We start from the raw sequence: 49,232 nt of genomic DNA, 5'->3' as shown, positions 1-49,232 counted from the left end.
ACCGCCCGCATATCTCTTCAGATATACTACAATGTCAAAGAGCTCAGAGAAAACGCCGTTGTTTGCGCCCTTGTTCGGCGCGCCCGCCTTCGTCCCTCTGGGATGACCGAGTTGGCGTGTCCGCCGCGTCGGTGAGGGGGTGTTTACGGATGGGCCCGGAGAGTCGCAAGGGGTTTTTTGCCCGAAAGGTTCTTTTTTTTGAAAAACACGCTGACCCCATGTTTTTCAGTTGGTTAGCGTAAGGTTGACGCGTGATGCGGCCTCTGACGCTGCGGAATGTCCCGCCGCCTCGGGGCAGTTGGCCGCCGACAACAAGGAAGGCGCCACGCCACCGGGCGCATCGGATCTCAGGCGCGCGCAGTGTCCCTGCGCGGCAGCTTGATCCGCGAGGCGAGCAATCCGACCGTCAGCGCGAGGTAGAGCAGCGACTCCGCCTCCCAGACTTTCTGAACCATGACGAAATGCACCGCCCCCAGCAGGACCGCCGGATAGACAAGCCGGTGCAGCTTGCTCCAGGCGGCGGCCCCCATGCTCCGCACGGACCGATTGTTCGATGTCCAGGCCAGGGGGACGAGCAGGACAAAGGCCACCATGCCGATGGTGATATACGGGCGCTTGGCGATGTCCTTGAGCATCTGTTCCCAGTAAAGCTGCATGTCGAGCAGCACCCAGGTCGCCAGATGCAGGGCGACGTAGGAAAACGCCAGAACGCCGATGGGACGGCGCCACTTGATCAGGTTGAGCCCCGCGAAGCGCCGCAAGGGCGTGATCGCAAGCCCCGCGATCAGCAGTTGCAATGCGATCAGACCCAGCTCGTGCTCGATCACCTTGACCGGGTCGACCCCGAGCCCGCCCTGGATCCCCTGCCACAGCAGCCACATCGCGGGCAGCGGCCCCAGAACGTAGAACAGCCAGTTCGGCACCTTGCGCGCCGCGCGGTTGAGCCCGTCCACCATCAGTAGAACTCGGTCAGGTCCATGCCGTCATAAAGGCTTGCGACCTGGTCGGCATAGCCATTGAACATCAAGGTCTCGCGGCGGCGTGCGAATAGCCCGTCGCCGATGCGCCGCTCCGTGGCCTGGGACCAGCGCGGGTGGTCGACCTCGGGATTCACGTTGGAATAGAAACCGTACTCGCGCGGCTGCAGCATGTTCCAGGTGGTCGGCGGCTCCTGGTCCACAAGCGAGATCCGCACGATCGACTTGATCGACTTGAACCCGTATTTCCACGGCACCACCAGCCGGATCGGGGCCCCGTTCTGTTTCGGCATGGGCGCGCCGTAAATGCCCGTCGCCAACAGGGTCAGCGGATGCATCGCCTCGTCCAGGCGCAGACCTTCGCGATACGGCCATTCGATATTGCCCCCGCCCCGCTGCGCCGGCATCTCGGACGGGCGCACGAGCGTCTCGAAGGCCACGTATTTCGCGCCGGGCTGCACACCGAGTTTGGCCAGCACCTTGTTCAACTCGATCCCGTTCCAGGGAATGACCATCGACCAGGCCTCGACACAGCGGAAGCGGTAGATGCGTTCTTCGATCTCTGCCGCATCCACCAGGTCGGCGATGTCATAGGTTCCGGGGTTGTCGACCATCCCGTCCACCGTGATCGACCAGGGATCGGTGGTCAGCGCATGGGCGTATTTCGCCGGATCGCCCTTGTCGAAGCCGAACTCGTAGAAATTGTTGTAGCTGGTGATCTCTTCCAGCGTGTTGGGCGTCTCGCCGCCCGCAAAATCGCGCGCGGTGGCCTGGCTGCCGGCGAAGATCCCCGCAGCCGCGGCGCTTGCCATGAAGCTCCGGCGATTGAGAAAAACGGATCTGGGCGTGATGTCCGCATGTGTCAGGCCCGTGTTCAGATCGGTTGTGCGTCGCATGTCGTCTCTCCGGTGTTTGACGAGGACATAGCGATGCACCGGGCAACCTCCAAACCAACTCCCCTCACTTTATGGCGGGTTCCTGAAACAAGGACAGGTCTCGCAGGCGCGGAAAAACCGGGCCACCGCGGCCCTCTGCCCCTGAAAATCGGAAATAATCCTGCGCCTTTTTTCACATCCGGTCACAGATTTGTGTGTGGCGACAAAATCGAGATGCGGCTTAGGCGGCCGTGTCTTTTCGTCAAGCCGATCGGCGGAAAGCCCCCGTCGAAAACGCGCCTAGATGGCAGGTTCGGAACGACAAGCCTGCCATGGGGGTGGGTTTGCTTTCTTGGAGAAACAGACATGATCCGCAGAACTTTCCTCGCGGCCTCCGCCGCTATGATGATGGCCGGCTCGGCATTCGCGATGAGCGATGATGACAACGCAAAAGACATCGTCGACATCGCGATCGAGGCTGGCAGCTTCGGCACGCTCGTTGCAGCCGTTCAGGCCGCAGGTCTCGTCGACACGCTGAAGTCCGAAGGCCCGTTCACGGTGTTCGCGCCGACCGACGACGCCTTCGCAGCCCTGCCCGAAGGCACGGTCGAAGACCTGCTGAAGCCCGAGAACAAGGACCAGCTGGTCGCGATCCTGACCTACCACGTCATCCCCGCCAAAGTCATGTCGGGCGATCTGTCCAATGACATGTCCGCAGCAACCGTGCAGGGCGGCGACGTCAAGATCATGACCGAAGGCGGCGTGACCGTGAACGGTGCGAATGTCGTGACCGCCGACATCGAGGCGTCCAACGGCGTCATCCACGTTATCGACGCGGTGATCCTGCCCTCTATGTAATGGGTGAGACACTGGGGCGGCCCGCGAGGGCCGTCCCGCCCTGACCCACAAGACCAAGAAAAGTGAGACTACAATGAACCGTCGCTTCGCACTCAAAACCGCCGCCGCCTTCGGGCTGGTCGGCCTCGTCGCTGCCTGTGATCCCATGGCCGGTGGCAATGACATCGTCGACATCGCGTCCTCGAACGCCGATTTCTCGACCCTCGTGGCCGCCGTGAGTGCCGCGGGCCTCGTCGACACGCTCAAGGGCGACGGACCTTTCACGGTCTTCGCCCCCACGAACGACGCATTCGCCGCGCTGCCCGCCGGCACCGTCGAGAGCCTGCTCGAGCCCGAGAACCGTGACCAGCTGGTCGCCATCCTGACCTACCACGTCATTCCCGGCGCGGTGACCTCGGATCAGCTCGCAGGGGCCACGCTCGACGTCGCGACCGTGCAGGGCGGCACCGTCAAGGTGGACGGCACCGATGGCGTCATGGTCAACGATGCCACCGTGACCACGGCGGACATCACCGCCTCCAACGGCGTGATCCACGTGATCGACAAGGTTCTGCTGCCCTGATCCTCTAGGGCACCATAGTCCCGGCGGCGCATCAAACCGCGCCGCAGACCCCTCCTCCACACCCGTGGAGGAGGGGTTTTCGTATTCCCGCGCCCTTGCCTGTCGAGACCGCTTGCCGCAGGTTCGGCGCGATACACACCCAACATCCAGGACTTCGAGATGACATCCAAAACCGCTGTGGTGACCGGCGCGGCGCGCGGCATCGGCCTCGCAACCACGAAACTCTTGCTGGAACGTGGCTGGAAGGTCGCCATGATCGACCGGGATGGCCCCGCGCTGGCGGAAGCCTTGCAAGGTCTGGACGGGGTCCATGGCATCGATTGCGACGTGTCGGACCCGGAGGCGGTGGAGGGGATGATCGCGGAAACCCTGCGAGAGTTCGGCCAGATCGACGCCCTTGTGAACAACGCCGGGGTCGCGGATTTCGGCCCGATCGAAGAGACCAGCTTCGCACGCTGGAAAACGGTGATGGAGACCAACCTCGACGGTCCGTTTCTCTGTGTCCAGGCCGCCACCCCTGCCCTGAAGGCCACGAAAGGCGCGGTCGTGAACATCGCCTCGATCTCGGGGCTGCGGGCCTCCACCCTGCGCGTCGCCTACGGCACCTCGAAAGCCGCCGTGATCCAGTTGACCCTGCAACAGGCCGTGGAACTGGGCGAGCACGGCATCCGCGCCAATTGCGTCTGCCCCGGCCCGGTGCGCACCAAGCTGGCCATGGCGGTCCACTCGCAAGAGATCATCGACGCCTATCACGACGCCATCCCCCTCAACCGCTACGGCTCCGAGCAGGAGATCGCAGAGGCGATCCTCTTCCTGTGCTCCGAGAGGGCCAGCTTCATCACCGGACAGGTCCTTGCGGCCGATGGCGGGTTCGAGGCGACGGGAATCGGCCTCCCGGCACTGCGGGGCTAGCGCGCGCGACAGTCCGGGGGCGCGCCCGACCCCGAACACTCCCTTGCATGTCCGGACGCGACCAGGGCCATGGCGAGATCTTCGCCATCCGCGCGACATGCCCCTGTCGTGAAGCCCCCGATCGCCGCCCCCTCCATCCGGCAGGTCACCAGCTTGTCGGCCACGAGCCTGCGCAGCATCTCGGCTGCGGCCGCGCCCTGCACACTCTGCGCGGGGGGGACGGCAATGCCTTCGAGGCGCACCGCGGTTCCGGACATCACAAGGGTCCTGGCATCGGCCACGTAAACATCGCCGCGGGGGGCGGCCAGCAACAACACGAAAGCAACCAGTGGGGTCATGCAACGTCTCCTCGGATCTGCGCCCTGCCTGTGCAGGCTGCACGATCTTCGTCAGCAAAACGTTACGACCGCGCGGGGTCCGGAAAAACCCGACCGCCGACAGGGCGAAGGACCGTCACCGACCCACGTGGGACACGACCCTGCGGGAGCAACGAAAAAGGGCGCGCCGAAGCGCGCCCCGGCATGCGCGGCAAACCCGTGTCAGTTCAGCTGGGCGGCGTTGCAGGCCCGCGCGGCCTCGATCGCCTTCTTGGTGCCCGCGAGGTTCACCACGAAGGCGAAATCGGTCTCCGGCAGCACCATCATCGAATATTGCTGCTGCACGTCTTCGACGAATTGCGGATCGTCGGAAATGATGTACCCGCCGGTGTAGCCATCGCGCAGCCCCCCGGTGATCCGCCGAGCCGAGCCCATGTAGACGTTCTCGCCGATCAGCACCGCGACCGGTTCGTCGCCTTCATCGAGACCGATATCCCGCTTCGTGAACACCCCGAGATAGCCAAAGCCGCGATCCGCCGTGAGCCCCATCTGGACCACGGTTTCCTCTGCATCGACCTTCTCGATCATGCAGGTCTTGCGCGCGTCGTTCACGAAGATGTTCCAGCCCTCGACGCTTCCGTAAGGGGTGAAGGTGGTGCCCGGCGCGGGCAGCACATCGGTGTCGGCGCTGGCGAAACCCGTCAGCGCGGCGAAGGTCGCGGCGAGGGTGAGTGTGGTGACTTTCATGCGGTCCTCCATGGTGTGGATAGCTTTCCCTGACCGCATAGAGACGCGTGCATGTGCCGATTGCAACGCGAAAGGGCCCCGCGCGCACGGGGCCCTTCGGTGGGCTGGCCTCAGTGGACGACGGCGTCCTGCGGCGGAACCCTGCGGGAGGTCGACACCCTGTCGCCGACCAGCAGCCCGTCCGGCCCGGCGCTGACCGGAATGGTCTCGCCGTCGGTCACGTCCCCGGCCAGGATCATCTCGGCCAACTGGTCCTGCAGCGCCCGCTGGATCACGCGCTTGAGGGGCCGGGCCCCGAACACAGGGTCATAGCCTTCATCCGCAAGCCAGCTGCGCGCCGCATCGTCCAGCGCCAGGGTCAGCTTGCGCGCATCCAGGCGCTTCTGCAGCCGGGCGAGCTGGATATCCACAATCGCGTCCATGTCGTCCCGCACCAGGCGGTCGAAGATGATCGTCTCGTCCAGCCGGTTCAGGAACTCGGGCCGGAAATGGGCGCGCACCGCGTCCATCACGTCCCGCTTGGCCGCACTGGCGTCCGCGCCATCGGGCAATTGGCTGAGCGCCTGCGCCCCGAGGTTCGAGGTCAGCACGATCAGCGTCTGCTTGAAGTCCACCGTGCGCCCCTGCCCGTCGGTCAGCACACCGTCGTCGAGCACCTGCAGGAGCACGTTGAACACGTCCGGGTGGGCCTTCTCGACCTCATCGAACAGCACGACCTGGTAGGGCCGGCGCCGCACCGCTTCGGTCAGCACCCCGCCCTCGTCATACCCGACATACCCCGGAGGGGCCCCAATCAGACGCGCGACCGCGTGTTTCTCCATGAATTCGGACATGTCGATCCGCACCATGGCGCTGTCGTCGTCGAACAGGAACTCGGCGACGGCCTTGGTCAGCTCGGTCTTGCCGACCCCGGTCGGCCCGAGAAACAGAAACGAGCCCAAGGGCCGGTTCTCGTCGTTCAGCCCCGCGCGCGCCCGGCGCACCGCATTGGCCACGGCGGTCACGGCGGTCTTCTGCCCGATCACCCGGCGCCCGATCTCCTCTTCCATGCGCAAGAGCTTCTCGCGCTCCCCCTCCAGCATCTTGGAGGTCGGAATACCGGTCCAGCGCTCGACAACGCTCGCGATCTGCTCGGGACGCACGGCCTCTTCGACCATCACGTCGCCCTCGCCGCTCTCGGCTTCGGCCAGCTGCTTCTCCAGCCCCGGAATGACGCCATAGGACAACTCCCCGGCGCGGGCGAGGTTGCCCTCCCGCTTGGCGATCTCCAACTCGGCGCGCGCCTTGTCGAGATGTTCCTTCAGGTCGCGGGCCGAGGCCAACTTGTCGCGCTCGGACTGCCACTGGGCGGTCATCTCGGCGCTGCGCTGCTGCAGGTCCGACAGGTCCTTTTCAAGGCTGGCCAGCCGCTCGCGCGAGGCCGCGTCATCCTCCAGGCGCAGGGCCTCCGCCTCGATCTGCTTTTGCAGGATCTCGCGGTCGAGCGCGTCCAGTTCCTCGGGCTTGCTGTCCACTTCCATGCGCAACCGGCTCGCGGCCTCGTCCACGAGGTCGATCGCCTTGTCGGGCAGGAACCGGTCGGTGATATAACGATGGCTCAACGTTGCCGCCGCCACCAGGGCCGAGTCCGAGATCCGCACACCGTGGTGCAGCTCGTATTTCTCCTTGATGCCGCGCAGGATCGACACGGTATCCTCGACCGTGGGCTCCTGCACCATGACCGGCTGGAACCGGCGGGCCAGGGCGGCGTCCTTTTCCACGTATTTGCGATACTCATCGAGCGTCGTCGCCCCCACGCAGTGCAATTCCCCCCGCGCCAGCGCCGGTTTCAGCAGGTTGGAGGCGTCCATCGCCCCATCCGCCTTGCCCGCGCCCACCAGCGTGTGCATCTCGTCGATGAACAGGATGATCTCGCCCGCCGCCGCCGTCACTTCGGACAGGACGGATTTCAACCGCTCTTCGAACTCGCCACGGTATTTCGCGCCCGCGATGAGCGAGCCCATGTCCAGCGCCATCAGCTTCTTGTTGCGCAGGGACTCCGGCACATCGCCATTGATGATCCGCAGGGCGAGGCCCTCGGCGATGGCGGTCTTGCCGACGCCCGGCTCGCCGATCAGGACAGGGTTGTTCTTGGTCCGGCGGCTGAGGACCTGCATCGCGCGCCGAATTTCCTCGTCGCGCCCGATGATCGGATCGATCTTGCCGTCCGCGGCGGCCTCGGTCAGGTCGCGCGCGAATTTCTTGAGCGCGTCATACCCCGATTCCGCCGACGCGGTGTCGGCCGTGCGCCCCTTGCGGATATCGTTGATCGCCCCGTTCAGCGCCTGCGCCGAGACGCCGCCCGCTTCCAGGGCGGTCTTGGCACCGGACTTGGTCACGGCAAGCGCGGTCAGGATGCGTTCGACGGGCACGAAACTGTCCCCGGCCTTGGTCGCGAGCTTTTCGGCCTCGTCCAGAACCTTCGCGGTCTGTTGATCGAGATAGGTCTGGGCGCCGTCGCCGGACACCTTGGGCAGCTTGTCGAGGGCCGCGGCAAGCGCCTCGCGCACGCGGGCCGCGTCGCCGCCCGCACGGGCGATCAGGTTGGCGGCCAAGCCTTCCTCGTCATCCAGAAGGGCCTTCAACAGATGCTCGGGCACCATGCGCTGGTGGTTTTCCCGCATCGCGATTGTCTGCGCAGCCTGAAGGAACCCGCGCGACCGTTCCGTGAACTTTTCCATGTTCATCGGTCTCTCCTTTATCCAAGCGCTTGTCTGCCGAGATGCCCGCCTGGCGGCACATCTCTTGCAAGCCTCAACAGGAAAGATGGGAGCCTTCTCGCCGTTGCGCAAGAGCAACAGGGCAGAATATCGACCGTCTGGATCGGGTCCGACGCGAGGCCCTGCACCGCGCCACGCCAAGGGGATTATTCGTCCGTCTCAAGCAGAACCTCGGGATCCACGATCGCGGGATCCGGCATTTCGGTCGGACCGCCCGTGGGTCGACCGAGCCAGATCAAAATCCCCACGAAGGCGACGAACCCCAGTGGAATGAGCGCGAAGAGCCACGGCCGCGCGGCCCGGCGTTTGCGCTCCTGCACCGATGTTTCCCGTCGGGCGTTATCCATCCTGGTTCTCCGGCTGCAACGCCCGGTCGATGGCCTCGAAATCCTCGTTCTCCACCGGGGGCTCCAGATCGCGCGCAGATGTGGCCGGGTCCGGTCCGGCCTCCGGCGTTTCCAGAAGCGGCGAAGTGGTGTCGGTCGCGGCCGAATTGTCGATGAAGTCGTCGGTATCGGTCTGGTTGAACAGCCCCTCCTGCTTTTCGTCGACAACCCCGTCAGGATTGGTCCCCGCACCCGACAAGCGCTGCTCCACGCCCGCGGCACCATCCTCCGGCAAGATGTCGCCGTGGTCATCGGCATGCCCCGCCGTCACCAGCAGGCAGGCCAAAATGGTTCCGAGCGTGAAAGCCTCCGCGCATCTCGTTTCGGGCGCACGGGGTGAAATTTCGGCAATTTTCGCTGCGATCATGGATATACCCTCCTCGTTTCACGGTGAACGCATGGGCCGGACACTGGTTCCGCTTGCGGGTGATCCGACGCTCTGGCAGGGACGTGCCGGGACAGATGACGGAGACCTCGCATGCCGACCTCGGATGATCGATTGATCGTGGCGCTGGATGTGCCGAATGCGCTGGCCGGGCTTGACCTGGCCGCGACGCTTGGGGATGCGGTCGGTTTCTACAAGATCGGGCTGGGGATGCTGACCGGCGGCGGGCTGGCCCTGGCCAACGAGCTGAAGACCGATCACGGCAAGCGCATCTTCCTCGACATGAAGCTCTTCGATATCGGCGCCACGGTCGAGGCGGCGGTGCGCGGACTGGCACAGTTCGACCTCGATTTCCTGACCGTGCACGGCGATCCCCATGTGGTTCGGGCCGCCAAGGAGGGGGCGTCAGGCTCGACCATGAAAATCCTCGCGGTGACGGTGCTGACCTCGCTCGACCGGCAGGATCTCGATGCGGGGCTGATCAAGGCAGGGACGCTCCCCGACCTGGTGGCCGAGCGGGCCGGGCGCGCCTTCGCGGCGGGCGCGGACGGCGTGATCGCCTCCCCGCAGGAGGCCGCCATGATCCGCGCGCTGCCCGAAGCGACCGGGCGGCTCATCGTGACGCCCGGGGTGCGCCCCGCGGGGGCCGCCCTTGGCGATCAGAAGCGGGTCGCAACCCCGGCGCAGGCGATCTCGGACGGCGCCGATCACATCGTGGTCGGGCGCCCGATCTGGCAAGCGCCCGATCCCGCCGCGGCCGCCCGCGCCATCCGCGACGCGCTGCCCCGCTGAGGCAGCCTGCCCCGGCAAGGCTCAGTCGTCGTTGATGTCCCGGTCAAAGGTCTTGACCTGCCCCTGGCGCACGCCCAGCACCTGCCGCAGGGCAAGCCAGGCCACCAGCGACAGCACCGCGAAGGCCAGCAGCAACAGCGGCACCGACTGCGTCAGCCCGGCCTCCGGCCCCAGAACCCAGATCAGCCCGCCGGTTGCCGCCGCCCCGATGGCGAACCCGAGAAACACGTAAGCCGGCACCACGATCTCCAGCGCGGCGAGCACCAGGGCCGCGACCAGCCAGACCCAGGCCTGGGTCAGCATCAGCCGCGCCCCCGGAGCATCTTGAACGCATCCCCGAAGGCCGCAACAGCGTCGGCCGGAACGAGAATCGTCTGGCTGCCCGCGCTGCCGCCCACGGTGGTCAGGGCCTCCACCTGCTTGAGGGCGACCTGGTATTGCGCCGCCTCCAGACCGTTATCCTGAATCGCCCGGGCCACTGCGCTGGTGGCATAGGCTTCGGCATCGGCCAGAACGCGACGGGCCTTTGCCTCCTGCTCCGCCGCGTAAAGCTCCGCGTCGGCCGCCAACTCCACCGCTCGTTTCTGCCCTTCGGCCTCGGTCACCGCGGCCCGGCGCGCGCGCTCCGCGTTGAGCTGCTGCAACATCGCATCCCGGGTCGCCTGGTCGAGATTGACATCGAGGATCTCGGCCCGCGTCACCTCGATCCCCCAATCGTCCACCGCATCCTCGACCAGCACCTTGATCTGCTGGATCAGCTGGCTGCGGTTGGATTGCACCTCGTCCAGTTCCATCTTGCCGATCTCCGCCCGCACGATCCCGGCCACGGTGGTCGCGATGGCCGCGTCCACGTCGCGGATCCGATAGACCGTGCGCTCCGGCTCCAGGATGCGATAGAAGACGCTGGTCTCCACCTGCACCAGCACGTTGTCGCTGGTGATCGCGTCCTGGCTCGCCGTGGGCAACTGCCGCTCCAGGATCGACACCTTGTGCGCCACCCGGTCCAGAAACGGGATGATGAAGTTGATCCCCGGGCCCAGCACCGACCGCAACCGGCCGAACCGCTCCACCACGTGTTTTTCCGACTGCGGCACGATGCGGATGCCCAGAAACAGGCTCAGCAGGATCACCCCCGCCAGCAGGACAATCACCAGGTTGTCCCCCAACAGGGTCAACAGCACGTCTTCCATGAATTCGTCTCCTTCGAACACGCTGCGCAACCGCGCCCGTTCCCCCAGCACGATAGCACTAAGGCGCCGCGGGTAAACGACACGTTAGCGACACCCGCCCCGGTCACCCAAATCCGCGATTGGCAGGCTGGTCCGCCCGGGCACGCGTCCTAGCTTCCCGGTATCACTCAAGGAGGACACAGATGACCACCTTCACCCGCCGCCAGGCCCTCGCCGCGAGCGCGGCATTCCCCCTCGCCGCCGCCGCAGCCGGGCCCAGCCTCGCAACCCCCGAGATGAAAGGCGCCACCACGCCCACGCACAACCGCGTCCCGCTGGGCGCGTTCGAGGTGACAACCCTGCTGGCCGGATCGGCCGTGCGCGACGAGATCCAGACCATCTTCGGCATGAACGTGCCGCCCGAAGAATTCGCCGCCGTCAGCGCCGAGAACTTCATCCCCGCGGACCGCGCGCAGTTCTTCTTCACCCCCACGGTGGTGAACACCGGCAGCGAACTGGTCCTGTTCGACACCGGCCTGAACCCCGAGGGCATCACCTCGGCCCTCGGCGCCGCAGGCTACACGCCGGACCAGGTGGACGTGGTGGTGCTGACGCATATGCATGGCGACCATATCGGCGGGCTGATGTCCGGTGACGATCCGACATTCGCCAATGCCCGCTATGTCACCGGCGCGGCCGAGCACAACCACTGGTCCAGCGCCGGCAACGAGCGGTTCGACACCAACGTGGCACCGCTGAACGACCGCTTCACCTTCCTCGATGACGGCGGCAGCCCGGCCAGCGGCATCACCGCCCTCGCGGCCTTCGGGCACACCCCGGGCCACATGACCTACCGCATCGAGAGCGAGGGCCAGGCCATCATGCTGATCGCGGATCTCGCGAACCACCCCATCTGGTCGCTGGAGCGCCCGGACTGGGAAGTGCGGTTCGACATGGACAAGGCCGCCGCCGCCGCCGCCCGCCGCGCCGTGCTGGGACAGATCGCCGACGAGCGTATCCCGATGATCGGCTACCACATGCCCTTCCCCGGCATCGGCTTCGTGGAAACCCGCGGCGACGGCTTCCGCTACGTGCCGCACAGCTACCAGCTGCTGCTCTGATCCGAAACAAAGCGCTCTGCCCGCGCGATCCGCGCGAGCAGAGCTATCCCCGGCCTCGTGAGTGGTGACACTCCACCGCGCTCACATCCCCGCACGCACGGGCTGGAGCGCTGTCTCCGGGTGTCTCCGCACAGAAAATGCGGACCACGGAGGATGGAGGCCTGAAGCACCGGGTGTTCCCGCCTTGTGATCCTGAACGTAGTTAACGGCGTAAACTCGTGCCATCGCGGACTTACGTGACAAGCCCACAACCCCGACAAACCGCCCGCCGCCAAATCCCGCCCTCGCACGGTTGCGTGACAAGGGGGGAGGTCCAACATTCGCCGCATGCGTTACGTATCTCGGCTAAGGGCCGTGTGCGCCCTTGGCGGAGGCGGTCAGGCCCTCAGATGCCGCGCTGCATCCGAGGCCGGCTTGGAGCCCAAACCACCGAATGCTGCAGGTTGTGCCGATGCCTGCAAAGCAGACAAAGCCGCCATTCAGAGAGCTTGGAGGGTATGTCCCGTGATGTATGAAAGCGATCGAAGCATAGTTTGAGTGGCCTGCAAGGAAGTGTGTGCAGGCAGTGTTCATGCTCCGATCACACGATTTCGGGCCGCCATTAGTAAGTACGCCTTGCTGCTGGTTTTCGGGACTTCGGTTTCTCCCTTCGAGAAACTGTTTGTTTTCCCGACCAAGCCAGAAAACACCGCTCTTCTCTACCAGAACCTCATCGCGCTACTCATCACGCTATTTGGCGGATTAGGCTGGGCTCGGAGGTGGCATATGATAGTAGAACAGCGCAGATATACTTTGAAGACTGGTAAGGTGCCCGAGTACCTTCAACAATACGAGAAGGAGGGGTTTGCAATTCAGCAGCCTATTCTCGGTCGGCTTGTTGGATATTTTTCAACCGAGATCGGTACACTTCACCAGATTGTGCACCTCTGGGCGTATCGTGACCTCGCCGATCGGGACGCGCGCCGTGCGCGACTAGGTGCGGATCAGCGTTGGTTGTCCTATCTTGCGAAGGTCCAACCTTTGCAGATCGCGCAAAACAACGAGATTTTGAAACCGGCATCCTTTTGCCCGGATTATCTCAGTGAATCCGATTCATAGCTCCGTGCCCGCCGAAATCCGCAGTGGGCAGCATCAAGGCCATACGGCCGGGCTGGCGCCAGGTTGCCTACAAGTCAATCTAGTCGTTTTGCCAGCCTCGCACGCGCAAGCCTTTGGCGAATATTGCGCTCTTAATCCGCGGCCTTGCCTGTTGATCTTACTCACGACCCCAGGACAGACAGACTGGACAGAGCTTGGTACCGGTCTTGATGTCCGGCGCGATGTACCGGCTTACAACATCTACGAGAATGGCGTGCTGTCACGAACTGTTCCAGACCTCTTGAACGACTGGAGCGACGACCTGGTGACCTTCGCGCTTGGTTTCTCATTTACCTTCGAGCATGCGCTCTTGCGGGCCGGAATCCCTGTTCGCAACATCGCAACCAACACAACGGTCCCAATGTACCAAACAAACCGTGAAACCCGCTCTGCCGGTCCGTTCGCGGGCCCATTGGTGGTCAGCATGCGTCCTATCCCGGCCGCGAAGGTCGCCAAAGCGCACGATATCAGCGCGCAGTTCCCCTGGGCACGTGGCGCTCCAATTCATTCAGGCGATCCAAAGGTGCTTGGCATCGAGGATTTGGATCAGCCCGATTGGGGAGACACCTCGGAAACGCGGGATGGCGGTGTGCCTGTGTTTTGGGCTTGCGGGGTCACGCCTCAGGCTGCGCTGGAAGAGGCGGAACTGTCACTATGCATCACCCACCGCCCCGGGCATATGTTGGTGACCGACTTGCCGGAGCATGACCCGTTTCGGGCTGGCAATCTTCAATAGCGCGACGCAGGACACGGACAGTACGCGCCATCGCCTCTTCCTTGATGTTGGAAAAACCGATCAGCAGTCCGGGCGGGAGTCGCTCCTTGTGTACGTAATCAGACAGCGGACGCGGAAGAAGCCCCAGATCCTTGGCCCGGCGCGCAACCTTTGCATCGTCGTAGCCCTTGGGCAAATAGCCGATCAGATGTAGCCCGGCGTTCAATATCTTGCTCTCCAACAGGTCGGGCATCGACTTGCGCAACACGGCGCTCAGCGCATTTTGGCGGCTCAGATATAGTGTGCGCATCTTGCGGATATGCGCTTCGAATAGTCCGCTGGCCATGAACTCTGCCATGGTGAGTTGGGTGGCCAGGCTGGGCGGACGGGTGATCGCGTCCAACAGGTTCCTGAAGACATCGACATATCGAGTGGGCACCACGAGGTAACCAAGTCCCAGGGACGGGAGAACGGTCTTTGAAAAAGTGCCGAAATAAAACACCCGCCCTTCAGGGTCGAGGCTCTGAAGCGATGGGGCCGGGTGACCTCCGAACCGATACTCGCCGTCATAGTCGTCCTCTAGGATGAACGCCTCTGAGGCATAAGCCCAGTTCAGGAGCTCGATGCGCCGCCGAATCGACATTGTGTGTCCAAGGGGTGCCTGACGTGCCGGAGTGACATACGCGAATTTCGAGTGTGGCGCGCGCTCAATGGCCTCCTCGACGACAAGCCCATGTGCATCGACGGGAACTGGCACCGTTCCAACACGAAAAAGGTCGTAAACCCGTGAGATGCCCGGGTAGCCGGGATCCTCGACCCAGCCGGTATCACCCTGGTTGGCAAGCGCCATCATGATGAGCGTGAGGGCTTGACGTGTTCCGGAAATGATCAGCACCTGTTCGGGTGAGCAGGTCACACCCCTGCTTCCAGACAAATACCTCGAAACCTCCTCACGCAGCTCGATTGACCCTTCCGCCGGGCAACGCGCGATCCCATTCGGCGCCAATTGGCTCAGAATGGGGCGCATGATCCGGATCCACGTCTGCGACGGAAACTCGAACACAGCCGGAATGCCGGGGTTAAACGGGAGCGTGCGACTCGTGCGTTCGCGCTGTTTGGGCAGGTTGTCGTCAAATCGCGCCGCCAGATCAGGCTCAAGCTGGCGCAGATCGTCGGGACGCGCATAGTGAAGCTGCGTTGACCAGGCCAGTTTCTCCGGTAGGAGATCCGCAACGAACGTCCCCGACTTCTCCTCTGACGTGAGATAGCCCTCAGATTTGAGCTGGTCATAGGCGCCAGCCACGGTCGTGCGCGACATCCCAAGCTCTGTGGAAAGCGTGCGCGTCGAGGGCATGCGCACCCCTGCAGCAAGTGTGCCTTCCGAGATGTGGTAGCGCAGAGAGTCGTAGAGTTGCGTGGCCAGTGGTGTATCTGCGCTCGGGTCCAAGTCCAGACCCGGCAAAAGCGCTCCCGATGTCTTTCGTGCCATGATCGCCTCCATCGATTTTATTCTGGCTACTATAGGTGCCCACATTTTGGAAATTTTCGCCAGTCCATAATTTCTCTCTCCCTTCAATCGTCTCGCGACGCCTTTGTCGCGCAACTCAGGGGAGAATTTATGGAATCTTTCATGTCAGCACTTAAAGGGACCGCCGTAGCCCTAGGACTTTCGACCTTCGCATCTGTTCCGGCCACTGCAGAAACGTTCGATAGCACCATCGCCGACACACGGACGCTGGCGGCATTCACGGTCAATGAGGATGCACTGGCGGCTTGGTTGCCAGACACACATGTTTCCGCACCCTACGGAAGTGGGTCGTTCGCAGGTACTAATCTGGTGATGATGTTCATTGACCGGATGCTGCACCAAAACGCAGAAGGAGACCCGAAGAATGGCGGCGCTTACCGGATGATGGCGCTTATAGTTCCGGGCAAAGATGCCGCAACTGGGGAAAAATCGACCTTTATCGCACGTTTATATAGCCCGGGCGAGGGGGCGGGCCCCTATAAGACGGCTGTGCAATCAACCATCCGTCATGACGTCAGTCTGCGCGGCACTGGCACGGAACCGCTTTCTGGCCGCCACGTCTGGCAGGTCGAACAAGGCGGCGGAATGCTTGAAATTTCCTTTGACTATGCAGGCGGCGTGCCCTCGCGAAAGGTTGGGGAGAGTGTCCTTTCAACCCCGTTGGATCCGACAGTGAAACGGATCTACCGCTACGATCAACTTACAGACGTTGTGTTGAGCGGACCCAAAGGCATCGACCGAGTGAACAACGTGACGGTCCGGGTCGAAATTCCTGAGTTGGCGGAGATGTTTGACCGCTCGGAGGCGCTTATCGGCCTCGCGGATCGGCCTTTCTACACCCGCACGACGTGGAAGCCATAAGCCAAAATGCATTCTGGCGGGCTTAAATTGTTGATTCTGGCCCTCGTTGAGAGGCCAGATTGATTTCACACTTCAATCATCGATTAGGGAGAAGACAATGAAACTGAAACACACACTCGCGGCCGTCTGTGCGGCAACGTGCCTGACCACTGCACCAGCGTTTGCGGACGGGCATGGCAACATCCAGGAAATGAAACTCGAAGTGGTGGGCACCTGGGGCTTCCTTGAGAACTGGAAGGTGTTCGAAGAACGCTTCTGGACCGAAGTGATCCCCGAGGCCTCCGGCGGCAAGATCACCGCGAACGCCAAACCCTATACCGAGCTGGGCCTGAAGGGTTACGAGGTCATGGCCGGCGTTCGTAAGGGCGCCTATGATGTGGTGCATGCGCTGACCAGTTATTCCAGCCAGGCCAGCCCTGCGCTGGAAGGCATCGACCTGTCGGGCATCATTCAAGACTGGGACACGTATCGCCAGGCGGTCGAGGCCTATCGCCCGATCATTGAGCGCGAAGTGCGCGAGAAATACAACGCGCAGATCGTCAACATCTATCCGTTTCCGACCCAGCAGCTCTGGTGCAATCTCGGCGACCGGTCGATCACCAATGTCTCTCTGGCCGACCTCGCGGGAAAAAAGATCCGCACCTACAGCCGGACTCAGGGCGACTTCGTAGAAGGCCTGGGCGCCTCGTCGATCACGCTGGCACTGGCGGAGGTGGTGCCAGCACTGGAGAAGGGCGTCGCCGACTGTGGCGTGACTGGCACGATGCCTGCCTATAACGGCAAGTGGTCGCAAGTGGTTACGCACAACGTACGCGTTCGCCTTGGCTTTGCCGCGACCTTCACGGCGATCAATCTCGACACCTGGGAGAGCATGAACGCGGACACCCAGAACCTCATTCTCACCGAGGCTAAAAAATTCGAGGACGAGATTTGGGAGTTCGAGCAGACACTTGACCAGGCGGGTATGGACTGCAACGCACAAGGCCCCTGCGATCGCGGTCAGCCCGGCAACATGACACCGATCGAGCCTGATGCCGAAGATCAGGCTCTTCTGAAGAAGATCGCGGCTGAAACGGTTGTCCCCCGATGGGCCGAACGGTGCGGAAGCGCGTGCGCAGCTGAGTGGAACGCCACAGTCGGCAAGCTGATCGGCATCACCGCACCCACAGACGGCTCGTAATCAGAGACAGGACCGCGGCGGGAACACCTCGCCGCGGTTCCGATTGGCATTAGGGAGGAACGCCATGCTCGACCGTATTCAATCCGGACTGGAAGGCACCGCGCGAGGGGCAGCGATCATCGGCGGAGCCGCCATGTGTGCCGCCGCTTTCATGGTCACGATGGATGTGATTTCGCGCAAGGTCTTTGGTGTGACAATGCGCGGCTCAGACGAGATCACCGGCTATATCTTCGCCGCCTCGACCACTTGGGCCTATGCCTATGCGATGCTGACACGCTCTAACATCCGGATAGACGTGGCCTATGTCGCGCTGAACACGAAGGCACGGGCCTTGCTCGATCTACTCGCGCTCGGCCTTCTGACCCTTTACATCTTCCTGCTGGCCCGCAGCGCCTGGAGCGTGGTCGAGGAAAGCTGGACGTTCAATTACACAGCACAGACACCGCTTGCGACGCCGCTCTGGCTCCCGCAAAGCTTCTGGTTCGCCGGCCTCGCCTTCATGCTGCTGTGCTTAGCGTTTCTCAGTTTGCGATGCCTCTGGTGTCTGGCCAAAGCCGACTGGCAGGGCATCGGCGCCCTCGCGGGGGTGAAAAGCCTCGATCAGGAAATCGAAGAAGAGACCCACGTCTAACGGGCGCTTTGGGGAGGACACAGCCATGCAAACACTTATCTTGATCATTCTCGTTGGCCTCGTCGTTGCCGCCGTTCCGATTGCCGCCGTTCTTGGCATCCTCGGTCTTGCGCTGGATGAGGTCTTTACGAACGGGCGCCGCGCCCTGATGATGGGCGATTTCATCTGGGAGCAGAGCATCGAATACATTCTGGTCGCGGTTCCGATGTTCATCCTGCTGGGGGAAATTATCCTGCGTGCCGGGATAGCCACGCGGATGTACACTGCGGTCGCCAAATGGCTTAGCTGGCTTCCTGGCGGGCTGATGCACGCCAATGTTGGTTCGTGCGCGGTGTTCGCCGCAACATCCGGTTCCAGTGTGGCCACCGTGGCCACAGTTGGCACGGTCGCCTATCCCGAAATCGAGAAGCGGCAATACAATGAGCCGCTGTTTCTGGGAACCCTTGCCGCCGGGGGCACCCTCGGCATCCTGATCCCGCCTTCGATCGCGCTGATCCTTTATGGTCTCCTGACCGATACCTCCGTACCGGAACTGTACCTCGCTGGCGTCATCCCAGGAGCGATGCTGGCCTTGTTTTTCATGCTGGTTGTTATCTTTGCCTGTTTTATGCGGCCCGGGTGGGGGGGATCACCGGTCGAGACGAGTTGGCGCGACAGGCTTGAGGCGTTGCCAGATCTCCTGCCGCCTCTTGTTTTGTTTGCCGTGGTGGTAGGGTCGATCTATACCGGTCTCGCAACGCCGACCGAGGCGGCCTCCATTGGCGTCGTCTGCGCCATCGGTATTGCGGCCTGGTTCAGGGCGCTCAGTGTGCGCATGCTGATCGAAGCGTTCGAGAGCACAATGCGCTCGACTGCAATGGTGATGATAATCATCCTCGCGGCAGTCTTCCTGAACTTCGTTCTCGGATTCATGGGCGTTACGCAAGCGATCATCGACGGGATCGACGCGCTTGGTTGGACGCCGATGCAGACGATGATGGTCATCATCGTGTTCTACCTCCTTCTGGGCATGTTCATGGAAACGCTGTCCATGATGCTCACGACGATCCCGGTGGTCTTTCCCATCGTGGCGCATATGGGATTTGACCCAGTCTGGTTTGGGATCATGATCACCGTTTTGATGGAGGCTGCGCTGATTACGCCACCTATCGGGCTCAATCTCTACGTGGTCCACGGCACACGAACTCGTGGCGGCAAGTTCAACGACGTGAGCTACGGCGCGCTGCCCTTCCTAATTGCCATGCTCGCATTGATCGGCTTCTTACTGACCTTCCCCGATTTGGCCACCTGGCTGCCGAACCAAGTCTACTAATCCCATAAAAGGCCTGACCCATGACGCAAGCTTGTCTCGCCCATCTCCAAGATCCCTCGCCACCGAAACGACCTCTCCCCCCAGGTGCCACGGATTGCCATTCCCACGTCATCGTGCCCGAAGCCGACCATCCATTTGTCGCCAACCGGTCCTACACACCGCCACCCGCAACATTAGCGCAATACAAAGCCCTGCATGCACGCCTCGGGATTGAGCGCGCCGTAATCGTCCAGCCGTCAGTTTATGGCACGGACAACAGCGTGACGCTTGAAGCTATCGCGGGCTATGGTCCCGGATGCCGCGGCATCGCCGTCGTTGACGCCGATGTTTCGATGCAGGACCTTCAGGCGATGAACGCCGCCGGGATTCGTGGCGCTCGGATCAACATGCTCTTTTCCGGGGGGATCGGCCTGGACGATCTAGAACCATTGGCCCGTCGCATCGCCGATCTCGACTGGCACTTCCAGCTCCTGATCGATGGGCCGACCTTAGCCGATCTCGAAGCGCGGCTCGCCAATCTGCCAGTGCCTGTCGTGATCGACCACATGGGTCATATGCAGACCCACGACGGCCTCGACCAACCGGGATTTCGTGCGCTGCGCCGGTTGGTGGTCCGTGGGAACACTTGGGTCAAACTTTCGGGAAACTACCGAATGTCATCGCAAAGGCCACGATTCGAAGACGTCGTGCCTTTTGCCCAAGCGCTGATTTCCGACAATTCCGAACATATGGTGTGGGGCACCGATTGGCCGCATCCTGCCATGCTGGATTTCATGCCCGACGATGGGTCATTAGTTGATGCGTTGGACGCCTACGTCACATCTCAAGATCAGAAACAACGCATTCTGGTGGATAATCCTGCGACACTTTATGGGTTTTGATCGCGTTCCGCGATTAACATCGAGGGCTTTTATCCTTGCAAGTGGAAGAAGAAAGCAACCTTGATCGCGCACAGAAGCGCGTCAAACATGGTAGGCAACAGGATGATGGAGTCCTGGTGATCCGCACAGTCGCCATGCCGGCCGACACAAACCCGGCTGGCGACATTTTCGGTGGCTGGTTGATGTCGCAGATGGACCTGGCCGCCGGAAACATGGCGGGGCGCGTATCGCAGGGTCGTGGGGCGACGGTCGCAGTTGAAGCCATGCAATTCTCGCGTCCTGTCAATGTGGGCGACGAAGTCACTATCTATGCGAGCCTCGTTCGTATGGGGCGCACGTCGATGCGCATACACGTGGATGTCTGGGCCAGACCTCGTTTCAGCAATGCTTCGGTAAAGGTCACCAGTGCGGATTTCGTTTTCGTGGCGCTGGACGAGGATGGAAAGCCGCGCGATATCCCTACGTGAGTACGAGCTTGGCTGAGAGTGTTAATTTGCCTTTGGCTTGGTTACTGCGACAACCATGCGGGCGTTGTCTTCACGTAGATCTGAAAAAGCGCGCCGAGTAAAATTCCAAATCATAGTTCTTTCTGTTGGGAGCAAACTTGATTTGAGTGGACCCGCCCAAAACCCTGTTCGTTCGGACTGCCTGTAGAGTGCTAGGTTGCCGAGCATGGCTGAAAACCTGACTATTGATGGCATCGAATATGTCCCCTGGAGGATTGGACAGACTGTTCCGGCCAACCGAGGTTGTAGCTGCTGGAGCTGAGCAATCCGTGTGCAATCCAAGTCGAAGGTCCGCAACACGCACCAAAGCGGTCTCTTGCGCGGCCTCAGCGAAGTGTCACTTTGTCCGCAGTTCAGACATCCAACACCGCACATACCGAGCACGCGCAGCGAACGTTTCCTTCGAGGGGCCGCAGCGCAGCACCGTGAAGCGGTGGTCAACCGCAGGTCCGGCCCACCCCCTCCCCCCTTCCCCCTCCCCCACCGGCCTGCCATAGAAGGCCCATGTCCGCGTCCCAGCTTTCTCCCGGTCTTGAGGCCTTCCTCACCATGGCGCGCGCGACCGTGGCCGAGTTTCCCGCGCCCTTCGCAGCCCTGGCGGCGGAGGTGGCCATCGTCGTCGAGGACTGGCCGCAGGACTGGATGCTGGACGATCTCGGCATCGACGATCCGCTGGACCTGACGGGGCTCTATGAGGGCATTCCGCTCACCGAGAAGTCGAGTTTCGATCAGCCGATGCAGCCCGACACGGTCTGGCTCTTTCGCGAGCCGATCCTCGCCGAATGGCGGGAGCGGGACGGGGTCAGCCTGCGCGACCTCGTGGCCCATGTCACTGTGCACGAGTTCGCCCATCATTTCGGCTGGTCCGACGACGACATCGCCGCCATCGACCGCTGGTGGGAGTAGCCCCGGCGCGCGTGGCTCCGGGCCGTCAGGCAGGGGCGGGACCGGGCGCCCGTTGCGTCCGGCCCGTTGCGACCGTGCGAAGGTGCCCGACACTTGCCCGACACATGGCAGACAGCTATCCGACACGGGGCCGACCGGGGTCGGGCGGCCTTCCGGCGGGCCTCTCCGGCCCCGCGCGGGGCCTCAGTGGTTGCGGGTCGCCGAGGTGTCGCGCCAGCGGTTCACGATGGGATAGCGCCGGTCGAGCCAGAACGCCCGCTTGGTCAGACGCGCCCCGGGGGCAGACTGGAACCTCTTGTATTCGCTGATGAAAATCAGATGCTCGATCTTCTTGACGGTGTCCAGGTCGAACCCGTCGGCGACCAGTTCGGCCACCGATGCCTCCCGGTCGATCAGCCCTTCGAGGATCGCGTCCAGCACGCCGTAGGGCGGCAGGCTGTCCTCGTCCTTCTGGTCCGCGCGCAACTCCGCCGAGGGGGGCTTTTCGATCACACGATCTGGTATCAGCTCCCCCTCCGGCCCCAACATCCAGGGGCGGTGGGTCTCGTTGCGCCAGCGGCACGTCTCGAACACCCGGGTCTTGTAGAGATCCTTGATAGGGTTGTAACCCCCTGCCATATCACCATAAATCGTGGCATACCCCACGGCGACCTCGGACTTGTTGCCCGTGGTCAGCAGCATCTCGCCGAACTTGTTGCTCAGCGCCATCAAAAGCACGCCCCGCAACCGCGATTGCACATTTTCCTCGGCGATCCCCGACGGTGTCCCGTTGAAAAACGGGGCCAGCACTTCGGTCACGGCCGCCCGCGGACCAGTGATCGGCAGGGTGTCGATCCGGCAGCCGAGGTTGCGGGCTACGGCCTCGGCATCTTCCAGCGACTCCTGCGAGGTGTATTCCGACGGCAGCATGACACAGCGCACGTTTTGCGGACCGATCGCATCCGCCGCGATCGCCGCAACGATCGCACTGTCGATCCCGCCGGAGAGCCCCAGCAGCACCTTGCCGAACCCCGACTTGCGCAGGTAATCGCGCAGGGATTCCACCATGACACGGTAGTCCGCCTCCCACTCGTCGGGGAGCGGGTCCTTGCGCGCGTCCTCGATCCGCCAGCCCTCCGCCGTATGGGTCAGGTCGAGATGGGCGATCACCTCTTCCATCGCGGGCAGTTGCATCGCCAACGCCCCGTGGGTGTTCAGGGCAAAGCTGGCGCCATCGAACATCTGGTCGTCCTGCCCGCCGACCATGTTGAGGTAGATCAGCGGCAAACCGGTCTCGATCACGCGCGCCACCATCAGGTTCAGGCGCGTGTCGTGCTTGCCCCGGTGATAGGGGGAGCCATTGGGCACGAACAGGATCTCGGCTGCGGATTCGGCCAGGGTTTCGGCCACGTCCGGGTACCAGGCATCCTCGCAAATCGGCGTGCCGATGCGCAGAGGGCCGATCCGGTACGGGCCGCTGACGGGTCCGGCGGAGAACAGGCGTTCCTCGTCGAACACGTCGCTATTGGGCAGGTGATGCTTGAGCACCCGCGCCTTGACCGCGCCGCCCTCGAGGATGGCGTAGCTGTTGTAGAGCTTGCCGCCCTGAACCAGCGGGCACCCGATGCCCAGCGCAGGCCCGTCCGCGCAATCCCGGGCCAGCCCCTGCAACACCCGTTCGGCGTCCGCGGCGAAGGCCGGGCGCATGACGAGGTCCTGTGTCTGGTAGCCGGTCAGGAACATCTCCGGCAGCGCCACGAACTGCGCGCCGGCCAACTTGCCCTCCTGCCAGGCTCGCAGGGCCTTCTGAGCGTTCTCGCTCAGCGCCCCCAGGGTCGGGTTCAACTGCCCAAGGGTCAGGCGGAACGTGTCGGACATCAACGGGGCCTCGTATGTCGGAGCGGCTTCTGCGCTCGGTTGTAGCAGGTCTCACGCTGCGGGAAAGGGCAGGCGAACAGGTACGCTTTGCGACCGGATCGCATGGACCGGCTGACGCGCTATTGCCCCGCTTTGTCTCGTGATCTAGCGTTGTGGGCAAAGAAGGCAGGTGTCCGCGAAACCGGCGGCGCCAACCCGGCGAAACCGGTGGCGGAGGGTCAAGATCGTGCAACTCGGAAATGCAGGACGTGTCATGCGAAGCGTGGCTGTGGTCACCCTGTTCGTTGCGGCAGGATCCGCGCAGGCGCAGGACGCGCAGGTGGTCAAGCAATTCGACGATGGCGGCATCTACGAAGGCAGCTTCGTCGACGGGTTGCAGGACGGGGTGGGCACCTACACCCTGCCCAACGGCTATGTCTACACGGGCGAGTGGGAACGGGGCGAGATCAAGGGCCAGGGCGAGGCGCGCTTTCCCAACGGATCGGTCTATGTGGGCACATTCGCCAAGGGCAAACCCGAAGGCCAGGGCCGGATCACCTATGCCGACGGGTCGACCTATGAAGGCACCTGGGTGGACGGCAGACGGACTGGCGCCGGCACGGCCAGCTATGCGGATGGGTCGATCTATGTCGGTGACTTCCTGAACGGACGGCAGCACGGCCAGGGGCGGATGGAAACCGCCAGCGGCTATGTCTATGACGGGGACTGGGCCGATGGGGAAATGACCGGCCGCGCCGTGATCACCTATGCGGATGGCGCGGTCTACGAGGGGGAGGTGGTGAACGGGGTCCGCACCGGCACCGGATCGGTGACGACGCCCGATGGCCTCGCCTATACCGGGTCCTGGCGCAACGGGCAGTTCGACGGCGAAGGTCGGCTGGTCCAGCCCAATGGCGACATCTACGAAGGCACGCTGTCGGAGGGGAAACTGCAGGGATCGGGCGTCATGCTCTATGCCAATGGCTGGCGTTACGAAGGCACGTTCGACCGCGACATGCGCCACGGCCAGGGCGTTTTCGAAGGGCCGGACGGCTACCGCTACGAAGGCACCTGGATCGAAGGGCGCATCGAGGGGGACGGCACGGTCACCTATCCCGACGGCTCGCGCTACGTGGGCAGTTTCGTGGATGAAAAGCCCGAGGGCGTCGGCGAGATCACCTACCCTGACGGGTCGACCTACACCGGCACCTGGGTGGCGGGTGTGATCGAGGGCGAAGGCATCGCGCGCTATGCCAATGGCATCGTCTACGAGGGCGCGTTCCGCAATGCGCTGTCCGATGGCACCGGGACGATTACCTATCCCAACGGATACAGCTATACCGGCTCGTGGGTTGCGGGTGAAAAGCAGGGGCAAGGCACGGCCACCTACCCGGATGGCTCTGTCTACCAGGGCGAATTCGTCGGCGGGGTGCGCGAAGGCGAGGGCGTTGTCGCCCTGGCCGACGGGTTCCGGTACGAAGGCAGCTGGCAGGGCGGCGAGATCAACGGATTCGGGCGCGCGACCTATGCCAATGGCGACGTGTATGAAGGGTTTTTCGAGAACGGAAAACGGGTGGGTCAAGGCACCCTGCGCTATTTCAGCGGACAGGTGGAAACCGGCGAGTGGCGCAACGGCGTTCTGGTCCAGCCCGCGGCGGAACCCGCGCCCGCATCCGAGTAGGTGGCGGTCGCCCGGCGCGTTGAACCCGCCCACCGGGCCCTGAGAGCTAGATCCGCGCCCCGTCCGCAAGCCGCGCCATGAGCGCGTCGCCTTCTTTCAGAATGGTCTTGCGGCGATCCTCTTCCATGCGGTCGAAGGTCCGGTACATCTGCGCCACGCGGGGGTTCTTTTCGAACCGGTCCCGGTGGCGCATCAGGAAATGCCAGTACAAAAGGTTGAACGGGCACGCCCCTTCGCCGGTCTTCTGCTTCACCTTGTAGGCGCAGCCTTTGCAATAATCCGACATCCGGTCGATATAGGCCCCGCTGGAGACATAGGGCTTGGAGCCCAGGAGCCCGCCATCGGCGAACTGGCTCATGCCGATGACATTGGGGGCCTCCACCCATTCATAGGCATCGGCATAGACCGCCAGGTACCATTCATGCACCTGCGCCGGCGCCACCCCGGCCAGCAGCGCGAAATTGCCCGTCACCATCAGCCGCTGGATATGGTGGGCATAGGCCTCGTCCCGGGTCTGGCCAACCGCCTTGGCCACGCAACGCATATCGGTCTCGCCGGTCCAGAAGAAATCCGGCAGGTCCGCGTCATGGCCCAGCGCGTTGCGCGCCGTGTAGTCCGGCCCTTCGCGGAAGTAGATCCCGCGCATGTATTCCCGCCAGCCGATGATCTGGCGGATGAACCCTTCGACCGCGTTGAGCGGCGCGTGGCCCGCGCGCCAGGCGGCCTCCGCCGCGTCGCAGACCTCGCGCCAGTCCAGCAGCCCCGCATTGATGTAGACCGACAGGATCGAGTGATAGAGGAACCGGTTGTCCGCCAGCATCGCGTCCTGGTAGACGCCGAAGCGGGGCAAGGCATGGTCGATGAAATGGGTCATCGCCTCGCGGGCTTGGTGGGGATCCGTGGCGAACCAGAAGGGGCGCAGGGTGCCGAAGTTGTTGCCGAACCGGCTCTCGACCAGGTCGAGCACCTCTTCGACCACCTCGTCCGGGGTGAATTTCAGTGGACCTTCGAACGAGATGTCTTCCGGCGCCGGTTTGCGGTTGTCGTGGTCGAAATTCCACTTGCCGCCCTCGGGTTTGTCCCCGTCCATGAGATAGCCGGTCTCGCGACGCATCTCGCGATAGAAGTATTCCATCCTCAGTTGCTTGCGCCCCTCGGCCCAGGTCTCGAACCGCTCGTGGGAGGCGAGGAAGCGCGTATCCGGCATCTGCAGGACCGGGATCGGGCAATCCTCCAGCGCCGAGATCAGCCGCCACTCGCCGGGCTCGGTCGCGATCACTTCGGTGGCGTCGTGTGCCGCGGCCCGGCGCAGAAGCTCGCCCGGGATCGAACCGCTGTTCTCGGGGTCGTCGAGCCTGGTGTAGGCCACGCGCCAGCCGTCTGCCGCGCGCTCTGCGGCGAACTTGCGCATGGCGGCGAAGATGAAGGCGATTTTCTTGGGGTGATGGGGGACATAGCGGGCCTCGTCGGCGACTTCGGCCATGACGATCACGTCGCGCGCCTTGTCGGCCTCCTGCAGGGCCGCGATGTCCGGCGACAGCTGGTCGCCGAGAACGAGGATCAGGCGCGTCACCAGGGCACCTCCTTGCCGGCCCAGTCGAAAAATCCGCCGGTCTGCGCGGCAGTGACGCCGTCCATGACCCGCACGAGGTTGGCCGCGGCCTCCGCGGGTGCCACGGCGGGGTGTCGTCCGAGGTATTTCGCGGTGAACGGCGTGGCGACCGTGCCGGGATGCAGGGCGATCACCGCCGCCTGCCTGTGGGTGCGGGAAATCTCGATCGCCGCCGTATGGACGATCTGGTTCACCGCAGCCTTGGCGGCCCGGTAACTGTACCAACCGCCGAGCCGGTTGTCGCCGATCGAACCGACCCGCGCCGACAGCACTGCGAAGACGCAGGGGGTATCCTTGGGCAACAGCCGCTGCGCGTGCCGAAGCACCAGTGCCGGCCCCATCGCATTCAGGGCGAACTGATCCAGGAGACCCTGCGGCGAGAGGTCGCGCAGGGACTTTTCCGGTGCCGCCCCGCCGATCTCGAGCGCGCCGGTGGCGACCACGACCCGCGCGAAAGGACCCTCCAGACGGCTCAGATGGGCGTTGACCGAGTCCTCGTCCGTGATGTCGAACCCGTCGACGCTCCGCGACAGGCCATTGATTTCGTGTGTTTTTGTTAGCTCCGCAACCAGCGCGGCACCAATGCCGCCGGAACTGCCGAGCACGAGGGCGCGAGGGGCCATGGCTTCTCTCCTTCACAGGAGGGTGACACTTAGGTCGCAGCGGCAATCTGCCGAGGCTTTTTATTAACCTTTTCGCGGTAGCGTTTTTGCAAGGCTGAGGGAGGCGACATAGAGTGAGTTTGACCTATGACCAGACTGCTATTGGCCGCGCTTTTGACCGCGCTGCTCGGGGGCCCGGCCTCCGCGATTGAACTGCACCTGCTGCGGAGCTTTCCCGCAGATGGCCCCTCCGGTCTCGCCTATGACCGGGATGCCTGCGCCCTCTGGGTTGCGAATGAAACCGGCACCGTCCGCATGATCGATCTGTGGGGCAACGAGGTGCGCAGTTTCCAGGCCCCCCTGCACCGTGTGGATGCGGTTGCCGTCGAAGGGGATCACCTGCTGATTTCGGACGGATCGGGCATGTACCAACGGGTCTCGCGGGACGGCGAGGCGCTTGGGGAGGCGTTCCGCCTCTCGGTCAACCTGCGCGATACGGACGGGCTTTACGTGGACAACGCGACCTCCGATTTCTGGGTGGCCGATGACACTGCGGCCGAGGTCGTGCAGATCCGCCAGGATGGCACGACCGTGCGTCGCCTGATCGGGTACATGCAGACACCGCAACTGATGGAGCCGCAGGGCATCACCCAGGATCCCGTCCATGGCACGATCCTCGTGGTCGATGACGCCGACGCCTCCGACAGCCTGTTCGAGTTTTCCGCCGATGGCGTGTTGCGCTCGGTCACCTCGCTGGCCTTTGCGGGGATGGATGCCGAGGGCATCACCGTGAACGCCGAAGGCAGCCAGATCTTCGTCGCCTTCGACGAAGGCGGCATGATCGCCGTGTTCGACTACATCCCCACCCAGCTGGACGTCGCCGGAGAGCCCCTGCCCTCCGCCTGCCTGATTTCGAGCTTGGAATTCGGCGCGCCGCCCGTATAAAGGGGCTATGACGCCATACGTGTTCTCATCCACGACTCCGCCGCGCGCTGGCCACAGCGCGCGCGGTGCTGCGCGTCTCCTGCTTCTTAGCCGCCTCTGAGCGTGCCGTCCGGCGCGACCGCTCAGAGGTAATCCTGCGCCATTTCGCGACAGACAGCTGAGAGCTTACCAGAGAGACATCCCATGACAGACAAAACCGATCAGGACCGCGTGTTGATCTTCGACACGACCTTGCGCGACGGCGAGCAGAGCCCGGGCGCAACCATGACCCATGACGAGAAGCTGGAGATTGCCGCGCTGCTCGACGAGATGGGCGTCGACATCATCGAGGCCGGGTTCCCCATCGCGTCGGACGGGGATTTCGCCGCCGTCAGCGAGATCGCCAAGAATTCCGTGAATTCGGTGATCTGCGGGCTTGCGCGGGCCAACTTCAAGGATATCGACCGCTGCTGGGAGGCGGTGCGCCATGCCCTGCAACCGCGCATTCACACCTTCATCGGCACTTCGCCCCTGCACCGCGCGATTCCGAACCTGACCATGGACGAGATGGCGGACCGCATCCATGACACGGTGACCCATGCGCGCAATCTGTGCGACAACGTGCAGTGGTCGCCGATGGATGCGACACGCACGGAATACGATTATCTCTGCCGGGTCATCGAGATCGCGATCAAGGCAGGCGCCACCACGATCAACATTCCCGACACGGTCGGCTATACCGCCCCGCGCGAGAGCGCCGATCTGATCGCGCACCTGATCGCCGATGTGCCGGGTGCCGAAGACGTCACTTTCGCCACCCACTGCCACAACGACCTCGGGATGGCGACGGCCAATGCGCTGGCGGCCGTCGATGCCGGGGCGCGCCAGGTCGAATGCACGATCAACGGGTTGGGGGAGCGCGCGGGCAACACGGCGCTGGAAGAGGTTGTCATGGCCCTGCGCGTCCGGAACGACATCATGCCGTACCAGACCCGCATCGACACCCGCAAGATCATGAACATCTCGCGCCGGGTCGCGGCGGTCTCGGGCTTCGCCGTGCAGTTCAACAAGGCCATCGTCGGCAAGAATGCCTTTGCGCACGAGTCGGGCATCCACCAGGACGGGATGTTGAAGAACGCCGAGACCTTCGAGATCATGCGCCCGGAGGATATCGGTCTGAGCGAGACCAACCTGGTGATGGGCAAGCATTCGGGCCGCGCGGCATTGCGCGCCAAGCTCAAGGACCTCGGCTACGAGTTGGCCGACAATCAGCTCAAGGACGTGTTCGTCCGGTTCAAGGCCCTCGCCGACCGCAAAAAGGAGATCTACGACGAGGATCTCGTTGCGCTGATGTCCGAATCCAGCACCGATCCGGCGCGGGAGCGGCTGTCGGTGAAGTTTCTGCGCGTGATCTGCGGCACCGAAGCGCCGCAATCGGCGGACCTGACCCTGTCCATCGACGGGGTGGACAAGCAGGTGACCGCCCAGGGCGATGGCCCCGTGGATGCCACGTTCAACGCGGTCAAGGCGCTGTTTCCCCATACGGCGCGGCTGCAACTCTACCAGGTGCATGCGGTGACCGAGGGGACCGACGCCCAGGCCACCGTGACCGTTCGCATGGAAGAAGACGGGCGCATTGTGTCCGGCCAGGCGGCCGACACGGACACGGTCGTCGCCTCGGCCAAGGCCTATGTCGCCGCGCTCAACCGGTTGATCCTGCGACGCGAGAAGTCGCCCTTGGGCAGTGATCGCAAGGAAGTGTCCTACAAGGACGTGAGCTGAAAACCGACCTCGGCAGAGGGGTGCGAGGCGTCCTTTCCCGGGCGCCTCGGTCCCGCGCAAGCCCAATCGGGCTTTCTTGTGCCCCGGTCGAGAGAGCCTCGGGACCGGCAACGCCACGGAGCCAGCGGAAAGCTGCCCGTGCCATCCGGAAATGGGTCTTTACCCTGTGGGGTGCAGGGTTCATTAAGACTTGCACCTCGGCGCGGTCGAGTCTGTGCCAACGATTCTACTCATGAGGACTGCGAGCAATGGCAGGTGGCTTTTCGCTCTTCTCCACGGACATGGCGATCGACCTCGGGACGGCGAACACCCTTGTCTACGTCAAGGGGCGCGGCATCATCCTGAACGAGCCCTCCGTGGTCGCGTACCATGTCAAGGACGGCAAGAAGCAGGTTCTGGCCGTGGGCGAGGACGCCAAGCTGATGCTCGGGCGCACGCCGGGTTCCATCGAGGCGATCCGCCCGATGCGCGAAGGCGTCATCGCGGATTTCGATGTCGCCGAGGAGATGATCAAGCATTTCATTCGCAAGGTCCATCGGCGGACGCTGTTTTCGAAACCGAAGATCATCGTCTGCGTCCCCCATGGGGCAACCCCGGTTGAAAAGCGGGCCATTCGGGACTCCGTGCTCAAAGCCGGGGCGCGGCGTGCCGGTCTGATTGCCGAGCCCATTGCCGCGGCAATCGGGGCGGGGATGCCAATCACGGATCCCACGGGGTCCATGGTCGTCGATATCGGCGGCGGCACCACCGAGGTTGCCGTGCTGTCGCTGGGCGATATCGTCTATGCGCGCTCCGTGCGCGTAGGAGGCGACCGGATGGACGAGGCGATCATCTCGTATTTGCGGCGGCAGCAGAACCTTCTGATCGGCGAGGCGACGGCGGAGCGGATCAAAACCTCGATCGGGACGTCACGGATGCCCGATGACGGGCGCGGCGCGACGATCCATATCCGGGGGCGCGACCTGCTCAACGGTGTGCCGAAGGAGGCCGAATTGAACCAGGCGCAGGTGGCCGAGGCACTCGCGGAGCCAGTGCAGCAGATCTGCGAGGCGGTGATGACCGCGCTGGAGGCGACACCGCCGGATCTGGCGGCGGACATCGTGGATCGCGGCGTGATGCTGACGGGGGGCGGCGCGCTGCTGGGTGAGTTGGACCTCGCCTTGCGCGAACAGACGGGCTTGCCCATTTCTATTGCCGACGAGTCGCTCAATTGTGTAGCCTTGGGCACGGGTAAGGCGCTGGAATACGAAAAGCAACTGCGCCACGCGATCGACTACGAAAGCTGAACTGTCCCCTCTCACGGGCGCGCTGAGGAGAGACCTTGGCAAGGCATCGCAACGAAGACGACATCTATTTCAGGCCGATCCGCCGGGTGCTGATCGGGTGTCTCGTCATGGTATTGCTCGGCCTGTTCGCATTCTGGCGGATCGACAGCCCACGCGTCGAGCAGATGCGGATGAGCGTGATAGAGCGCGTGGTGCCCAACCTCGACTGGGTGATGGCGCCGATCACCGCAGTGTCGCGCATGGCAGAAGACTTCCAGTCCTACGCGCGTCTGTTCGAGCAGAACGAAGAGTTGCGCCGCGAATTGCAGCAGATGAAGGCGTGGCGCGAAGCCGCCCTGCAACTGGAGCAGGAGAACGCGCAGCTTCTCGGGCTGAACAATGTCCGGATCGAGCCGGAGCTGACCTTCATCACCGGCGTTGTGACGGCCGATAGCGGCTCGCCGTTCCGGCGTTCCGTGCTGCTTAACGTCGGCTCCGAAGACGGGGTGCAAGATGGATGGGCCACGATGGACGGTCTCGGCCTCGTCGGCCGCATCGCGGGAACGGCGCCGTCGGTGGCAAGGGTGCTGTTGCTGACAGACCCGTCGAGCCGGGTGCCCGTGATCCTGCAGCCCTCGGGGCAGCGCGCGATGCTGGTGGGCGACAACTCCGCAGCCCCTTTGATCGACTTCATCGAAGCGCCCGAGCAGGTGCGCGCCGGCGACCGGGTCGTGACATCCGGGGATGGCGGGGTCTTTCCCGCCGAGTTGCTGGCGGGCCAGGTCGCCATCGGTCCGGATCGCCGGTTCCGCCTGCGCCTCGCGGCGGATTACGAGCGGCTGAAGTTTCTGCGCGTCCTGCGCGGCCAGCCGACCCCGGCCCTGCCCGAGGCCGCCCCGATCGACGGGATCGACACGCCACCCATCGCTGCCCTGGAGGAACGCGCCGATGGGTAGCGCGTTCGAGCCGAAGCTGTGGGTGCTGCGCGTGGTCTTCCTGGCCCTTGTGGCGGCCGTCCTGATCGTTGCGCTGTTACCGCTGAGCGTGGCGGCGCCGCGGATCCCTGGGCCGGACGTGGTGCTTTGCGTCATCCTGGCCTGGGTCCTGCGGCGCCCCGATGTCCTTCCGGTCACGCTGATCGTGGTGGTGGTGCTGGTGGAGGATTTCTTGTTCCAACGCCCTCCCGGCCTTTGGACGCTTCTTGTGCTGGTCGGCTCCGAGGTGATGCGCCGCCAAGCCTACCGGGAGGGCGAGACCCCGATCGCCGTCGAGTTCGGCCTGGTCGCAGCCACACTCACGGCGATGACCGTGGCCGAGCGCGTCCTGCTGGCGATTGCGCTTGTGCCGCAACCGGCGTTCAGCGCGCAGATGCTCCACCTTCTGTCGACGCTCGCGATCTATCCGGTGGTGGTTCTGGCGAGTGTCTATCTGTGCGGCGTGCGCCCCCGCCCGACCGATGGTCCGCGCATTCTCGGGATGCGGGTATGAAACGGGCCGACAAGGACATGAAGCTCAGCGCGCGCACGATCACCCGCCGGGGGCTGATTGTCGGCGGGCTGCAACTGGGCGTTCTGGGTGCCCTCGCGGTTCGCATGCGCGAGTTGCAGGTGAAGGAAGCCGAACAGTACAAATTCCTGGCCGAAGAGAACCGGATCAATATCCGCCTTCTGCCCCCGGCGCGTGGGCTTATCTATGACCGTGACGGGGTTCTGCTGGCGGGCAATGCGCCGAATTACCGGGTCGTGATCGTGCGAGAGGACGCCGGCGACGTGGATGCGGTCCTGAGAACACTGACGGATATCGTCCCGCTTCCCGAAGAGGACCTGGCGCGCGCGCGGCGGGAAATGGGCCGTCGGTCGCCCTTTGTGCCGGTGACGATTTCCGACCGGCTGACATGGGAGCAATTTTCCGAGATCAGCATCAACGCCCCGGCCCTGCCCGGCATCGTGACCGAGGTGGGGCTGTCGCGCTACTATCCGCTGGACCAGGATTTCGCCCATTCCATCGGCTACGTCGGCCCGGTCAGCGATTTCGATCTCGAACGGCTCAACGATGACGATCCGCTGTTGCAGATCCCCCGCTTCCAGATCGGCAAGACCGGGGTGGAGGCCAAGTTCGAACAGGCGCTACGCGGCTCGGCCGGCAGCAGCCAGATCGAGGTGAACGCCGCGGGCCGGGTGATGCGAGAATTGCGCCGGGACGAGGGTCAACCGGGCGCCAATCTGCAACTCACACTCGACCACGCGCTGCAGAACTACACCGAAGCCCGACTGGCCGGGGAAAGCGCGGCCGTGGTGGTGATGGATATCGAGGATGGCGATATCCGCGCCATCGCCTCGGCACCCAGTTTCGATCCGAACAAGTTCGTGCGGGGGATATCCAGCGCCGATTACAGAGCCCTGCTGGAGGATGAATACCGTCCCCTGGCCGACAAGACGGTGCAGGGCACCTATCCACCCGGTTCGACTTTCAAGATGTTGACGGCGCTGGCCGCGCTGGAAGCAGGGGTGATCGACCCGGGCGAGCGGGTCTGGTGCCCCGGGCATTACAAGCTGGGCACGCGCCGATTCCATTGCTGGAAACGCGGCGGCCATGGCTGGATGAACCTGGTCGACAGCCTGCGGGAGAGCTGCGACGTCTATTACTATGACATCAGCCAGAAGGTCGGCGTCGACAAGATCGCCGAGATGGCGCGCCGCTTTGGCCTCGGCACCCGGTTCGATGTGCCCATGTCGGCGGTGGCCGAGGGCCTGATGCCCAACCGCGCCTGGAAGGCCGCGAACCGGGGCGAGGCGTGGCAGGTGGGCGATACGCTGAATGCGTCCATCGGGCAGGGTTTCGTTCTTGCCTCGCCGCTGCAACTGGCCGTGATGACAGCGCGGCTCGCAACCGGGCGCGAGATCATGCCGCGCCTGATCCGGGCTGTGAACGACCGGCCCGTGGCACGGCCCGACCCCGCGCCACTCGGCATTCGCCGCGCGCATCTGGAGGTGATCCAGCGCGCGCTCTACGAGGTGACGAACCTGCGCAGCGGTACGGCCTATGGCTCCCGCATCGCGGAGAGCACCTATCGGCTCGCCGGAAAGACTGGCACCAGCCAGGTCCGCAACATCACCGTTGAAGAACGCGCCCGCGGCGTGTTTCGCAACGAAGACCTGCCGTGGAACCGGCGCGATCATGCCTTGTTCGTGGGCTATGCCCCCTTCGATGCCCCGCGCTATGCCGTCTCGGTCGTTGTCGAGCATGGCGGCGGTGGCTCCAAGGCCGCGGCCCCGATCGCGCGGGATGTCCTGCTACAGGCGCTTTATGGCGGCCTGCCCCCGCTCAGCGCCTATCCCGCCCATCAGCGCAACATGATCGACGAGCGGCAACGCGCACTGGAGTTGCGCCCGCGCCAGGAGCCCGAGCAGGGCCGCAGCCGCGCATGAGCTATCTCGAGTCACAGATTCAGCGGGTCCCCACCGGACTCGCCAAGGTGCTGCACCTCAACTGGGGGCTGATCCTGCTGATCGTCGCGGTGGCCAGCTTCGGGTTCCTGATGCTCTATTCCGTGGCGGGCGGATCCATGACCCCGTGGGTCGAGCCGCAGATGAAGCGGTTTGCCCTCGGGTTGGCGATCATGTTCGTGGTCGCCTTCACCCCGATCTATGTCTGGCGCAACCTTTCGGTGCTGGCCTATATCGTGTCGCTCGTCCTGCTGCTGGCGGTGGAATTCTTTGGCGTGGTCGGCATGGGCGCCCAGCGCTGGATCGATCTCGGCTTCATGCGCCTGCAGCCTTCGGAACTGATGAAGATCACTCTGATCATGCTGCTGGCTGCCTATTACGACGTGCTGGATCTGAAGAAGACCTCCCACCCGTTCTGGGTGCTTGTCCCCGTGCTGCTGATCATGATCCCTGTTGCCCTGGTGCTCCGCCAGCCGGATCTCGGCACTTCGATCCTGCTGATGGCCGGGGGCGGGGTTGTGATGTTCGTGGCGGGGGTTCACTGGCTTTACTTCGCGGTGGTGATCCTGGGCGGCATTGCTCTGGTCGCGGCGGTTTTGATGTCGCGCGGAACCGACTGGCAGCTGTTGCAGGACTACCAGTATCGGCGCATCGACACCTTCCTGAACCCCGAAAACGACCCTCTTGGCGCGGGCTATCACATCACGCAATCCAAGATCGCCCTCGGGTCCGGCGGCGTGACGGGCAAGGGGTTCATGGAAGGCACTCAGAGCCGTCTGAACTTCCTGCCCGAGAAGCACACCGATTTCATCTTCACGACACTGGCCGAGGAGTTCGGCTTCATCGGCGGCATCTCCCTGCTGGCACTTTACGGTCTGATCGTACTCTTTTGTCTTGTGTCCGCGATGCGGACCAAGGACCGGTTCTCCAGCCTGTTGATCATCGGTGTGGCCGCGACCTTCTTCTTCTTTTTCTCCGTGAACATGGCGATGGTGATGGGGTTGGCCCCGGTGGTCGGCGTGCCCCTGCCGCTGGTCAGCTTCGGTGGCTCTGCGATGCTGGTGCTGCTGGTCGGTTTTGGCCTGGTCCAGAGCGCTCATGTCCACCGCCCCAGGTAAGGATATCGAATGCCCCGCATCCTCTTCGCCGCGCAGGACGCACGGTGGGACCAATACCAAGCCCCGCTGACAGCTGCCCTGGAAGAGGTCGGTCTGACGGCACGGCTCGACTGCGATACCAGTGATCCGGCGACGGTGGATTACATGATCTATGCCCCGGGCGGACCGGTGCAGGATTTCACGCCTTTCACGGGCCTGAAACTGGTTCAGAACCTCTGGGCCGGGGTGGAAGGGATCGTGGGCAACGACACCCTGCGCGTGCCTCTGACCCGCATGGTGGATACCGGGCTGACCGAGGGGATGGTGGAATGGTGCGTCGGCCATGTGCTGCGCCATCACCTCGGCATCGACCGGATGCTGGCCACCCAGAACGGGGATTGGCGGCATTTCGACTTCATCCCGCCGCTTGCACGGGACCGCAAGGTGACGGTTGTTGGCCTCGGCGCGTTGGGGGCCGCGGTCAGCGAGGCGCTCGTGGCCCTGAATTTCCAGGTGCGCGGCTATGCGCGGCGCCCCAAGGACATCCTGGGCGTCGAGAGCTTCTCAGGCGACGCGTTGCATGCAGCCCTCGTTGGGGCAGAAGTCGTCATCCTGCTGGTGCCTCATACGCCCGCGACCGAGGGCATCCTCGATGCGGGGGCGCTGGCTTGCCTCGCGGAGGGTGCGGTGGTGCTCAACCCCGGACGCGGCGGTTTGGTGGACGACAAGGCGCTGCTGGCCGCGCTCGACAGCGGGCAGGTCGGTCATGCGACCCTGGACACCTTCCGCACCGAACCGTTGCCCCCGAGTGACCCGTACTGGTCCCATCCGAAGGTCACCGTCACGCCCCATATCGCGTCCGAGACGCGTCCGGAAACCGCAGCCCGGGTGGTGGTCGAGAACATCAGGCGGGGCGAAGCCGGCGAGCCGTTCCTGCATCTGGTGGACCGGCAGGCGGGCTACTGATCTGGCTGCGCGCCAAACGCGTCAGCGCGGCGGCTATTTCAGTTTCGGCGGGCGGTCGGGGTCCATGCCCGGCGCAGAGGGGCCGCTGAACGCCTCGGGCTCGGGCAGGTCGAACCGCAGCCCGTGGCGTGCCAACGCCCCTGCCAGCGGGTCGCTGTCCCGCAGAAAGCCGACATCGAGCGCCCCGGCTTCGATCCCGGAAAAGACCAGCGCCTCGCGCACGGCCGCCGCCAGGGCGGGCTCTGCCCCGGGCACCGTGCCCAGAAAGCCCAGAAGATGCCCGCGGCGTCCTTCCTCATAGGCGACACCGGCGAGGTAAGCCCGACGCGCCAGTCCCGATGCCGTGGCCAGCTTGGCATCGAGGGCGGTCAGCACCGCTTCGGGCAGCCCGCGCGGGGGCGTGATTTCCGCCGGTTTCGCGGCCAGCTCTTCGGGGGAGACCCCGAGCGTTTCGGCCAGCCAGGTTACACCTTCCGGCGGCAGCAGCATTGCCGATGGCGCGACCTCCAGGTTCAGACCCAGCCCGAGGCCCTGCGCGGCCAGGAGTTGCACCACACTCCGACCGGACAGCCCCGCATAGGCCGCGGGCCCTTCGGCAAATCGGGTCAAACGCTCTTCGCGGTCGAAGGCCAGCACATAGCGGTGCTCTTCCACCGGAAAGACCCGGGGGGTGATGCGGTCGCCCTCGGCCTCGCCCTCCAGCAACAAGAACAGCTCCGCATCCGCGAGACGGTCATAGAAACGCAGCCGCGCGGCATCATCCTGCGGATCGGCTTCCATTGCCGCATGCGCGGTATCGAGTGGGCTTGTTTCCGTCATGTCTCCACCTGCTTCAACACCTCGCCGAGGCGCGCCCGCAGGGCAGGCAGACATTCCGCTTCGAACCAAGGGTTACGGTTGAGCCATGCGGTATTGCGCCACGACGGGTGCGGCAAGGGGAAAACATCGGGCGCGTAGTCGCGCCAGCGGCGCACGGTCTCGGTCACCCCCGCCCTTGCCTCTGGCCCGAGATGCCATTTCTGCGCATATCCCCCGATGAGCAGGGTCAGCGCGATCTTCGACAAGCCCGCCAGAATGGGCGCGCGCCAGGTCTGCGCGCAGATCCGGGGCGGCGGCAGGTCGCTGCCCTTGGCATCGTAACCGGGAAAGCAGAAGCCCATGGGCACGATCGCGAACAGGTTCTTGTCATAAAAGGTGTCCTCGTTCACCCCCAGCCACGCGCGCAGGCGGACACCAGACGGGTCGGTAAACGGACGCGCGGCCTTGTGCGCGCGCATCCCCGGCGCCTGGCTCGCGATCAGCACCCGTGCGGTCGGGCGGAACCACACCACCGGCCGGGGCCGATGCGCCGAGGCCGTGGTCGCAAAACGGCTCGCGCAGAGCGTGCAGGCCGCCAGGTCTTTGGCAAGAGCGTGATCGGACATGACCGCACCCTGCGACAGGTCGCCGAAAGACCCAAGAGGGAGCTTGCAAAAAACTATATTTCTATAATCATAGAAATATGGAAACGAAAACCGACTCACGCGCCCAAGCGGCGGCTGCCTTTGCCGCCCTTGGTGCCCCCCAGCGCCTCGGCGTGCTCGAAGTGCTGGTGCGCGCAGGTCCCGAAGGGCTGCCCATCGGTGTTCTCGGGGCACGGGCCGGTGTCACCGGCTCGACTTTGACACATCATGTCAAAACCCTCGTGCAGGCTGGCCTGGTCCAGCAGACCCGCGAGGGTCGGATCATCCGCTGCACCGTCGTCTATGACCGGGTGACGGGCCTTTCCGACTACCTTCTGGCGCAATGCTGCGCCGATACGCCCACAGGACACGACCATGGCCGAGACCTCCACACAGCCTCCTGACCTCGGCCACGCCAAACGGCGCCGCCTGCCCCGCCCCGATGCGGCCCTCACCGCCATCGCCGTTATCCTGGTCGCGATTGCGGTCCTCGACACGGCCGCCCTGCGCCCGGTGATCGAGAACACGCTCGGGTCCTTTGGGCATACGCTGATCTTCATCCTGTTCGCGATCGGGAGCGTCGCCTATCTGCGCGCAGCAGGGGCCACGACCCTGCTGGCCAAGGTTTTTCAAGGCAACGAGACCCGCATGATCGTGCTGGCCGCCGCCTTCGGCGGGCTCTCGCCCTTTTGTTCCTGCGAAGTGATCCCGTTCATCGCCGCCCTGCTCGCCGTCGGCGCGCCGCTGAGCGCGGTGATGGCGTTCTGGCTGGCGTCGCCGCTCATGGACCCGGCCATGTTCTTCATCACCTCCGGTGCTCTGGGCCTCGATTTCGCTTTGGGCAAAACGGTCGCGGCCATCGGCCTGGGGATGATGGGCGGCTTTTCCGTGCGCGCCCTTGCCGGGACAGCCCTCTACACCGACCCTTTGAAATCCGCGCCGAAGTCCGGGTGTTGCGGGTGTGGCCCGACGCCTTTCGATGGGCGGCCGGTCTGGGCGTTCTGGCGCGAAGCCCCGAGGCGTCGCGAGTTTCGCGACGTCGCGGTCCACAACCTTCTGTTTCTCGGAAAATGGCTGTTGCTGGCCTATGTGCTGGAATCGCTCATGCTGCGCTACGTGCCCGCAGACCTGATTGCGAGCGCCATGGGCGGGGACGGCATAGGTCCGATCCTGATCGCCAGCATCGTAGGCGCGCCGCTTTACCTGACCGGATACGCGGCTGTCCCCCTGATTGCGGGGCTTCTGGAACAGGGCATGTCCCCGGGTGCGGCCATGTCCTTCGTGATCGCGGGCGGCGTCAGTTGCATTCCGGCCGCCGTTGCGGTCTGGGCATTGGTGAAACCGAGGGTTTTCGCGTCGTATCTCGGGTTTTCCCTGACAGGCGCGATCCTCGCCGGGCTTGCCTGGAACATGATTGCGTAACCAGTACCGTGAGAGCGCTTGCCACACTCCGGATCTGCTCTCATCAGCGGCCAAGCCGTATACCGGCCTGGATCAATCCACTTTATCAATACGATTGATCAAGATCGTCATGGGTGTTGTGTATGTCGTTAACTTGTCGAAGTTATCCGTTAGGCATTCACGGCGTTCGGGAGCAGTCGATTGATCGAGTTCGATCAGGTCAGCAAGTCCTTTTGGACCGGTAAATCGCGCAAGGTCATCCTCGACCGGGCATCCTTCCGCGTGGAGGAAGGGCGCTCCATGGGCATTCTGGCCAAGAACGGCACCGGCAAGACCACGCTGATCAACATGATGGCCGGGCTGGAGCAACCGGACGAAGGCCAGATCACCCGCAAGGGGCGAATCTCTTTTCCCCTGGGGTTCATGGGGGGTGTTTCCGGCAAGCATACCGGGCGCGAGAACGCCCGTTACATTGCCAAACTCTACCACCTGGATGCCGATTTCGTGGAAGCCTTCTGCCGCTACGTTGCGGGTATAGAAGAGTATTTCGACATGCCCGTTGGAACCTACAGCGCCGGGATGCGTCAACGGTTCTGCTTTTCGCTCATGCTGGCTCTGGACTTCGACTTCTACCTGATCGACGAAGGCATGCCCGCGGCCACGGATGTCGGGTTCAACAAACGCGCAGGAATGATCATGAAGCAGCGCCTGGAACGGGCCACGGTGGTGATCGTCTCCCACGATGCGAAGACTATCGAGAAGTTCTGTCGGTCCGCGGCGGTGCTGCAGAATGGGCAACTCCACATGTTTGACACGCTAGAAGAAGCAAAGAGGCTCTATGACTACCAAGGCGAGAGCTAAGAAGTACCGGATCCGGCGCCGCGATGTCGCAGACAGCCTCGCCCTTCCGGCGGGGGATCTGATGCTGCCGGACCCGGATGCCGAATTACAGGCAGACAACGCGATGGAACAGGCGATGCGGGCCGCGGCTTCTCCTGAAAAGCCCCCTGCCCCTGCCAAGACCGAGAAAGCCCCTGCGCCCGAAAAGCCAACGATGCAAGCGGCGGCCAATGCCGCTGCGCAAAGGGCTGCTAAACCGCGCATGGCCAAAGCGCGGCACATGCGCAAAGGCTCCAAACCCGATCCCGACAGTGATGCCGCGATACTCTCCGAAGGTCTGACGGGCCGGCAATTGCGTATTGCCCGTCGGGTCGCAAATCGGCACGGGCTCGATCCGGCGTCGGACATCGAAGCGGTCCGAATGCTGCGCAAGAAGGGCATTGACCCTTTCACCCGGGAGACGATCCTCGATCTGGTATCGGACAAATCGCGCAAGAACCTGCCGCAAACGGTCCCACAACCCCAAGTCGCCTCTCCGGAGGTCACGACCGAAGCGGACATCGCGCGGGAAGTGCGCAAGATCCAACAGGATATCGCACGGCGGCGGCGGTTGAAGATGACGCTTCTGGTGGCGCGGTTGGCCTTCTTTGTGCTGCTGCCCACTGCGCTTGCGGGTTACTATTTCTTCCGCATGGCCACGCCCATGTTTGCCACCCATTCGGAATTCGTGATCCAGCAGGCGGAGTCCCAAGCCGGGCCTGGTGGCCTGGGGGGCATGTTCTCTGGCACGATGCTGGCGACGACCCAGGACGCTGTGGCGGTCCAGTCCTACCTCACGTCCCGCGAGGCGATGCGACGCCTCGATGCGGATCTCGGTTTTCGCGATCACTTCTCGGCACCGGAGATCGACGCGCTACAGCGGCTGGATGCGGACGCCACTTACGAAGATGCCTACGACATCTACAAAAAACGGGTCAAAATCAGCTTCGATCCAACCGAGGGGATCGTGCGGATGGAAGTGGCTGCCGCCGACCCGCAGACGAGCCAGGCCTTTTCCGAGGCGTTGCTCTCTTATGCGGAACAGCAGGTTGATGACCTGACCCAACGCCTGCGCGCAGACCAGATGCGCGGCGCACGGGAGAGTTTCGACGACGCCGAAACGATGGTACAGGCCGCCCAGACCCGGGTCCTCGACCTCCAGCAGGCGCGTGGTGTCTTGAGCGCGGACCTCGAAGTGTCGAGCCTCATGTCCCAGATTTCGACACTTGAGGTGGAGCTCAACACCGAAAAACTGCGCTTGCAGGAGCTTCTTGTGAACGCGCAGCCCAATCAAAGCCGCGTCGCGATCCTGGAGGGCAATATCGCAAGGCTGACCCGCCTGATCGAGGATCTGCGTGGCCAGATGACCGAAGGCGGCAGTTCCGGGGCGTCCCTGGCGCGGATCTCCGGAGAGCTTGTGATTGCCCAGGCAGATCTCGAAACGCGGCAGCTTATGCTCAGCCAGGCTTTGCAGCAGCTCGAGACAGCCCGTATTGAGGCCAACAGGCAAGTGAGGTATCTGTCCACGAGTGTCAGTCCGATCGCGCCGGATGAAGCCAGCTATCCGCGAGCATTCGAGAACACCTTTCTCGCATTTCTCGTATTTGCGGGCATCTACCTGATGATCTCTCTGACGGCGTCGATCCTTCGGGAACAGGTATCCAGCTAGGCCAGAGAACTCCGACATGAAAACACTCCAGATCGGCGAACTGCGCGTCGGCAACGATCAACCGCTGACGCTGATCGCGGGTCCGTGCCAACTCGAGAGTTTCGAACAGGGGCTTGAGATTGGCGCTGCGCTGAAGGAGGCGTGCGATCGCTCCGGCGCGCAGTTCATTTTCAAGGCCTCTTACGACAAGGCGAACCGGACATCCGCCGGGGGCGTGCGGGGCATGGGCATGGCCGCGGGGCTCGATGCCCTCGGGCGGCTGCGGGAAACGCTCGGGGTGCCCGTGCTGACCGATGTCCATGCCGCCGAGCATTGCGCGCCCGCGGCGGAGGCTGTCGATATCCTCCAGATCCCGGCCTTTCTGTGCCGCCAGACTGACCTTTTGATCGCAGCCGGCGAAACCGGGGCCGTGGTAAACGTCAAGAAGGGGCAATTCCTCGCACCCTGGGACATGCCCCATGTGATCGGAAAAATCGAAAGCACCGGGAACACCCGTATCATGCTGACGGAACGCGGGGCCTCTTTCGGCTACAATACCCTCGTCGCCGACATGCGCAGCCTGCCCACCATGATGAAGACAGGATACCCGGTCGTCATGGACGCCACCCACTCGGTCCAGCAGCCCGGCGGCCTCGGTGGCGCCTCGGGCGGACAACGGGAGTTCGCACCGGTCATGGCCCGGGCTGCGGTCTCGCTTGGTATCGCCGCGGTGTTTATCGAAACCCACCCCGCGCCGGACACAGCCCCGTCCGATGGACCGAACATGATCCCCCTCGCCCAGATGCAGGACCTCATCGGCGACCTGATGGCGTTCGATGCCTTGGCGAAGACCAACCCGATCCGGTTGTAGCCCTGCCCGGCCCGTGTTGGACCAGACGGAACAGCGCCCGACACTCTGCCAAGGCACCCCCGGCAAACTGCAGAAAAACCTGCAAACAGGCCTTGCGCAAAACCTGAAGGAGTCGTATTCCGACGCGCACTGTTGGGGTGTAGCCAAGCGGTAAGGCAGCGGTTTTTGGTACCGTGTACCGTAGGTTCGAATCCTACCACCCCAGCCACTTCTTTCCTGATATTGCGACGGTGTTTTCCGGAGCGGGTTTTGTGGCGTGTCATCTTGGGGTTCATCGCCATGGCAAAAGCTGTTGGGCTTGCGATCTTGTCCCAGATCTGCAGCACGACAGAGCTCTGCATCTCGGCACACAGCACCCACCCCGAGGGTTGGTCCTGCTCGATCATGAGCGGGCCTCCGGGGGCGCGGGACTGGTGTCTCGCGCCCCATATTGACCAGCCGTCAGGCCGAAACAGCGTCCGGCACAGCTACAATCGCGATCATCTCCACGCGCATGCCGGGGCGGGCCAGACCGGTGCCGCCGGTCGCGCGCGCGGGCGGAACATCGGCCTGCAGCCAATCGTCCCAGACGGCATTCATGCCCTGGAAGTCCGCCATATCGGCCAACCACACCTGCACCGAGGCAATGTCGGATTTGGTCGCGCCAAGCTCGGCGACAACAGCATCCAGTTTCGCCAGCACCTGACGGGTCTGCGTTTCGATGTCGGCGCTCAGGTCGTCGGGCACCTGACCTGCGAGAAAGGCGATATTGCCGATGGTCACGGCCTGGCTCATGCGGGCGCCGGGTTTGAGGCGGGAAAGGGTCATGACGTGTCCTTCGTTAGTCGTTGTCACTGAGGGTTGATCCTGCGCCTGCTCGCGACGCTTCGGTTGCGGGCACGGTGGTCCGCATGGCGAGCGTATTCAGCGCCGCGACAGTGTCGGCAGTGGTGTGCGCCTTGGGCTTCGTGGTGGCGCAAGGATGATGGTATCGCGCCGCGCGTGCGGTCAGGGCGAGGTCCAGTTCCAAGACACTGAGCGCTCGGGCAGCGCGCTGCAACCACACATCCTGGTCGTCTATGCACACCCTCCCCGTCTCCCATGTCAGGGTGAGGGCAAGGTGGTTGTCATGCGCGAGAACTGCCAGGAACGGGACCAGCAGAAGGGGTGCGCTGACCGGACCAAGGGTGAGTGTTCGCCCGGAAGAGGGACCTTCGGGGAGGGTTGCGTAATCGCACAAGGTCGCGCCTAGAATGATCGGGCAGTTGGGCTGCCTGGCCGCGTTGCGCCACAGACCGGGTGTCACGGACGGGCACAGTTCGGACCACGCCCGGCCATCGGAACGCTCCAGATGCGCGCGCAGATGGGACGGACCATCGATGCCGTGGGACACCAGCCACGCGACGGCAAACCCGGCCTCTTCAGCCATGCCCCAACTCATGCCGGCGCCGCGCGCAGCCTTGGTGCACAGGGATGCCGCCTCATTGCATGACAAAGGAGCTGCCTGCGCGTCCCTGAAGACCGGTGTAGTCTCGCCACGTGTCTGATCGTGCGGCTCCGTGTCCATGCTCATACCGAGGCCTCCATCTTGATCTCGTCAGGGAAGGGCGCCCCGGCAAACAGGTTGATGCGCACCCAGCGATCCGACCGGGGGTCGAACTGGCTAGCCCCGAAGAAGGCCAGCTTGCAGCGCAGAAGGTCAATTGGCAGCATGTCAGCCGCGATCAGATTGTCCTGAACCTCGGCATAGGGGTGGTGCTGGGCCACCTGCGCGCGGCGCACCGCATATCGATGTTCAGGGTGGGCCAGCATCAGCGCGGCAACGGGTTGCGCGGCGTCAAAACCCAGAACGGTCGCGTGAAGCTCGGACATCAGGCGAGCGATGCACAAGGGCTGTTCCAACGTCGCGCCATCCTCGGTCGCGCGCTCGCCGAGACGGGGTTCCAGCTTTTCCTCGGAGACATACCAGAACCGCGCGATGTTCTCGGGCGTGGTGAAGTCGATCTTCAATGCCCAGGCGTAGTCGGTCTCAAGGACATGCCTCAGCTCGGCCACCGGCATGGCGCCATTGATGCGGAAACTGGCCGCTTCATCAGCGCCCATCGTCTCCGCCAGATCATCGATCAGCGCACCATGGGGCTCCAGCATAAGCGACACCAGTGCCTCCTGCCCTTCATGGGTCAGGGTGTTCTCGCCCCAGGTCCACAAGGCATCCCACGGGGCGGCCCCCGTCCAGTCCCACGTTGCGAGCGCCTCGGCCAGCACGGTCAAGTCGCGGCGCAGATCGTGGAGCTTACGCACCTGAACGGGGTGCTCGGAATGCCAGACCTCGGCGTTGGTGACCGCCGCCTCCAAGGCTGTGCCCAGATCGGAAACGGCTTGCGGCGTCGCGCTTGGTTGCGCGCGGACGCGGGCCAAAGCCTCCTCGCGGGCCACCATCCAGTTGTTGAGCAGGACCGGGTGCCGCACTATAAACGGCGCCATCCCAAGCCCGGTGGAGTTGCCCACCCCAAGGCTGCGCCGTGTGGCTCGGTCAAGTTTCACAGCGGTGTCGCCACCTTTGGCAGCAGCGATATGCTCGACGATATCGATGGTGAAGGCCCGGATCAGCCACACTGTCAGCATTTCAACCTGAAACGGAGCGGCAAGCTCGGGGCGAGTCGCGATGTCTTCACGGTCCGAGGCCCCGAATTTGCCCGAGCCATAGACGGCCGTCGTGCGCATCAGGTACCCCACAGCCTGAATTTCGGCCGGGTCAGGCTGGCGGCCTTGCGACAGGGTAGTGACGACATGCTCGAACAGCCGGACGGAGCGGTTTGCGCGAGCCAGCGTCAGCTCCTTGGGGCTGATCCGGCCAGCTTCCTGATAGGGCACGTTCGCGGACAGGCGCGCGATATCTTCGGGCGTGGGATCGCCGTCGAACAGGGTAAAGGTCGCGTCCCAAGCTGTCGCGATCACCCGGTCCGACCGCAGCTCCGGTGGCAGGTCATGGGCAAAGGCCACAAGGCTGTAGGTCCGCTCAGCGTTTCGGACACGGTAGACACCGATCCCAACGCCTTTGGCATCCACGTCCCAGACCGGGCGGTCGATCTGCCAGTCCTGCTGCGCCATCCTGCGCAACAGGACCCTTAGAAACGACAGCCGCGTGGGATGGGAACTGCCCATCCGGGCAAGGCGCATGACCTCGGACGCGGGGCGCAAGAAACGTCTTGTTTCCGCCGCCGTGTTCGGTGTGTTCGCAGACATCGCAAATCCCCCCAGGAGCGCAGTTTCACAAGCGGTGGCGCGCAAGCTCTGCGCACCACCATCTGTATCAGGCGTGCTTCGCCTCGGGCGTGCGCCCCAGCATCCACGTAATACGCAGCGCGTCCCACAGGGAAGGTAGCAGGATCAGCGATACCGGCACCGCCGTCACCACGATGAAGCTCTGGAGCTTGCCAATGCCTCCTTCTCCGGTGGAAATCAGGATCAGCGCCATCACCCCCATGGCCAGACCCCAAAAGGCGCGCATGGCAGTCGAGGGCTCTCCGTCGGTCATGGTCGACGAGATCACGTAGCTCATCGAGTCGCTCGTCGTGGCGACAAAGCACATGGTCAGGACAAGAAACAGTACAGACAGGATCAGTCCCATGGGCATGGCCTGGGTGATCGCAAGCAGGCCTGCGGGCAGGTTGAACCCTTCGAACGGGCCAGAGACGACGCCCGGCTCGGCGATCTCGAAGAAGATGCCGGACCCGCCGATAATCGTGAACCAGAAGTTCGTGATCAGGGGCGCTGCAATAGACAGGGTGATGATGATTTGCCGGATCGAACGGCCGCGGCTGATACGTGCGATGAACACGGCCATCAAGGGACCGTAGCCCATGAACCAGCCCCAGAAGAACACGGTCCACCATCCCAGCCATCCGGCATCGCCAAACAGGCCCGCATCGCCGCGATACATCGCCATGTCAAAGAAATGCGTGGCATAGACCTGCATTCCACCGAAGAAGCCCGCAAAGATGTTCATCGTGGGACCGGCGACCAGCATGAAGATCAGCAGTACCACCGCGAGAAGCACGTTGATCTGCGACAGGATCTTGATGCCTTTCGCCAGCCCCGTGATCGCGGACACGGTGTAAAGTCCCACAAGCGCCAGGATCGCGATGGCTTGGGTGGCGAAGGTGTCCGGGATGCCCGTCAAATCGTTGAGCCCGTAAGACATCTGCAACCCGAGAAACCCGATCGGGCCAACGGTGCCTGCGACCACGGCAATGACGCAGGATGCGTCAGCGATCAGGCCGACAGGTCCGCTCAGTGCGCGGTCACCAAACAGCGGATAGAGCAGAGTCCGCGGTGCCAGCGGCAACCCTTTGTCGTAGTGGTAGTGCATCAACATGACCGTGGTCAGCGAGCCCAGGATCGCCCAGGCCAGAAACCCCCAATGCAGGAAGCTTTGTGCGAGGGCGGCATGGGCTTGCGCCTGCACGTCACCACTCAGGTCGCCAAAGACCGGCGGTGTGGACAGAAAATGCGCAATCGGCTCGCCTGCAGCCCAAAACACCCCACCGCCCGCAAGCAGGGTGCACATGATCATCGCGGCCCAGCTGAAAGTGCCGAATTCCGGCGTGCTCAGCCCGCCCATCAGGGTTCTTGATCCGGGCAGAAGGCACAGGACCAGCCCGATCAGGAAGGTGGCGAGCAGCAAAACCTGCCAATACAAGCCGAAATACTTGGCCGAGAAGGCAAAGCTTGTGTCCACCAGCGCCGACAGCCCTTCGATGTCGAAGAGTGCATAGGCGCAAAACAGGGCGATGAACCCGCCCGTGACGGTAAACAGCGCCTTGTCTGCGCCCTTGGGCGCAAGGCCCGGTGTCCGTGTCGTATCGCTCATCTCTCAAGTCCTCCCATAAGCGATGGCACGCGGCCTACTCGGCGGCGTCTTGTTTGGTCGTGGGGGCGTCCTGACGCCCGAAGCTGCGCGCGAAGAAGGCGTGCCAGTTGTCGCCCATGATCCCGTCCGTGGTGGCCTCATCCAGTCCGGCGGCGCGCAGGCCCGCCCGAATGCCCGCCAGATCGCGGTTGTCGCGGAACCAGTTGGGCATCGCCGGGAAACCCGCATTGGCCGCGCTGCCCTCGCCGTAGTCGATGGCCTTGGTCCAGCGGCCCACACGCATCCATTCCACGATGCTGTCGGGCTGGTCCTGGCACAGGTCCGTGCCGATCCCGACATTCTGCGGACCCATCAGATCCACGGCCAAGGCGGCCATGTCGCACCACGATTGCAGCGTGCAATCGCCGCCACCCTTGAGGTGATGCGGGTAGGCCGACAGCCCCAAAAACCCGCCGCTTTGCCCAAGCGCCCGCAGCAGGTCGTCGGACTTGTTGCGCCGGGCCTTGTGCCAGCTTGCCGGGTTGGCATGGCTGATCGTGACGGGCCGCGTGGACTGCGCAATCGCCTCGAAGGTCGACCGCTCGCCGGAATGGCTCATGTCCACCACCAGGCCCACGCGGTTCATTTCCGCGACGACCTGACGCCCCATCCGGGTCAGCCCGGTATCCTCGTCCTCGTAACAGCCCGACGCCAGAAGCGACTGGTTGTTGTAGGTAAGCTGCATGAACCGCAGGCCCAGCGTGTGCAGAACCTCGACCAGACCGATGTCGTCCTCGATGCAGGACGGGTTCTGGGAACCGAAGAAGATCGCGGTGCGGCCCGTCTCTCGCGCGCGGCGCACATCGTCTGCGGTGCGCCCCTGAAAGATCAGGTCGGGAAACTGTTCAAACCAACGGTTCCACTGCTCGATCACCAGCACGGTTTCTCGAAACGTCTCGTGGTAGGTGATCGTCACATGGACCGCATCCACGCCGCCCGCGCGCATCTGGCGAAAGATCTTCTCCGACCAGTTGGCGTATTGCAGACCGTCAATCAGATAGCTCATGCGGGCGCTCCGGCGGCGACATAGGCGGTCTTGACCGTGGTGTAGAATTCGGCGGCATAGCTGCCCTGCTCGCGCGGCCCGAAACTGGACGCACCGCGTCCGCCAAAGGGCACGTGGTAGTCCGTGCCTGCGGTCGGCAGGTTCACCATGACGCATCCGGCGCGCATGTGCGCGCGGAAGTGGCTGGCGCGGGCCAGCGAGGTCGTCATTATCCCGGCGGTCAGACCGAACTGCGTGTCGTTGGCGCGGGCCAGGGCCTCGTCGTAGCTATCCACGCGTTGCACTGCGGTGATCGGCGCGAACATCTCCTCACGGTTGATCCGCATATCATTGGCCGTGCCTGCAAAAACCGCCGGGGCCATGAAG

General features: G+C 63.7%; 49 protein-coding genes and 1 tRNA gene (1 of these 50 running past the window's edge). 29 read left to right on the top strand and 21 right to left on the bottom strand.

Annotated features, from left to right (window positions below; all coding sequences use genetic code 11):
- Positions 1-347: 347 nt before the first annotated feature.
- Both msrQ and msrP read right to left on the bottom strand, forming a co-directional pair.
- Positions 348-956 carry a protein-methionine-sulfoxide reductase heme-binding subunit MsrQ gene (gene msrQ / locus PVW48_RS12525; RefSeq protein ID WP_274581576.1) on the bottom strand — a complete coding sequence of 203 codons (609 nt, stop codon included), beginning with the start codon at positions 954-956 and terminating at the stop codon, positions 348-350.
- Positions 956-1,873 (bottom strand): protein-methionine-sulfoxide reductase catalytic subunit MsrP, encoded by a 918-nt coding sequence (msrP, locus tag PVW48_RS12520; protein WP_274581575.1) that lies wholly within the window; start codon positions 1,871-1,873, stop codon positions 956-958. The genes msrQ and msrP overlap by 1 nt, the downstream gene beginning before the upstream one ends.
- 345 nt (positions 1,874-2,218) lie before the next feature.
- Here msrP and PVW48_RS12515 point away from each other — a divergent pair, with 345 nt between their 5' ends.
- The 3 genes from PVW48_RS12515 to PVW48_RS12505 all read left to right on the top strand — a co-directional run bounded on the left by PVW48_RS12515 (position 2,219) and on the right by PVW48_RS12505 (position 4,184).
- Complete coding sequence (locus PVW48_RS12515) at positions 2,219-2,710, top strand: fasciclin domain-containing protein (protein ID WP_012177300.1); 492 nt, start codon at positions 2,219-2,221, stop codon at positions 2,708-2,710.
- Positions 2,711-2,783: 73 nt separating this feature from the next.
- Positions 2,784-3,272: a fasciclin domain-containing protein gene (locus PVW48_RS12510; RefSeq protein WP_012177299.1), complete on the top strand. Its 489-nt coding sequence runs from the start codon at positions 2,784-2,786 to the stop codon at positions 3,270-3,272.
- A 159-nt stretch (positions 3,273-3,431) separates the two neighbouring features.
- Positions 3,432-4,184 (top strand): SDR family NAD(P)-dependent oxidoreductase, encoded by a 753-nt coding sequence (locus PVW48_RS12505; RefSeq protein ID WP_012177298.1) that lies wholly within the window; start codon positions 3,432-3,434, stop codon positions 4,182-4,184.
- Here PVW48_RS12505 and PVW48_RS12500 read toward each other — a convergent pair.
- From PVW48_RS12500 to PVW48_RS12480, 5 genes are all read right to left on the bottom strand, one after another.
- Positions 4,181-4,522, bottom strand: a complete 342-nt coding sequence (locus tag PVW48_RS12500) for a thermonuclease family protein (protein ID WP_274581574.1) — start codon at positions 4,520-4,522, stop codon at positions 4,181-4,183. The two genes, PVW48_RS12505 and PVW48_RS12500, sit on opposite strands and share 4 nt — an antisense overlap.
- A gap of 201 nt (positions 4,523-4,723) precedes the next feature.
- A complete protein-coding gene (locus PVW48_RS12495; protein WP_044028293.1) occupies positions 4,724-5,248 on the bottom strand; it encodes a hypothetical protein in 525 nt (174 codons plus the stop codon).
- A gap of 110 nt (positions 5,249-5,358) precedes the next feature.
- Positions 5,359-7,974, bottom strand: a complete 2,616-nt coding sequence (gene clpB, locus PVW48_RS12490) for an ATP-dependent chaperone ClpB (RefSeq protein WP_274581573.1) — start codon at positions 7,972-7,974, stop codon at positions 5,359-5,361.
- A gap of 179 nt (positions 7,975-8,153) precedes the next feature.
- Positions 8,154-8,354 carry a hypothetical protein gene (locus PVW48_RS12485; RefSeq protein ID WP_044027610.1) on the bottom strand — a complete coding sequence of 67 codons (201 nt, stop codon included), beginning with the start codon at positions 8,352-8,354 and terminating at the stop codon, positions 8,154-8,156.
- A complete protein-coding gene (locus PVW48_RS12480) occupies positions 8,347-8,760 on the bottom strand; it encodes a hypothetical protein (RefSeq protein WP_274581572.1) in 414 nt (137 codons plus the stop codon). Before PVW48_RS12480 ends, PVW48_RS12485 begins: the two co-directional genes overlap by 8 nt.
- Positions 8,761-8,871: 111 nt before the next feature.
- Here PVW48_RS12480 and pyrF point away from each other — a divergent pair, with 111 nt between their 5' ends.
- Positions 8,872-9,570, top strand: a complete 699-nt coding sequence (gene pyrF, locus PVW48_RS12475) for an orotidine-5'-phosphate decarboxylase (RefSeq protein ID WP_274581571.1) — start codon at positions 8,872-8,874, stop codon at positions 9,568-9,570.
- Between the two features lie 21 nt (positions 9,571-9,591).
- Here the strand turns inward: pyrF and PVW48_RS12470 are convergent, their stop codons facing one another.
- Together PVW48_RS12470 and PVW48_RS12465 are read right to left on the bottom strand one after the other, a co-directional pair.
- On the bottom strand, positions 9,592-9,873 hold the full coding sequence (locus PVW48_RS12470; RefSeq protein WP_012177292.1) for an NfeD family protein: 282 nt from the start codon (positions 9,871-9,873) through the stop codon (positions 9,592-9,594).
- Positions 9,873-10,760, bottom strand: a complete 888-nt coding sequence (locus tag PVW48_RS12465; protein ID WP_012177291.1) for an SPFH domain-containing protein — start codon at positions 10,758-10,760, stop codon at positions 9,873-9,875. The genes PVW48_RS12470 and PVW48_RS12465 overlap by 1 nt, the downstream gene beginning before the upstream one ends.
- 182 nt (positions 10,761-10,942) lie before the next feature.
- On the opposite strand from PVW48_RS12465, the gene PVW48_RS12460 reads away from it, so the two are divergent.
- The 3 genes from PVW48_RS12460 (at position 10,943) to PVW48_RS12450 (ending at position 13,733) form a co-directional block, all read left to right on the top strand.
- Positions 10,943-11,860, top strand: a complete 918-nt coding sequence (locus PVW48_RS12460; protein WP_274581570.1) for an MBL fold metallo-hydrolase — start codon at positions 10,943-10,945, stop codon at positions 11,858-11,860.
- A gap of 537 nt (positions 11,861-12,397) precedes the next feature.
- Entirely contained in the window at positions 12,398-12,958 is a 561-nt protein-coding gene (locus PVW48_RS12455; RefSeq protein ID WP_274581569.1) for an NIPSNAP family protein, read from the top strand.
- On the top strand, positions 12,951-13,733 hold the full coding sequence (locus PVW48_RS12450) for a putative hydro-lyase (RefSeq protein ID WP_274581587.1): 783 nt from the start codon (positions 12,951-12,953) through the stop codon (positions 13,731-13,733). The genes PVW48_RS12455 and PVW48_RS12450 overlap by 8 nt, the downstream gene beginning before the upstream one ends.
- On the opposite strand, the gene pdxR is transcribed toward PVW48_RS12450, so the two are convergent.
- The gene (gene pdxR, locus PVW48_RS12445; RefSeq protein ID WP_012177287.1) at positions 13,657-15,201 is read right to left on the bottom strand and encodes a MocR-like pyridoxine biosynthesis transcription factor PdxR; all 1,545 of its coding nucleotides are present in this window, start codon (positions 15,199-15,201) and stop codon (positions 13,657-13,659) included. The two genes, PVW48_RS12450 and pdxR, sit on opposite strands and share 77 nt — an antisense overlap.
- Before the next feature lie 141 nt (positions 15,202-15,342).
- On the opposite strand from pdxR, the gene PVW48_RS12440 reads away from it, so the two are divergent.
- The 7 genes from PVW48_RS12440 to PVW48_RS12410 all read left to right on the top strand — a co-directional run bounded on the left by PVW48_RS12440 (position 15,343) and on the right by PVW48_RS12410 (position 21,517).
- Positions 15,343-16,101, top strand: coding sequence for a hypothetical protein (locus tag PVW48_RS12440; protein ID WP_274581568.1), 759 nt, complete (start codon positions 15,343-15,345; stop codon positions 16,099-16,101).
- 97 nt (positions 16,102-16,198) lie between these two features.
- Positions 16,199-17,281 carry a TRAP transporter substrate-binding protein gene (locus PVW48_RS12435; protein WP_012177285.1) on the top strand — a complete coding sequence of 361 codons (1,083 nt, stop codon included), beginning with the start codon at positions 16,199-16,201 and terminating at the stop codon, positions 17,279-17,281.
- Between the two features lie 64 nt (positions 17,282-17,345).
- Entirely contained in the window at positions 17,346-17,912 is a 567-nt protein-coding gene (locus PVW48_RS12430) for a TRAP transporter small permease subunit (protein WP_012177284.1), read from the top strand.
- 25 nt (positions 17,913-17,937) lie between these two features.
- Positions 17,938-19,224, top strand: coding sequence for a TRAP transporter large permease (locus PVW48_RS12425; RefSeq protein WP_274581567.1), 1,287 nt, complete (start codon positions 17,938-17,940; stop codon positions 19,222-19,224).
- Between the two features lie 20 nt (positions 19,225-19,244).
- Complete coding sequence (locus tag PVW48_RS12420) at positions 19,245-20,105, top strand: amidohydrolase family protein (RefSeq protein WP_274581566.1); 861 nt, start codon at positions 19,245-19,247, stop codon at positions 20,103-20,105.
- Positions 20,106-20,140: 35 nt separating this feature from the next.
- Positions 20,141-20,572 carry an acyl-CoA thioesterase gene (locus tag PVW48_RS12415; protein WP_012177281.1) on the top strand — a complete coding sequence of 144 codons (432 nt, stop codon included), beginning with the start codon at positions 20,141-20,143 and terminating at the stop codon, positions 20,570-20,572.
- Positions 20,573-21,115: 543 nt separating this feature from the next.
- Entirely contained in the window at positions 21,116-21,517 is a 402-nt protein-coding gene (locus PVW48_RS12410; protein WP_012177280.1) for a metallopeptidase family protein, read from the top strand.
- A gap of 183 nt (positions 21,518-21,700) precedes the next feature.
- Here the strand turns inward: PVW48_RS12410 and PVW48_RS12405 are convergent, their stop codons facing one another.
- Positions 21,701-23,374, bottom strand: coding sequence for an NAD+ synthase (locus PVW48_RS12405; protein ID WP_274581565.1), 1,674 nt, complete (start codon positions 23,372-23,374; stop codon positions 21,701-21,703).
- 253 nt (positions 23,375-23,627) lie between these two features.
- Here PVW48_RS12405 and PVW48_RS12400 point away from each other — a divergent pair, with 253 nt between their 5' ends.
- Positions 23,628-25,034: an MORN repeat-containing protein gene (locus PVW48_RS12400; RefSeq protein WP_274581564.1), complete on the top strand. Its 1,407-nt coding sequence runs from the start codon at positions 23,628-23,630 to the stop codon at positions 25,032-25,034.
- Positions 25,035-25,080: 46 nt separating this feature from the next.
- Here the strand turns inward: PVW48_RS12400 and PVW48_RS12395 are convergent, their stop codons facing one another.
- The gene (locus PVW48_RS12395) at positions 25,081-26,610 is read right to left on the bottom strand and encodes a cryptochrome/photolyase family protein (RefSeq protein WP_274581586.1); all 1,530 of its coding nucleotides are present in this window, start codon (positions 26,608-26,610) and stop codon (positions 25,081-25,083) included.
- Entirely contained in the window at positions 26,604-27,269 is a 666-nt protein-coding gene (locus tag PVW48_RS12390) for an SDR family oxidoreductase (RefSeq protein WP_274581563.1), read from the bottom strand. Before PVW48_RS12390 ends, PVW48_RS12395 begins: the two co-directional genes overlap by 7 nt.
- 126 nt (positions 27,270-27,395) lie before the next feature.
- Between PVW48_RS12390 and PVW48_RS12385 the strand changes: the two genes are divergently transcribed.
- From PVW48_RS12385 to PVW48_RS12350, 8 genes are all read left to right on the top strand, one after another.
- On the top strand, positions 27,396-28,193 hold the full coding sequence (locus tag PVW48_RS12385) for a hypothetical protein (RefSeq protein ID WP_012177275.1): 798 nt from the start codon (positions 27,396-27,398) through the stop codon (positions 28,191-28,193).
- A gap of 183 nt (positions 28,194-28,376) precedes the next feature.
- Positions 28,377-29,954 carry a 2-isopropylmalate synthase gene (locus PVW48_RS12380; protein WP_274581562.1) on the top strand — a complete coding sequence of 526 codons (1,578 nt, stop codon included), beginning with the start codon at positions 28,377-28,379 and terminating at the stop codon, positions 29,952-29,954.
- 248 nt (positions 29,955-30,202) lie between these two features.
- A complete protein-coding gene (locus tag PVW48_RS12375; protein WP_012177273.1) occupies positions 30,203-31,240 on the top strand; it encodes a rod shape-determining protein in 1,038 nt (345 codons plus the stop codon).
- A gap of 35 nt (positions 31,241-31,275) precedes the next feature.
- Positions 31,276-32,175 (top strand): rod shape-determining protein MreC, encoded by a 900-nt coding sequence (gene mreC, locus PVW48_RS12370; protein ID WP_274581561.1) that lies wholly within the window; start codon positions 31,276-31,278, stop codon positions 32,173-32,175.
- Positions 32,168-32,707, top strand: a complete 540-nt coding sequence (locus PVW48_RS12365) for a rod shape-determining protein MreD (protein WP_274581560.1) — start codon at positions 32,168-32,170, stop codon at positions 32,705-32,707. Before mreC ends, PVW48_RS12365 begins: the two co-directional genes overlap by 8 nt.
- Complete coding sequence (gene mrdA / locus PVW48_RS12360) at positions 32,704-34,647, top strand: penicillin-binding protein 2 (protein WP_012177270.1); 1,944 nt, start codon at positions 32,704-32,706, stop codon at positions 34,645-34,647. The genes PVW48_RS12365 and mrdA overlap by 4 nt, the downstream gene beginning before the upstream one ends.
- Entirely contained in the window at positions 34,644-35,783 is a 1,140-nt protein-coding gene (gene rodA, locus PVW48_RS12355; protein ID WP_012177269.1) for a rod shape-determining protein RodA, read from the top strand. The genes mrdA and rodA overlap by 4 nt, the downstream gene beginning before the upstream one ends.
- Before the next feature lie 9 nt (positions 35,784-35,792).
- The gene (locus tag PVW48_RS12350; protein ID WP_274581559.1) at positions 35,793-36,728 is read left to right on the top strand and encodes a 2-hydroxyacid dehydrogenase; all 936 of its coding nucleotides are present in this window, start codon (positions 35,793-35,795) and stop codon (positions 36,726-36,728) included.
- A gap of 33 nt (positions 36,729-36,761) precedes the next feature.
- Here the strand turns inward: PVW48_RS12350 and PVW48_RS12345 are convergent, their stop codons facing one another.
- A complete protein-coding gene (locus PVW48_RS12345) occupies positions 36,762-37,547 on the bottom strand; it encodes an SseB family protein (RefSeq protein WP_274581558.1) in 786 nt (261 codons plus the stop codon).
- The gene (locus PVW48_RS12340; protein WP_274581557.1) at positions 37,544-38,152 is read right to left on the bottom strand and encodes a uracil-DNA glycosylase family protein; all 609 of its coding nucleotides are present in this window, start codon (positions 38,150-38,152) and stop codon (positions 37,544-37,546) included. Before PVW48_RS12340 ends, PVW48_RS12345 begins: the two co-directional genes overlap by 4 nt.
- A gap of 77 nt (positions 38,153-38,229) precedes the next feature.
- Here PVW48_RS12340 and PVW48_RS12335 point away from each other — a divergent pair, with 77 nt between their 5' ends.
- The 6 genes from PVW48_RS12335 to PVW48_RS12310 all read left to right on the top strand — a co-directional run bounded on the left by PVW48_RS12335 (position 38,230) and on the right by PVW48_RS12310 (position 43,177).
- Entirely contained in the window at positions 38,230-38,574 is a 345-nt protein-coding gene (locus PVW48_RS12335) for an ArsR/SmtB family transcription factor (RefSeq protein ID WP_274581556.1), read from the top strand.
- Positions 38,546-39,592, top strand: a complete 1,047-nt coding sequence (locus PVW48_RS12330; protein WP_274581555.1) for a permease — start codon at positions 38,546-38,548, stop codon at positions 39,590-39,592. The genes PVW48_RS12335 and PVW48_RS12330 overlap by 29 nt, the downstream gene beginning before the upstream one ends.
- A 180-nt stretch (positions 39,593-39,772) precedes the next feature.
- A complete protein-coding gene (locus PVW48_RS12325) occupies positions 39,773-40,432 on the top strand; it encodes an ABC transporter ATP-binding protein (RefSeq protein ID WP_012177263.1) in 660 nt (219 codons plus the stop codon).
- Complete coding sequence (locus tag PVW48_RS12320; protein WP_274581554.1) at positions 40,410-42,119, top strand: capsule biosynthesis protein; 1,710 nt, start codon at positions 40,410-40,412, stop codon at positions 42,117-42,119. The genes PVW48_RS12325 and PVW48_RS12320 overlap by 23 nt, the downstream gene beginning before the upstream one ends.
- Positions 42,120-42,135: 16 nt before the next feature.
- A complete protein-coding gene (gene kdsA, locus PVW48_RS12315; RefSeq protein WP_012177261.1) occupies positions 42,136-42,969 on the top strand; it encodes a 3-deoxy-8-phosphooctulonate synthase in 834 nt (277 codons plus the stop codon).
- 133 nt (positions 42,970-43,102) lie between these two features.
- Positions 43,103-43,177: transfer RNA gene (locus PVW48_RS12310), tRNA-Gln, on the top strand.
- A 233-nt stretch (positions 43,178-43,410) separates the two neighbouring features.
- Here the strand turns inward: PVW48_RS12310 and PVW48_RS12305 are convergent.
- The 6 genes from PVW48_RS12305 to PVW48_RS12280 form a co-directional block, all read right to left on the bottom strand.
- Positions 43,411-43,776 (bottom strand): RidA family protein, encoded by a 366-nt coding sequence (locus tag PVW48_RS12305; RefSeq protein WP_012177260.1) that lies wholly within the window; start codon positions 43,774-43,776, stop codon positions 43,411-43,413.
- Between the two features lie 13 nt (positions 43,777-43,789).
- Positions 43,790-44,521 (bottom strand): DUF3726 domain-containing protein, encoded by a 732-nt coding sequence (locus PVW48_RS12300; protein WP_274581553.1) that lies wholly within the window; start codon positions 44,519-44,521, stop codon positions 43,790-43,792.
- Complete coding sequence (locus PVW48_RS12295; protein ID WP_274581552.1) at positions 44,518-46,194, bottom strand: hypothetical protein; 1,677 nt, start codon at positions 46,192-46,194, stop codon at positions 44,518-44,520. The genes PVW48_RS12300 and PVW48_RS12295 overlap by 4 nt, the downstream gene beginning before the upstream one ends.
- Positions 46,195-46,261: 67 nt before the next feature.
- Entirely contained in the window at positions 46,262-47,821 is a 1,560-nt protein-coding gene (locus tag PVW48_RS12290; RefSeq protein ID WP_274581551.1) for a BCCT family transporter, read from the bottom strand.
- Positions 47,822-47,855: 34 nt separating this feature from the next.
- Positions 47,856-48,866 (bottom strand): membrane dipeptidase, encoded by a 1,011-nt coding sequence (locus tag PVW48_RS12285; RefSeq protein ID WP_274581550.1) that lies wholly within the window; start codon positions 48,864-48,866, stop codon positions 47,856-47,858.
- A protein-coding gene (locus PVW48_RS12280) for an aldehyde dehydrogenase family protein (protein WP_012177255.1) crosses the window boundary here: on the bottom strand, positions 48,863-49,232 show its 3' portion. Its footprint extends 1,082 nt past the window's final position; 370 of the gene's 1,452 nt are visible here — the last part of the coding sequence; the start codon falls outside the window, past its right edge; it ends in the stop codon at positions 48,863-48,865. The genes PVW48_RS12285 and PVW48_RS12280 overlap by 4 nt, the downstream gene beginning before the upstream one ends.

The sequence above is a fragment of the Dinoroseobacter sp. PD6 genome, assembly GCF_028807315.1.
GTDB lineage: Bacteria > Pseudomonadota > Alphaproteobacteria > Rhodobacterales > Rhodobacteraceae > Dinoroseobacter > Dinoroseobacter shibae.
Note: the sequence above shows the minus strand (reverse complement) of the source record. Positions and strands in the feature narration are given on the sequence as shown.

Excerpts from the sequence above, each read along its gene's own strand:
- msrQ (WP_274581576.1), bottom strand. The coding sequence starts at position 956 with ATGGTGGACGGGCTCAACCGCGCGGCGCGCAAGGTGCCGAACTGGCTG.
- msrP (WP_274581575.1), bottom strand. The coding sequence starts at position 1,873 with ATGCGACGCACAACCGATCTGAACACGGGCCTGACACATGCGGACATC.
- PVW48_RS12515 (WP_012177300.1), top strand. The coding sequence starts at position 2,219 with ATGATCCGCAGAACTTTCCTCGCGGCCTCCGCCGCTATGATGATGGCC.
- PVW48_RS12510 (WP_012177299.1), top strand. The coding sequence starts at position 2,784 with ATGAACCGTCGCTTCGCACTCAAAACCGCCGCCGCCTTCGGGCTGGTC.
- PVW48_RS12505 (WP_012177298.1), top strand. The coding sequence starts at position 3,432 with ATGACATCCAAAACCGCTGTGGTGACCGGCGCGGCGCGCGGCATCGGC.
- PVW48_RS12500 (WP_274581574.1), bottom strand. The coding sequence starts at position 4,522 with ATGACCCCACTGGTTGCTTTCGTGTTGTTGCTGGCCGCCCCCCGCGGC.
- PVW48_RS12495 (WP_044028293.1), bottom strand. The coding sequence starts at position 5,248 with ATGAAAGTCACCACACTCACCCTCGCCGCGACCTTCGCCGCGCTGACG.
- clpB (WP_274581573.1), bottom strand. The coding sequence starts at position 7,974 with ATGAACATGGAAAAGTTCACGGAACGGTCGCGCGGGTTCCTTCAGGCT.
- PVW48_RS12485 (WP_044027610.1), bottom strand. The coding sequence starts at position 8,354 with ATGGATAACGCCCGACGGGAAACATCGGTGCAGGAGCGCAAACGCCGG.
- PVW48_RS12480 (WP_274581572.1), bottom strand. The coding sequence starts at position 8,760 with ATGATCGCAGCGAAAATTGCCGAAATTTCACCCCGTGCGCCCGAAACG.
- pyrF (WP_274581571.1), top strand. The coding sequence starts at position 8,872 with ATGCCGACCTCGGATGATCGATTGATCGTGGCGCTGGATGTGCCGAAT.
- PVW48_RS12470 (WP_012177292.1), bottom strand. The coding sequence starts at position 9,873 with ATGCTGACCCAGGCCTGGGTCTGGCTGGTCGCGGCCCTGGTGCTCGCC.
- PVW48_RS12465 (WP_012177291.1), bottom strand. The coding sequence starts at position 10,760 with ATGGAAGACGTGCTGTTGACCCTGTTGGGGGACAACCTGGTGATTGTC.
- PVW48_RS12460 (WP_274581570.1), top strand. The coding sequence starts at position 10,943 with ATGACCACCTTCACCCGCCGCCAGGCCCTCGCCGCGAGCGCGGCATTC.
- pdxR (WP_012177287.1), bottom strand. The coding sequence starts at position 15,201 with ATGGCACGAAAGACATCGGGAGCGCTTTTGCCGGGTCTGGACTTGGAC.
- PVW48_RS12440 (WP_274581568.1), top strand. The coding sequence starts at position 15,343 with ATGTCAGCACTTAAAGGGACCGCCGTAGCCCTAGGACTTTCGACCTTC.
- PVW48_RS12435 (WP_012177285.1), top strand. The coding sequence starts at position 16,199 with ATGAAACTGAAACACACACTCGCGGCCGTCTGTGCGGCAACGTGCCTG.
- PVW48_RS12430 (WP_012177284.1), top strand. The coding sequence starts at position 17,346 with ATGCTCGACCGTATTCAATCCGGACTGGAAGGCACCGCGCGAGGGGCA.
- PVW48_RS12425 (WP_274581567.1), top strand. The coding sequence starts at position 17,938 with ATGCAAACACTTATCTTGATCATTCTCGTTGGCCTCGTCGTTGCCGCC.
- PVW48_RS12420 (WP_274581566.1), top strand. The coding sequence starts at position 19,245 with ATGACGCAAGCTTGTCTCGCCCATCTCCAAGATCCCTCGCCACCGAAA.
- PVW48_RS12410 (WP_012177280.1), top strand. The coding sequence starts at position 21,116 with ATGTCCGCGTCCCAGCTTTCTCCCGGTCTTGAGGCCTTCCTCACCATG.
- PVW48_RS12405 (WP_274581565.1), bottom strand. The coding sequence starts at position 23,374 with ATGTCCGACACGTTCCGCCTGACCCTTGGGCAGTTGAACCCGACCCTG.
- PVW48_RS12400 (WP_274581564.1), top strand. The coding sequence starts at position 23,628 with ATGCGAAGCGTGGCTGTGGTCACCCTGTTCGTTGCGGCAGGATCCGCG.
- PVW48_RS12390 (WP_274581563.1), bottom strand. The coding sequence starts at position 27,269 with ATGGCCCCTCGCGCCCTCGTGCTCGGCAGTTCCGGCGGCATTGGTGCC.
- PVW48_RS12385 (WP_012177275.1), top strand. The coding sequence starts at position 27,396 with ATGACCAGACTGCTATTGGCCGCGCTTTTGACCGCGCTGCTCGGGGGC.
- PVW48_RS12380 (WP_274581562.1), top strand. The coding sequence starts at position 28,377 with ATGACAGACAAAACCGATCAGGACCGCGTGTTGATCTTCGACACGACC.
- PVW48_RS12375 (WP_012177273.1), top strand. The coding sequence starts at position 30,203 with ATGGCAGGTGGCTTTTCGCTCTTCTCCACGGACATGGCGATCGACCTC.
- PVW48_RS12365 (WP_274581560.1), top strand. The coding sequence starts at position 32,168 with ATGGGTAGCGCGTTCGAGCCGAAGCTGTGGGTGCTGCGCGTGGTCTTC.
- mrdA (WP_012177270.1), top strand. The coding sequence starts at position 32,704 with ATGAAACGGGCCGACAAGGACATGAAGCTCAGCGCGCGCACGATCACC.
- rodA (WP_012177269.1), top strand. The coding sequence starts at position 34,644 with ATGAGCTATCTCGAGTCACAGATTCAGCGGGTCCCCACCGGACTCGCC.
- PVW48_RS12350 (WP_274581559.1), top strand. The coding sequence starts at position 35,793 with ATGCCCCGCATCCTCTTCGCCGCGCAGGACGCACGGTGGGACCAATAC.
- PVW48_RS12345 (WP_274581558.1), bottom strand. The coding sequence starts at position 37,547 with ATGACGGAAACAAGCCCACTCGATACCGCGCATGCGGCAATGGAAGCC.
- PVW48_RS12340 (WP_274581557.1), bottom strand. The coding sequence starts at position 38,152 with ATGTCCGATCACGCTCTTGCCAAAGACCTGGCGGCCTGCACGCTCTGC.
- PVW48_RS12335 (WP_274581556.1), top strand. The coding sequence starts at position 38,230 with ATGGAAACGAAAACCGACTCACGCGCCCAAGCGGCGGCTGCCTTTGCC.
- PVW48_RS12330 (WP_274581555.1), top strand. The coding sequence starts at position 38,546 with ATGGCCGAGACCTCCACACAGCCTCCTGACCTCGGCCACGCCAAACGG.
- PVW48_RS12320 (WP_274581554.1), top strand. The coding sequence starts at position 40,410 with ATGACTACCAAGGCGAGAGCTAAGAAGTACCGGATCCGGCGCCGCGAT.
- kdsA (WP_012177261.1), top strand. The coding sequence starts at position 42,136 with ATGAAAACACTCCAGATCGGCGAACTGCGCGTCGGCAACGATCAACCG.
- PVW48_RS12305 (WP_012177260.1), bottom strand. The coding sequence starts at position 43,776 with ATGACCCTTTCCCGCCTCAAACCCGGCGCCCGCATGAGCCAGGCCGTG.
- PVW48_RS12300 (WP_274581553.1), bottom strand. The coding sequence starts at position 44,521 with ATGAGCATGGACACGGAGCCGCACGATCAGACACGTGGCGAGACTACA.
- PVW48_RS12295 (WP_274581552.1), bottom strand. The coding sequence starts at position 46,194 with ATGTCTGCGAACACACCGAACACGGCGGCGGAAACAAGACGTTTCTTG.
- PVW48_RS12290 (WP_274581551.1), bottom strand. The coding sequence starts at position 47,821 with ATGAGCGATACGACACGGACACCGGGCCTTGCGCCCAAGGGCGCAGAC.
- PVW48_RS12285 (WP_274581550.1), bottom strand. The coding sequence starts at position 48,866 with ATGAGCTATCTGATTGACGGTCTGCAATACGCCAACTGGTCGGAGAAG.